45 protein-coding genes and 1 pseudogene (1 of these 46 running past the window's edge) are annotated in these 46,018 nt (G+C 60.8%); 19 read left to right on the top strand and 27 right to left on the bottom strand.

The features are described from left to right. The 3 genes and pseudogenes from Q0478_RS04070 to Q0478_RS04060 all read right to left on the bottom strand — a co-directional run. Nucleotides 1-683: pseudogene (locus tag Q0478_RS04070) on the bottom strand (microcin ABC transporter permease); the annotation flags it as partial. 4 nt (nucleotides 684-687) lie between these two features. Next, complete coding sequence (locus Q0478_RS04065; protein ID WP_298676472.1) at nucleotides 688-2,619, bottom strand: extracellular solute-binding protein; 1,932 nt, start codon at nucleotides 2,617-2,619, stop codon at nucleotides 688-690. Nucleotides 2,620-2,781: 162 nt separating this feature from the next. Then, nucleotides 2,782-3,306: a cytochrome c family protein gene (locus tag Q0478_RS04060; RefSeq protein WP_298676470.1), complete on the bottom strand. Its 525-nt coding sequence runs from the start codon at nucleotides 3,304-3,306 to the stop codon at nucleotides 2,782-2,784. Between the two features lie 122 nt (nucleotides 3,307-3,428). Here Q0478_RS04060 and Q0478_RS04055 point away from each other — a divergent pair, with 122 nt between their 5' ends. From Q0478_RS04055 to Q0478_RS04025, 7 genes are all read left to right on the top strand, one after another. Further along, the gene (locus Q0478_RS04055) at nucleotides 3,429-4,259 is read left to right on the top strand and encodes a prephenate dehydratase (protein WP_298676468.1); all 831 of its coding nucleotides are present in this window, start codon (nucleotides 3,429-3,431) and stop codon (nucleotides 4,257-4,259) included. 494 nt (nucleotides 4,260-4,753) lie between these two features. Further along, on the top strand, nucleotides 4,754-5,641 hold the full coding sequence (locus tag Q0478_RS04050; protein ID WP_298676466.1) for a type II CAAX endopeptidase family protein: 888 nt from the start codon (nucleotides 4,754-4,756) through the stop codon (nucleotides 5,639-5,641). A 3-nt stretch (nucleotides 5,642-5,644) separates the two neighbouring features. After that, nucleotides 5,645-6,547, top strand: a complete 903-nt coding sequence (locus Q0478_RS04045) for a CPBP family intramembrane glutamic endopeptidase (RefSeq protein ID WP_298676464.1) — start codon at nucleotides 5,645-5,647, stop codon at nucleotides 6,545-6,547. A 63-nt stretch (nucleotides 6,548-6,610) separates the two neighbouring features. Continuing rightward, nucleotides 6,611-7,549: an acetyl-CoA carboxylase, carboxyltransferase subunit beta gene (gene accD / locus Q0478_RS04040; protein ID WP_298676462.1), complete on the top strand. Its 939-nt coding sequence runs from the start codon at nucleotides 6,611-6,613 to the stop codon at nucleotides 7,547-7,549. After that, the gene (locus Q0478_RS04035; RefSeq protein ID WP_298676460.1) at nucleotides 7,546-8,817 is read left to right on the top strand and encodes a folylpolyglutamate synthase/dihydrofolate synthase family protein; all 1,272 of its coding nucleotides are present in this window, start codon (nucleotides 7,546-7,548) and stop codon (nucleotides 8,815-8,817) included. Before accD ends, Q0478_RS04035 begins: the two co-directional genes overlap by 4 nt. A gap of 206 nt (nucleotides 8,818-9,023) precedes the next feature. Next, nucleotides 9,024-9,653, top strand: a complete 630-nt coding sequence (locus Q0478_RS04030) for a rhodanese-like domain-containing protein (RefSeq protein WP_298676458.1) — start codon at nucleotides 9,024-9,026, stop codon at nucleotides 9,651-9,653. Further along, entirely contained in the window at nucleotides 9,650-10,525 is an 876-nt protein-coding gene (locus Q0478_RS04025; protein ID WP_298676455.1) for a LysM peptidoglycan-binding domain-containing protein, read from the top strand. Before Q0478_RS04030 ends, Q0478_RS04025 begins: the two co-directional genes overlap by 4 nt. Nucleotides 10,526-10,618: 93 nt before the next feature. Here the strand turns inward: Q0478_RS04025 and zapE are convergent, their stop codons facing one another. Then, the gene (gene zapE / locus Q0478_RS04020; protein ID WP_298676453.1) at nucleotides 10,619-11,680 is read right to left on the bottom strand and encodes a cell division protein ZapE; all 1,062 of its coding nucleotides are present in this window, start codon (nucleotides 11,678-11,680) and stop codon (nucleotides 10,619-10,621) included. 352 nt (nucleotides 11,681-12,032) lie between these two features. Between zapE and Q0478_RS04015 the strand changes: the two genes are divergently transcribed. Continuing rightward, entirely contained in the window at nucleotides 12,033-13,277 is a 1,245-nt protein-coding gene (locus tag Q0478_RS04015; RefSeq protein ID WP_298676451.1) for an MFS transporter, read from the top strand. A gap of 58 nt (nucleotides 13,278-13,335) precedes the next feature. On the opposite strand, the gene Q0478_RS04010 is transcribed toward Q0478_RS04015, so the two are convergent. The 7 genes from Q0478_RS04010 to mbfA form a co-directional block, all read right to left on the bottom strand. Continuing rightward, on the bottom strand, nucleotides 13,336-14,250 hold the full coding sequence (locus tag Q0478_RS04010) for an ornithine cyclodeaminase family protein (protein WP_298676449.1): 915 nt from the start codon (nucleotides 14,248-14,250) through the stop codon (nucleotides 13,336-13,338). Further along, entirely contained in the window at nucleotides 14,247-14,867 is a 621-nt protein-coding gene (locus Q0478_RS04005) for an HAD family phosphatase (RefSeq protein WP_298676447.1), read from the bottom strand. The genes Q0478_RS04010 and Q0478_RS04005 overlap by 4 nt, the downstream gene beginning before the upstream one ends. Then, nucleotides 14,864-15,307, bottom strand: a complete 444-nt coding sequence (locus Q0478_RS04000) for a YaiI/YqxD family protein (protein WP_298676445.1) — start codon at nucleotides 15,305-15,307, stop codon at nucleotides 14,864-14,866. The genes Q0478_RS04005 and Q0478_RS04000 overlap by 4 nt, the downstream gene beginning before the upstream one ends. Then, nucleotides 15,304-16,722 carry a Si-specific NAD(P)(+) transhydrogenase gene (sthA, locus tag Q0478_RS03995; RefSeq protein WP_298676443.1) on the bottom strand — a complete coding sequence of 473 codons (1,419 nt, stop codon included), beginning with the start codon at nucleotides 16,720-16,722 and terminating at the stop codon, nucleotides 15,304-15,306. Before sthA ends, Q0478_RS04000 begins: the two co-directional genes overlap by 4 nt. Nucleotides 16,723-16,731: 9 nt before the next feature. Further along, nucleotides 16,732-17,562, bottom strand: a complete 831-nt coding sequence (gene fghA, locus Q0478_RS03990) for an S-formylglutathione hydrolase (RefSeq protein WP_298676441.1) — start codon at nucleotides 17,560-17,562, stop codon at nucleotides 16,732-16,734. Nucleotides 17,563-17,679: 117 nt separating this feature from the next. Beyond that, on the bottom strand, nucleotides 17,680-18,612 hold the full coding sequence (locus Q0478_RS03985; RefSeq protein ID WP_298676439.1) for an AEC family transporter: 933 nt from the start codon (nucleotides 18,610-18,612) through the stop codon (nucleotides 17,680-17,682). A gap of 44 nt (nucleotides 18,613-18,656) precedes the next feature. Beyond that, nucleotides 18,657-19,631, bottom strand: a complete 975-nt coding sequence (gene mbfA, locus Q0478_RS03980) for an iron exporter MbfA (protein WP_298676437.1) — start codon at nucleotides 19,629-19,631, stop codon at nucleotides 18,657-18,659. Nucleotides 19,632-19,748: 117 nt separating this feature from the next. Between mbfA and Q0478_RS03975 the strand changes: the two genes are divergently transcribed. Both Q0478_RS03975 and Q0478_RS03970 read left to right on the top strand, forming a co-directional pair. Continuing rightward, entirely contained in the window at nucleotides 19,749-20,387 is a 639-nt protein-coding gene (locus tag Q0478_RS03975; RefSeq protein WP_298676435.1) for a TetR/AcrR family transcriptional regulator, read from the top strand. Between the two features lie 14 nt (nucleotides 20,388-20,401). Next, on the top strand, nucleotides 20,402-20,740 hold the full coding sequence (locus tag Q0478_RS03970) for a cupin domain-containing protein (RefSeq protein ID WP_298676432.1): 339 nt from the start codon (nucleotides 20,402-20,404) through the stop codon (nucleotides 20,738-20,740). 308 nt (nucleotides 20,741-21,048) lie between these two features. Here the strand turns inward: Q0478_RS03970 and Q0478_RS03965 are convergent, their stop codons facing one another. Then, nucleotides 21,049-22,257: an aminopeptidase P family protein gene (locus tag Q0478_RS03965; RefSeq protein WP_298676430.1), complete on the bottom strand. Its 1,209-nt coding sequence runs from the start codon at nucleotides 22,255-22,257 to the stop codon at nucleotides 21,049-21,051. A gap of 152 nt (nucleotides 22,258-22,409) precedes the next feature. On the opposite strand from Q0478_RS03965, the gene Q0478_RS03960 reads away from it, so the two are divergent. Next, the gene (locus Q0478_RS03960; RefSeq protein WP_298676428.1) at nucleotides 22,410-23,396 is read left to right on the top strand and encodes a P1 family peptidase; all 987 of its coding nucleotides are present in this window, start codon (nucleotides 22,410-22,412) and stop codon (nucleotides 23,394-23,396) included. Nucleotides 23,397-23,425: 29 nt separating this feature from the next. On the opposite strand, the gene Q0478_RS03955 is transcribed toward Q0478_RS03960, so the two are convergent. Both Q0478_RS03955 and Q0478_RS03950 read right to left on the bottom strand, forming a co-directional pair. After that, a complete protein-coding gene (locus Q0478_RS03955; protein WP_298676426.1) occupies nucleotides 23,426-23,779 on the bottom strand; it encodes a hypothetical protein in 354 nt (117 codons plus the stop codon). 84 nt (nucleotides 23,780-23,863) lie between these two features. Continuing rightward, nucleotides 23,864-24,655 carry an alpha/beta hydrolase gene (locus tag Q0478_RS03950; RefSeq protein ID WP_298676424.1) on the bottom strand — a complete coding sequence of 264 codons (792 nt, stop codon included), beginning with the start codon at nucleotides 24,653-24,655 and terminating at the stop codon, nucleotides 23,864-23,866. Nucleotides 24,656-24,740: 85 nt separating this feature from the next. Here Q0478_RS03950 and Q0478_RS03945 point away from each other — a divergent pair, with 85 nt between their 5' ends. Next, nucleotides 24,741-26,213 carry an NAD-dependent succinate-semialdehyde dehydrogenase gene (locus Q0478_RS03945; protein ID WP_298676422.1) on the top strand — a complete coding sequence of 491 codons (1,473 nt, stop codon included), beginning with the start codon at nucleotides 24,741-24,743 and terminating at the stop codon, nucleotides 26,211-26,213. 55 nt (nucleotides 26,214-26,268) lie between these two features. Here the strand turns inward: Q0478_RS03945 and Q0478_RS03940 are convergent, their stop codons facing one another. The 11 genes from Q0478_RS03940 to Q0478_RS03890 all read right to left on the bottom strand — a co-directional run bounded on the left by Q0478_RS03940 (nucleotide 26,269) and on the right by Q0478_RS03890 (nucleotide 39,027). Then, nucleotides 26,269-26,736 carry an Hsp20 family protein gene (locus Q0478_RS03940; RefSeq protein WP_298676420.1) on the bottom strand — a complete coding sequence of 156 codons (468 nt, stop codon included), beginning with the start codon at nucleotides 26,734-26,736 and terminating at the stop codon, nucleotides 26,269-26,271. A 140-nt stretch (nucleotides 26,737-26,876) separates the two neighbouring features. Then, nucleotides 26,877-27,692, bottom strand: a complete 816-nt coding sequence (locus tag Q0478_RS03935; protein WP_298676418.1) for a trypsin-like serine protease — start codon at nucleotides 27,690-27,692, stop codon at nucleotides 26,877-26,879. A 73-nt stretch (nucleotides 27,693-27,765) separates the two neighbouring features. Further along, a complete protein-coding gene (gene glcF / locus Q0478_RS03930) occupies nucleotides 27,766-29,052 on the bottom strand; it encodes a glycolate oxidase subunit GlcF (RefSeq protein ID WP_298676416.1) in 1,287 nt (428 codons plus the stop codon). Beyond that, nucleotides 29,052-29,387 carry a hypothetical protein gene (locus Q0478_RS03925; RefSeq protein ID WP_298676414.1) on the bottom strand — a complete coding sequence of 112 codons (336 nt, stop codon included), beginning with the start codon at nucleotides 29,385-29,387 and terminating at the stop codon, nucleotides 29,052-29,054. Before Q0478_RS03925 ends, glcF begins: the two co-directional genes overlap by 1 nt. Further along, on the bottom strand, nucleotides 29,387-30,520 hold the full coding sequence (locus Q0478_RS03920) for an FAD-binding protein (protein WP_298676412.1): 1,134 nt from the start codon (nucleotides 30,518-30,520) through the stop codon (nucleotides 29,387-29,389). The genes Q0478_RS03925 and Q0478_RS03920 overlap by 1 nt, the downstream gene beginning before the upstream one ends. A gap of 4 nt (nucleotides 30,521-30,524) precedes the next feature. Next, nucleotides 30,525-31,964, bottom strand: coding sequence for an FAD-linked oxidase C-terminal domain-containing protein (locus Q0478_RS03915; RefSeq protein ID WP_298676410.1), 1,440 nt, complete (start codon nucleotides 31,962-31,964; stop codon nucleotides 30,525-30,527). A 199-nt stretch (nucleotides 31,965-32,163) separates the two neighbouring features. Then, nucleotides 32,164-33,264 (bottom strand): CaiB/BaiF CoA-transferase family protein, encoded by a 1,101-nt coding sequence (locus Q0478_RS03910; RefSeq protein WP_298676408.1) that lies wholly within the window; start codon nucleotides 33,262-33,264, stop codon nucleotides 32,164-32,166. A gap of 103 nt (nucleotides 33,265-33,367) precedes the next feature. Next, nucleotides 33,368-36,034, bottom strand: a complete 2,667-nt coding sequence (locus Q0478_RS03905) for a TRAP transporter large permease subunit (protein WP_298676406.1) — start codon at nucleotides 36,032-36,034, stop codon at nucleotides 33,368-33,370. Between the two features lie 12 nt (nucleotides 36,035-36,046). Next, nucleotides 36,047-37,039, bottom strand: a complete 993-nt coding sequence (locus tag Q0478_RS03900) for a TRAP transporter small permease subunit (RefSeq protein WP_298676404.1) — start codon at nucleotides 37,037-37,039, stop codon at nucleotides 36,047-36,049. Nucleotides 37,040-37,172: 133 nt separating this feature from the next. Further along, nucleotides 37,173-38,258, bottom strand: coding sequence for a TRAP transporter substrate-binding protein (locus tag Q0478_RS03895; protein WP_298676403.1), 1,086 nt, complete (start codon nucleotides 38,256-38,258; stop codon nucleotides 37,173-37,175). Nucleotides 38,259-38,544: 286 nt separating this feature from the next. Next, nucleotides 38,545-39,027: a protein-tyrosine phosphatase family protein gene (locus Q0478_RS03890; RefSeq protein ID WP_298676402.1), complete on the bottom strand. Its 483-nt coding sequence runs from the start codon at nucleotides 39,025-39,027 to the stop codon at nucleotides 38,545-38,547. A gap of 69 nt (nucleotides 39,028-39,096) precedes the next feature. Here Q0478_RS03890 and Q0478_RS03885 point away from each other — a divergent pair, with 69 nt between their 5' ends. From Q0478_RS03885 to recR, 5 genes are all read left to right on the top strand, one after another. Then, nucleotides 39,097-40,962, top strand: coding sequence for a DNA polymerase III subunit gamma/tau (locus tag Q0478_RS03885; RefSeq protein ID WP_298676401.1), 1,866 nt, complete (start codon nucleotides 39,097-39,099; stop codon nucleotides 40,960-40,962). Then, entirely contained in the window at nucleotides 40,938-41,348 is a 411-nt protein-coding gene (locus Q0478_RS03880) for a hypothetical protein (protein ID WP_298676399.1), read from the top strand. Before Q0478_RS03885 ends, Q0478_RS03880 begins: the two co-directional genes overlap by 25 nt. Nucleotides 41,349-41,350: 2 nt before the next feature. After that, nucleotides 41,351-41,827 carry an NUDIX domain-containing protein gene (locus Q0478_RS03875; protein WP_298676397.1) on the top strand — a complete coding sequence of 159 codons (477 nt, stop codon included), beginning with the start codon at nucleotides 41,351-41,353 and terminating at the stop codon, nucleotides 41,825-41,827. 18 nt (nucleotides 41,828-41,845) lie between these two features. Beyond that, nucleotides 41,846-42,190, top strand: a complete 345-nt coding sequence (locus Q0478_RS03870) for a YbaB/EbfC family nucleoid-associated protein (RefSeq protein WP_298676395.1) — start codon at nucleotides 41,846-41,848, stop codon at nucleotides 42,188-42,190. Nucleotides 42,191-42,274: 84 nt separating this feature from the next. Continuing rightward, nucleotides 42,275-42,874, top strand: coding sequence for a recombination mediator RecR (gene recR, locus Q0478_RS03865; protein ID WP_298676393.1), 600 nt, complete (start codon nucleotides 42,275-42,277; stop codon nucleotides 42,872-42,874). A gap of 181 nt (nucleotides 42,875-43,055) precedes the next feature. Here recR and Q0478_RS03860 read toward each other — a convergent pair whose 3' ends face one another. Further along, on the bottom strand, nucleotides 43,056-43,823 hold the full coding sequence (locus Q0478_RS03860; RefSeq protein ID WP_298676390.1) for a DUF1013 domain-containing protein: 768 nt from the start codon (nucleotides 43,821-43,823) through the stop codon (nucleotides 43,056-43,058). A 139-nt stretch (nucleotides 43,824-43,962) separates the two neighbouring features. Here Q0478_RS03860 and Q0478_RS03855 point away from each other — a divergent pair, with 139 nt between their 5' ends. Continuing rightward, complete coding sequence (locus Q0478_RS03855; RefSeq protein ID WP_298676388.1) at nucleotides 43,963-44,592, top strand: ribonuclease T2; 630 nt, start codon at nucleotides 43,963-43,965, stop codon at nucleotides 44,590-44,592. Nucleotides 44,593-44,680: 88 nt separating this feature from the next. On the opposite strand, the gene Q0478_RS03850 is transcribed toward Q0478_RS03855, so the two are convergent. After that, nucleotides 44,681-45,652 carry an NAD(P)H-quinone oxidoreductase gene (locus tag Q0478_RS03850; RefSeq protein ID WP_298676386.1) on the bottom strand — a complete coding sequence of 324 codons (972 nt, stop codon included), beginning with the start codon at nucleotides 45,650-45,652 and terminating at the stop codon, nucleotides 44,681-44,683. 93 nt (nucleotides 45,653-45,745) lie between these two features. On the opposite strand from Q0478_RS03850, the gene Q0478_RS03845 reads away from it, so the two are divergent. Further along, nucleotides 45,746-46,018 carry the 5' portion of a hypothetical protein gene (locus tag Q0478_RS03845; RefSeq protein WP_298676384.1) on the top strand. The gene runs 93 nt beyond the window's last position, so 273 of the gene's 366 nt are visible here — the first part of the coding sequence; the start codon lies at nucleotides 45,746-45,748; the stop codon falls past the right edge of the window.

Genomic DNA, 46,018 nt, shown 5'->3' with positions numbered 1-46,018 from the left:
GCCAGCACCGGCAGGGTGATGTGCCAGAGATAATCCTTCACCTTGCCCCAGGCACTCAGCGTCTCAAAATTGTCGCTGGTCAGCCCGCGCAGCGGAAAGATCTGCCAATAAGAGCCGCCCGCAAAGAGCGTGAGCAGCAAAATACCAAAGAGAAACCCGGGAATGGCATAGCCCGCAATAATCGCGCCGCTCGTCCATGTGTCAAAGGGCGTGCCATCCTTCACAGCTTTGCGGATGCCCAGCGGGATCGAGATCATATAGGCAATCAGCGTCGACCAAAGCCCCAGCGTGATCGAGACAGGCAGCTTTTCCTTGATCAGCTCGATCACGCTCGCCGAGCGGAAGTAGCTCTCGCCAAAGTCAAAGCGCATGTAATTGCCCAGCATCTGCAAGAAGCGCTGCACAGGCGGCTTGTCAAAGCCGAACTCCTTTTCCAGCTCCGCTATAAACTCGGGCGGCAGCCCGCGCGCGCCCACATATTCGCTCGCCCCCGTGCCAAGCGTGGCTTCCGAGGCGTCCTGCCCCGCAAAACTGCCAAAGACATTGCCCTCGCCCTGCGCACGGGCAATCGCCTGCTCCACAGGGCCACCGGGCACAAACTGCGCCAGCGCAAAGTTGATCAGCATAATGCCAAACAGAGTCGGAATGATCAGCAGCAATCGCCGCAGGATATAGGCGCCCATAAGGTTACCGCAGTGCCCCTTGTTCTTTCAGCTTTTCGGCCTTTTCAGCGTCATACCACCAGAAGTCCAGCGCGCCGAGCGCAAAGGGCGGAATGGTCTCGGGTCGGCCGTATTGGTCCCAATAGGCCACCCAGTGATCGGCCACATAACCTGTGGGAATGAGGAAAAACGCGTGGCGCAAAGCCCGGTCAAGCGCGCGCAGCATCATGTCTTCTTCGGCCTGGCTCTCGCTCAGGAGCGCCTTCTCGATGATCTCGTCCACCACAGGGCTGGCCAGCGCTGCGGGGTTAAACAGCGAAAATTCCGCCGCCTCCGAGCCAAAGCGCTGTTGCAGCCCCGTGCCCACACCAAAGAGCGCGGGGTAGCCATCCAGCACTAGGTCATAATCCTTGTCGCGCTCGCGCGAGGTGTATTGCGAAGGGTCCACCGCCTCGAACTGCGCATCAATCCCCATCAGCTGAAGATTGCTCACAAAATTCTCCGCCAGCGCCTTGTTGGTCGGCGTGTCTGAAGAGTTGAAGAGGAAGTTGAGCGTCAACAAATCGCCCGCTGCATTCCGGCGCTTGCCATCCTCGCCCACAGCCCAGCCCGCTGCGTCCAGAAGCTTCATCGCCGCGCGCAGATTGCGCCGGTCATTGAGCCGTTCGGGCTTTGAGCTGTGCGGCACACGCGCCGCGCCACTCAGCATTTCAGGCGCAACTTGCGCGCTCAACCCTTGCAAAAACGCCAGCTCCGCGCCCTCGGCCACGCCCTTGGCCTCAAATTTCGTGCCGGTGCTGAACGAGTGCTGCTGGCTTTGCAGCCCGTAAAGCAACGAGGCATTCGTCCACTCAAAGTTAAAGCCCAGCGCCACGGCATCGCGCACGCGCGCATCTTTCAGCACCTCGCGGGTGAGGTTAAAGATGATCCCCGTGTTCGCAGGCGGGGTCCCATCGGGGATCTCTTCCAGCGTCACAAAGCCGCTGTCGCGCGCAGGAAAGTCATAAGAGGTCGCCCAGCGCTTGGGGTCGCTCTCGCTGCGGTAGGTCACTTCACCGGCCTTGAAGGCCTCAAAAGCCGCCGTCGCATCGGCAAAATACTCAAGCCTTATGCGGTCAAAATTATGCCGCCCGCGGTTGATGGGCAAATCCTTGCCCCAGTAATCCGGGTTGCGCTTGTAAGTGACGCGGCGGTTCACATCGACGCTCTCCACCACATAAGGCCCCGAGCCGGGCGATATTTCCAGCCGGCTCTCGTCCAGCCGCGCGCCCGTCTGCTCATACCAGTTTTTCGACCACGCCGGCACAAAGCCAACCTGATCAATCAGCGAGCGCCGCGAGATGCCCTCGGCAAAATAGAACTTGATGGTGTGATCGTCGATCACCTCCACCTTCGGAATGCGCTTGCGCACCGCATCGGCGTAAGATTTCAACCCCTGATCCAGAAGCAGGTTGTGGCTGAAGGCAATGTCATGCGCCGTCACAGGGCTGCCGTCAGAAAACTTTGCCTCAGGCCGCATGTGAAAAATCACCCAAGCCTTGTCCTTGGGGTATTCCAGCTTATGCGCCAAGAGCCCGTAATACTCCCCGTCCACATCCGCTGGCAACGCGCCCGAGCCTGCCAGCACAGAGCCCAGCAAAGATTCATACCCCACAGTGGACAGCGCCGCCGCGCGCCCCTTGCGGGTGTAGGGGTTCATGCTGTCAAACGTGCCCGCCACGGCGATGGAAATTTCTCCGCCCTTGGGCGCATCGGGGTTCACATAGCTGAAATGCGGGTAATCTTCAGGGTAGCTCAGGTTGCCAAAGTAAGAATAGCCATGGCTCTTGATGATCTCGTCTTCAGCCTTCAAAGCCAATGTCGAAGCCGCCAGAAAAACGAGGCTGACAAGCGCCAGTGGCCTGAAATCGGCCCGCCGTTTCGCCACCGCTCCTGCCTGCCCGCGTGATCTCAACATCCTCATACCTCCCAAAGCTCTTCGCGCTTATTTATGGTGGGTTTACCCTAAGTTCCATGCCCCCCCACATTCAAGTTGAGAATTCGTGATCAGCTCCGCCCAAAGCAAAACCGCCGGCGCATCTCTGCACCGGCGGTCTCAAATCTCAAGGGCCTGTCAGGCTCAGTCGTCAAGGCTGTCCAGATAGGCAATCAGATCAGCGCGATCTGTCTCTTTTTTGAGGCCCGAGAAGCTCATGCTTGTGCCGGGAGCCGCCTTGCGCGGGTTCTCAAGAAACGCGTTGAGCGCATCGACTGTCCAGGCGTCGCCAACTGCGGCCAGCGCTTCTGAATATCCAAAACCCTCTGCCGCATCCACCGCACGGCCCACAACGCCGTAAAGGTAGGGGCCGGTCTTGTTCTCGCCTTTTTCAAGGCTGTGGCACGCCGAGCACTTCTTGAAGACTTTTGCGCCCGAGCCGATATCCGCAGAGGCCAGAAGCTCTGAGAAGGCAGGGCCTTCTTCAACAACTTCTTCTTCACCGCTGTCTTCCACTTCGATGAGGTAGCCAGCCGCGTGCTCTTCGCCATAGCCATGGCCACCGCCAACAGCATAAAGCTCATCAGCCGCCCATTTGCCGAGCATGAAAATAAGAAGTGATCCGCAGACAGCGCCGAGGACTTTCGTGAACGTCATTGTATCAAACATAGGCCAGATTCCGTTTGGTAGCTTTCGGCGGCTATCTATCCGCTTCCACTCCCTTTGCGCAAGGTGTAGTTTCTGCGGCTAAACGCCCCTGACCACGGGGGACGCATGAAAAAGGGGTAAAAATGTCCAAACGGATCGCATTTCAGGGCGAATTAGGTGCCTACAGCCACGAAGCCTGCCTCACGGCCCGCCCCGACGCCACGCCGGTGCCCTGCGCCTCTTTTGAAGAGGCGATTGCCGCCGTCAAGGGAGGGGATGCCGATTTCGCCATGTTGCCCGTAGAAAACACAACCTATGGCCGCGTTGCGGACAACCACCGCCTCATCCCCGATTGCGGGCTGTTCATCGTCGATGAAGCCTTCGTGCGGGTGCGCATCGCGCTGATGGCCAATGCCGGCGTGCCGCTGTCTGATGTGCGCCTTGTGCGCGCGCATCCTGTGCTGCTGCCACAGTCCGCCGCCTTCCTGCGGGCGCAGAATATCAAGCCTGTCTCCGCCGCCGACAGCGCCGGCGCCGCTGCCGAGCTGGCCGCATCCGGCGCACAGAACGAGGGCGTGCTCGCCTCCGAGCTGGCCGCCGAAATCCACGGCCTCACCGTGCTCGCCAGCGATATCGAGGATCACGGCCACAACACCACGCGCTTTGTGATCATGGGCCGCGAGGCCGATTATACCCGCCGCGGCAAACTCAACATGATGACAACCTTCATTTTTGAGGTGCGCAACATCCCTGCTGCGCTCTACAAGGCGATGGGCGGCTTTGCCACCAACGGCGTCAACATGACCAAGCTGGAAAGCTATATGGTCGACGGCTCCTTCACCGCCACGCGCTTTTATGCCGACATCGACGGCCATCCGGATGACCCGAATGTCAAACTGGCCCTTGAGGAACTCGACTATTTCACCTCCTACATCCAGATCATCGGTGTTTACCCCGCCGATCGGGAGCGCTAGGGGGGGGAAGGCTTCGCGCGCATCGAACTGATCCAACACAAAGTAAATCCGTCCTAGCGATGCCCCGCGCCTTCTGCGCCTTGTGCCCCTCGTTCCGGGTCTCGCGCTGTTTTGCACTGCTGCGCGCGCCAGCGACCTGACCGCGCAGTTCAAAATGGGCCTTTGAAAAGGACCTGTGAAGGTGTCTTCTTCAGCTCCAAAAACAAGAGCCCTGCAAGGGCGCGCGCGATGCTGCCACCTCGGAGCTTGGTGATCTTGAATGTCGCGGAGAGGTCCTGACTGCCTCCTGCGCAGTTTATCTTTGCGATAACTCGGGCCGATATGGCGATATCTATTGCTCAAAGAACGCGCCCGGTGACAAAAACCCGCGAGGTGTCTGATGACTCGCCTTCAAACGGCCAAACCCGCTCCAAAACATCACAGCAGAGCGCAAATGCGCCTCAGAGGCCTATGTCAGCCTTTGCCAACGGCCCGTTTCCCGCTAAGCCTCTCTCATGCGCTATGACGCCCAGAATATCCTGGCCCAACCGGCCCTCCCCCGCGCAGAGCTGTGGCGGTTTCTGCTCGGGCTTGCCCTGATCGCGGCGTGTTACACGGCCCTGGGGCACGGGTATTTCACCCTGCTCTCCGAGCTCGTCGCCCCGCAGGACTGGCCCGCGCTGGCCCGCGAAATTGATGAAGGTTCCAGCGCGCGCGCCATGCTGGCCATTCTGGCCTCTTTCGGGCTGATCACCATCTCGCTCGCGCTTGTGCTCAAACTGCTGCACAACAGGCCGCTCGCCTCGCTGTTTGGCGCAGGACGTGACTTCATGGGCCAGAGCCTGCGCATCGGCACCGCCCTGAGCGGCTTTGCCATCCTGCTCTGGGTGTTGCCCGAACCGGCCATGCTGCAACCCTTTCACAACATCGACTACCTGCGCTGGCTGGCCATCCTGCCACTTTCCGTGCCGCTGTTGCTGGTGCAGGTCAGTGCCGAGGAGCTGTTGTTTCGCGGCTATGCCCAAAGCCAGCTTTCCGCGCGCTTCTCTCAGGCCTGGATCTGGCTGCTCATGCCCGCGCTGGCCTTTGGCCTGCTGCATTATGACCCTGCGGCCACGGGCGGCAATGTCTGGGCCATCATGCTCAGCGCCGCCCTTTTCGGGCTTGCTGCGGGTGATCTGACAGCCCGCGCTGGCACCCTGGCCCCCGCCCTGGCGCTGCATCTGTTCTTCAATGCCACGGCGCTGCTCTATCTCGCCCCGGGCGACAGGCTGTTCGGGCTTGCGCTCTATACCTATCCTTTCGAGCTGTCAGACAGGGCGCTGCTGCCAGTCTGGCTGCCTTACGAGCTGATGACCCTGCTCTGCGCATGGCTGACAGCGCGCCTCGCTCTGGGCCGCTGAACCATGCGCCGCTACCGCGCCCATGATGCCTTTGTGGCCCCGGCAAGGCTGCGCAGCAGCTTGCTGCTGCTGGTGCTCGGCTTCACCGCCATCGAGCTGGGCCATTACGCCACCTATGATCTCATCGACGCGCTGCTGCTGGCGCGCCGCCCTGACTGGCTCACCGCCTTTTACACAGGCGCAACCCCGCTTGGCCTGATGGCCCAGCTCATGTCTTTTGCCGGGCTTGGCGGCTTTGTGGTGCTGGTGGCGCGGCTCGTTCACAAACGCAGCGCCGCAAGCCTCACCGGGCCGCCCCGGCAGGCGTTGCGCCAGTTCCTTGCGGTGCTCTGGCCGCTTGCGGCGCTGCTCCTTGTGATCGAGATCCTGCCCCCCTGGTGGAGCCGCGATGCGCTGGACCACAGCCGCCCGCTGGCGGCCTGGCTGTGGCTGCTGCCCGCCGCGCTCATGGCAATCTTCGTGCAAATCGCCGCCGAGGAACTGCTTTACCGCGGTTACCTGCAACAACAGCTTGCCGCGCTCTTTGCCCGGCCTGTCGTCTGGCTGGTGCTGACAAACCTGGCCTTCGCCCTCGCGCATTGGACCCTTGCCGCAAGCCCCGTCGCCAGCCTGCACTATGCAATCTGGGCCTTCGCCTTCGGCCTTTGCGCCTCCGATCTGACCGCCCGCGCCGGAACACTTGGCCCGGCCCTGGCCTTTCACATGGCCAACAATGCCTTCGCCTTTCTGCTCTATGGCGAGGCCGGCGGGCCCTCTTCGGGCTTTGCGCTGTTTCTCTTTGCGCCCGAAACACTGGCCCCCGCCCTGGGCGCAGAGACACCGCTGCTTGCCAACGGGCAGCTGGCCCAGGAGCTCGCTGTGCTGGGCCTGATGTGGCTTGCGGCGCGGCGCGCCCTGACGCGCTGATTGCATTTCCCGCCGGTCCTGATTATCTGCAAGACAGACAAGTGAAACGGCAAAGGCCTCTCTATGAACTGGATCACCAACTACGTCCGCCCGCGCATCAACTCGATCTTCTCGCGCCGCGACACGCCGGAAAACCTCTGGAGCAAATGCGACGACTGCGGGACAATGCTGTTTCACCGGGAGCTGGCCAACAATCTCAACGTTTGCACAGCCTGTGGCCACCACATGGGAATCACCCCGCGCGACCGCTTCACAGCCTTGTTTGACGGCGGCATCTTCACCGAGGTGGCCGTGCCAAAGCCGATTGATGATCCCCTGAAATTTCGCGACCAGAAAAAATACCCCGACCGTATGAAAGCCGCCCAGAAAGCCACGGGCGAGAAAGAGGCCATGCTGGTTGTGCAGGGCGAAATCGGCCGCACACCCATCGTGGCAGCCGCACAAGATTTTTCCTTCATGGGCGGCTCCATGGGCATGTATGTCGGCAACGCCATCATCGCCGCCGCCGAAACCGCCGTGAAGCTCAAGCGCCCGCTGGTGCTGTTTTCCGCCGCTGGCGGCGCGCGGATGCAGGAAGGCATCCTCAGCCTTATGCAAATGCCGCGCACCACCGTGGCCGTGCAAATGCTCAAGGAAGCCGGGCTGCCCTATATCGTCGTGCTCACGCATCCCACAACCGGCGGCGTGACAGCCTCCTATGCGATGCTGGGCGATATCCAGATCGCCGAGCCCAACGCGCTGATCTGTTTTGCCGGCCCACGGGTGATCCAGCAAACCATCGGCGAGAAGCTCCCCGAGGGCTTCCAGCGCGCCGAATACCTGCTTGACCACGGGATGCTTGACCGCGTCACACCGCGCACCGAAATGCGTGGCGAGCTGATCAAGATCACACGGATGCTCATGGGGCTTGAGCCGCCCGTCGCAGGCGATCTTCCCGCGCCTCAACCCGCCGGAAAAGAGGCCAGTGAAGCCCCCGAGCAAAAGGCAAACGCCCCAAAATGAGCGGCGGATCAGATCTCATCCTGGAACGGATGATGGCGCTTCACCCCAAGGTGATTGACCTCACGCTGGACCGTGTCTGGCGGCTTCTGGACGCTCTGGGCAACCCGCAAGACAAGCTCCCGCCGGTCATTCACATCGCCGGAACCAATGGCAAAGGCTCCACCCTCGCCATGCTGCGCGCCGGGATCGAGGGCGCAGGGCTCACCGCCCACGCCTATACCTCGCCGCATCTCGCCCGCTTTCACGAGCGCATCGTGCTGGCCGGCGAGCTGATATCTGAGCCACATCTCACAGAGGTGCTCGATGAATGCTACGAGGCCAACGGCGGCGAAAACATCACCTATTTCGAAATCACCACCTGCGCGGGCCTTCTGGCCATGTCGCGCACCCCCGCCGATTACACCCTGCTTGAGGTCGGCCTCGGCGGGCGGCTGGACGCCACCAATGTCGTGGCCAAGCCCGCCCTCACCGTGATAACCCCCGTCTCGCTCGACCATCAGCAGTTTCTGGGCGATACCGTCGCCAAGATCGCAGGCGAAAAGGCCGGGATCATCAAGCGCGGTGTGCCGCTCGTCATGTCGGGCCAGTCCGAAGAGGGCGGCGCCGTAATTGAGGCGCGCGCCGCCGCGCTCGGCGCACCGCTTCTCGCGCAGGGCCAGCACTGGCATGTCACCGAGGAGCGCGGACGGCTCGTCTATCAGGACGAAACCGGCCTGCTCGATCTGCCCCCGCCCGCCCTTATGGGCGCGCATCAGTTCCAAAATGCCGGCGCGGCCCTCGCAGGGCTGCGCGCGCTCGGCCTGCCCGAAACGAGCTATGAGGCGGCCGTGACACAGGCCAAATGGCCCGCGCGGATGCAAAAGCTCGCCCACGGCCCACTGCTTGACGCCGCGCCGCAGGCCGAGCTCTGGCTGGACGGCGGCCACAACCCCGCCTGCGGGGCCACGCTGGCCGAGGCGCTCACCCGCCTGCCCAAGCGGCCCACCTATATGATCTGCGGTATGCTCAACACCAAAGACATCGGCGGCTACCTCGCCCCCGTCGCGCCTCACATCACAGCGCTGCACGCGGTCTCTATTCCCGGCGAAGCCAACACCCTTCCCGCCGCCACAACCGCCAAAGCGGCCGAAGCGGTCGGAATGCAGGCCCAGACGGCTGAAACCACCGCCGCCGCGCTGGCACAAATCACCGCGCAAGAGCCCGCGGCGCGCGTCTTGATCTGCGGGTCGCTCTACCTCGCGGGCCATATCCTGCGCACGCACGGCTAGCAGGGCCACCACCGGCCCCAACACCGGCCCCAAAGCCGCAAAAAAAATGCGACTCACTTCCAAGGGCTTAGCCCACAGGAGGCCCCGATTCGGTGAAAATCGAATCACTGGATATTGACCGATTCGCACCGATTCGCCTATATCTTGGGGCAGCAGTCTAAACGCGCCTTCTGCCACATCGGCGCGTGCGGATCTGGGGGACGTAGATGAAACGCCTTTTCGGCCTGTATGTTGCTTGCGCAGTGTTTTTGCCTGCCGCCGTCTTCGCTCAAGACGTGCGGATCACGCCGGAACTCAGCTCCAAGACAATCACACTCACCACCGGCGAAACGCTGGTTATCGAACGTATCCAAGACACGGCCCACCGGCTCGACAGCGAGTTCACCAAAACCTCGCGCGCCTGCCCGCCGTTCTGCATCAGCCCGATCAGCGCGGCGCCGGGCATTGAAACCTTCGGCGAAATCGAAGTCCTCTCCTTCATGGAAAACAGCCTCGCCACAGGCAGGGGCCTGCTCCTGGACAGCCGGATGCCCGAATGGTTCGCCAAAGGCACCATCCCCGGCGCGGTCAATGTCCCCTTCGCCACACTCGATGAAACCAACCCCTACCGCGATGAAATCCTCAAGGCGCTTGGCGCGCGTCAAACCGGCGACAGCTGGGATTTCACCACCGCCAAGGAGCTGCTGCTGTTTTGCAATGGCCCCTGGTGCGATCAATCTCCCCGCGCCATCAAAAGCCTGCGCAGCGTCGGCTACCCGGCCGACAAACTCAAATTCTACCGTGGAGGCATGCAACTCTGGATGCTCCTCGGCCTGACAGTAAGGCAACCCACATGACCAGTATCTTCAGTTTGAAACCCCCAACGTCCAATCAGGCCCGCCTGCTGATAATCGGCGCGGCCTTCCTCGCGGTCACGCTGGGGCTGATCCTGCTCCAGCCCGCCAGCCCAACCCCGGCCGGCATCCCGCACAGCGTCACCGCCAAAGCCCCCGGGCCTGTTGCGCCCGCACCCCAAACCGACCCGCTTCAAACAGTGGCCCGCGCCGACACCAGCCTGATCGCACTCGATCCCCCCAAACAGGCCACGCCCGCAGTCGATGACATCACCGCCAATGTTCTCGCGACCCTCACAGGCAGCTTGCCGCAACCGGCGGCCACACCCGCGCCCCAGACCACCGACACGCCCACCACAGCCCAAGACCCGCTGCGCAGCCTCACCTCCGGGGTGATCGCCAGCCTCTCCGGCACGCCCACCCAACAGGCCGCGCCGCGCTCCATGGAGCAACTGGTGGTGCAAGCCCTCAAACAAGGGCAGTCCGACGCCTATATCGACGCCCTGCTCAACGAGGCCGCCAGCGCCGGCCAGATCGAGGTGCCCGGCGCGCTGCGCACCAATGCGGGCCGCGTCGATACAGCCACCCTGCTCGCCGATCTTGTGCGCAAATCCAACCCCGGCGCAGACAGCGCTCTGCCTGCGCCGCAAGGCGAAGGGGTTGAGGTGCGGGTCGTGCAGCGCGCCGGCAAAACCCAGAAATACAACTTCTACACGGTGCAATCCGGCGACAGCCTGGGCGCCATCGCACGCAAATTCTATGGCGACGCAGCGCTTTACAGCGCCATCTTCCGCGCCAACCGTCAGATCTTGTCCAGCCCCGATCGCGTCCGCGTCGGGCAAAGGCTCAGCATCCCCGAGGTCACTCAGGGCTGAGCAGGACACCACAGTCGCAGGCCGTTAACGAGTATTGTTTCGGGCGGGGGGAAAGAGGGGCCGAGCCAACGGCCCCCTTTCTTTTTTCAGGGGTCAGCCATCGCCCCACTCCAGCGCCTGCATCTCGCGCAAGCGGCTGGCGGTGCGCTCAAATTCAAAGGTGCCCTCCCCCTCCAAATACAGCATCTCCGGCGCTGCCGCCGCGCTGGCAATCAGCCGCACCCGCGCCTCATAGAGCGCATCAATCAGGGTGACAAAGCGCTTGGCCTCGTTGAAATTGCTGCGCGAGAGCTGCGGAATATCCTCCAAAATCAACACCCGCACAGCCTCGGCAATCGCCAGATAATCCGCCGGGCCCAACATCTGTCCACAAAGCTGGTGAAACTTCGCCCGCGCCACCCCGTTGACAAAGGCCGGCAGCACAACAGCACGCTTGTTGACAACAAGCTCCAGCGGGGCCGCCTCTGCGCCGCCCAGATCTTCCCAAATCCGCGCCAGCGCCGCCCCGGCTGCGGCATCGGCTGGGTTGAAATAGGTCTGCGCGCCCGCCAACCTGTCCTGGCGGTAGTCCACGGGGCTCGCCAGCTCATGCACCCGCAAACGGGCCTTGATCAGCGTGATGAAAGGCACAAAGAGCTGGCGGTTCAGCCCGTTCTTGTAAAGCGCGTCCGGCACCCGGTTTGAGGTGGTCACAATCACAACCCCCGCCTCAAACAGCGCCTCAAACAACCGCCCGACAATCATCGCATCCGTAATATCGGTGATCTGCATCTCATCAAAGGCAAGGCAGCGCAGGTCGCGCGCCAGCTCAACCGCCACAGGAGCAAGCGCATCGGCCACATTGTTCTGGCGCGCCGCGTGCATCCCCTTGTGAACCTCCTGCATGAAAGCATGAAAATGCACCCGCCGGACCGGCACCTCTAACATGTCCACGAAAAGATCCATCAACATGGATTTCCCGCGCCCAACGCCGCCCCACATGTAAAGCCCGCAGATCGGCGCAGCCGGCTTGGCAAACCAGCCACGCTTCACAGGCTTGGCCAGCGCCGCACGAATCCGCTCAAGCTCGGGCAAGACAGCCTCCTGCGCAGGATCGGCCCGAAGCCGTCCATCCGCCACACGGGCTGCATATTCCGAGAGTATATCGCGCGTCATAGCGCGCGTCATAGCGCCATTTACAACCCGCGCGCAAGCCGCTGCACCCTGTCTTTCTTATTGCCACAAATATCCAAATTCCAAGGCTCCCCCCAGACCCACACCCCCGAGGCCGTAGGGTGCGCATTCACTGCGCACCAATCTAGCCTGCGTGCGCATCCCCTGCGCACCAAACCTGCGCGCGCCGAGGCAACCAAATTCCCCTAATAGAAATAAACCTCTGGGCGGTGCGCGCCCTGTGCACACGCCCCCCCAAACCCGGCGAACGCGACGTCTTTACCAATGTTAACAAAACAGGAATTGACCTTTCGCACAGCGCCTCGCAACTATGGCCTGCGCTCAGGAGTCCATCATGCCCAAACAAGCCTCTCTGTTCACACCTGTCTTGCTGACAGGATGTCTCATCATCCTTGTTTCCTTTGCCATACGCGCCAGTTTCGGGGTGTTCCAGATCCCCATTGCGCAGGAGTTCAACTGGCTGCGGGCCGAGTTTTCCCTCGCCATCGCCATCCAGAATCTCGCCTGGGGGGTCGGCCAGCCGATTTTCGGCGCCATCGCGGAGAAAATCGGCGATAGGAAAGCCGTGATCCTCGGCGCGCTCATCTATGCCGCCGGGCTTGTGCTCTCGTCCTTCGCCGTCAGCCCGCTAGAGCACCAACTCTATGAAATCCTTATAGGTTTTGGCGTTGCCGGAACCGGCTTCGGGGTTATTCTAGCTGTGGTGGGCCGCGCCAGCTCCGATGAAAACCGCTCGATGTCCCTGGCCATTGTCACCGCTGCCGCGAGCGGCGGACAGGTCTTTGGGGCGCCCTTGGCGGAGTATCTCTTGGGCTTCATGTCCTGGCAATCGGTCTTTCTGGCCTTTGCCGCCGCCGTGCTGTCGCTGATCCTGCTTTTGCCCTTCATGCGTGCGCCTGTGGCCGCAACCAAGCAAGAGCTTGAAGAAAGCATGGGCACCATCCTCAAAAGGGCCGCGCGCGACCCCTCTTTCACATTGATTTTTCTGGGCTTTTTCTCTTGTGGCTACCAGCTTGCCTTTGTCACGGCGCATTTTCCCGCCTTTGTGACCGAGATGTGCAGCCCCATCGCCGCGGGCTCGCTTTTGCACAGCATCGGCATCACAACAACATCGGCCCTCGGCGCTGTGGCCATCTCCTTGATCGGTCTGGCCAATATCGGCGGCACCCTTGCGGCCGGGTATCTGGGCAAGCGTTACTCAAAGAAATACCTGCTCGCGAGCATCTATCTTGCCCGCACACTGGTGGCCGCAGCCTTTATCATAACGCCCATGAGCCCTGAAACCGTGTTGCTCTTCTCTGTCGCCATGGGGGCTCTTTGGCTGGCCACAGTGCCGCTCACCTCAGGGCTCATCGCCCATATCTACGGGCTGCGCTACATGGGCACCCTCTATGGCATTGTCTTTTTCAGCCACCAGCTGGGCAGCTTTCTCGGGGTCTGGCTCGGTGGGCGCATGTATGATGCCTATGGCAGTTACACTGCCGTCTGGTGGTTCGGGGTTGGCGTCGGGCTGTTCTCGGCTCTGGTGCATCTGCCCGTGCGCGAAAACCGCAGCCCCGCCGCCGCGCCGCTGGTGTAAACCCTCTGGTCACACCGCTCTGGTGTCATAGCCGCTCACCGAAAGGGCCCAAGGGGCCTCAGCGCCCGCGCCAACACTCCAGAATGTAGCGGCTCGTCATCAAATCCAGATGCGCGCCACCACCATTCTTGAACAGCGTGATGTCCTGCGGCGACAGGCGCTTCATTTTGTCGGCTGTGTAGTAATCGGCAATCAGATCCTCTTTGCGGATCACCCCCGTTTGCAGCGGGATTTCGATTTCGCCAATATGGCCGATGGTGGTGTCATAGCTGTCCACAAAGAGGCGCGCACGGCGCAGCACCTCGTCATCTGCTTCGCGCATGTCGGGGCGATAAGCGCCAATTAAATCAATATGTTGCCCCGGCTGAAGCCAATCCCCCCGCAGGTTTGGCTCGGTCACCATGGTGGCCGAGGTGATAATATCGGCCTCCTTCACCGCCGCTTCAAGGCTCTCGGCAACATGCATCCCCGGAAACCGCGCCGCCAGCTTTTGCGCATTGGCCCGCGTGCGGTTCCAAACCGTGAACTCCGCCTCAGGGAAGCCCGCCCCGTAAGCCTCCCGCAACCCCTGCGCAACCGTTCCGGCTCCGATGATCAGGATCTTACGGCTGTCTTTGCGGGCAAGTTTGAGCGCGCCCAAGAGCGAATCTCCGGCCGTTTTCCACTTGGTCACCAGATGAAAATCCACCAGCGCTTCAAGCCGCCCGTCCGCATCGGCGTAAAGGTTCACGCCCCCCCCGACAACCGGCTGTCCGGCCTTTGGATTGTCGGGGAAAACCGTCGCCGACTTCACCGCAATGCCCATCCCATCAATCCAGGCCGCCCGGTTCAGCAGCGTGTCTTTTCCGCGGTAGAGAAACGTATCGCCGATCTCGGCTTTGGGCAGCCTGTGCCCGGCCTCAAGCGCCCGTGTCAGCCCAAGCCAGTCGAGCCGTTCTTGCCCCTCCTGGAACGGAACCATTTCTACGCTCATCGCGCGGCCTCCTCGCTCAGCAATCCATATGAAACAAGAGCTTGCGCCCAGCTCTGCGCGCTGTCAACACGGTGGGTCTGCCAGCCACGCGCCCGGGCCGTGGCAATGTTGTCCGCCCGGTCATCCCCAAAAAGAAGCCGCTCCGGGGCCAGCCCGCAATCGGCTTCAACAGCGGCGTAAATCGGCTCAAACGGCTTGCGCATCCCCATATCCCCCGAGATATAGGCACGGTCAAATTCGCTCAGAAACGGGTGGGCCCGCACACTCATTTGGAAGTTCTCGGAACCGAAGTTTGACAGCGCAAAAACCGGCACACCTGCGGCTTTCAATCCGCGCAAGAGCCGCACAGACCGCGCAATCACACCCCCGGTCAGCTCCAGCCAACGCCTGCGCAGCATGAGAATCTCGGCGCCAAATTCTGGCCGCGCCGCCGCCGCCGCTTCCACCGTCGCATGAAAGGGTGCGCCGGCGTCAATCTCGTTGATAAGCCCATGAAAATCAAAGCTTTCAAAAAAGGCTTGCTGGCGCTCTGCGCCCAGCCACGCGCGGTAGTGCTGTTCAGGTTGCCACTCGATCAGCACATTCCCGATATCAAAGATGACCGCGTCGATTTTCACCCGGCCGCCTTTCGCAAAGCCCGTTCCAGCGCCTCCAGAAAGCGCGAGCGGTCGGCCTTGCCAAAGGCCTTCCCGCCACCTTGCCGAAACGGATCCGCCGCGCGCAGATCATACATCAGATCACGCATTGCAAGCGCCTCTTTGACATTGGCCGCCGTCAGGGCTTCGCCAGTGTGTTTGAGCACCTGCGCCCCGGCGTCCACACATTTGGCCGCCAGCGGAATGTCAGAGGTGATCACCACATCGCCCGCGCCGGCGCGCTTCGCGATCCACATATCGGCAACGTCGGGCCCGTCTGGCACAATTTCATGCGCAACATAAGGGTTGGCCGAGGGCCGCAGCCCGCCGTTGCACACCATCACCGCAACAACCTTATGGCGCGTCGCCACACGCTCCACTTCGGCTTTCACCGGGCAGGCATCTGCATCCACATAGATCACGGGGCTTTCTTCACCTTGAATTCCTCAGGGATCGGCATCCGGTTAAACGCATCAAGACCCGCAATTTTATAGGCTTCCGCAAGGGTGGGGTAATTGAAGGTGTTCTTCACAAAGTAATCGACAGTGCCCTTCAAGTTGAGCACAGCCTGCGCAATATGAATGAGCTCGGTCGCCCCTTCCCCAACAATCTGAACACCCAAGACACGGCGTGTCTTGAGGCTCACAAGCATTTTCAACATGCCGTGTTCAAGGCCCATGATGTGGCCCCGGCTTGTCTCGCGAAAGCGCGCAACGCCCACTTCATAGGGGATGCCGCGCTCCTGCATTTCCTCTTCTGACATGCCACAGGTGCTGATCTCGGGCACCGAATAGATCCCGTAAGGGAACCATGGGCTTTCCGGCAAGGTCGGCGTTTCAAGAGCATGGCAGGCGGCCACGCGGCCCTGCTGCAAAGAGGTTGACGCCAGTGAGGGGTGGCCGATCACATCGCCCGCCGCATAGATATGCGGCACCGCGGTCTGATAGGTCTTGCGGTCTACCTCCAGGCGTCCGCGATGATCGGTCTTCAGGCCAACGGCCTCTATGCCAAGTTTGTCCGTCGCGCCCATTCGGCCCGCCGCAAAAAGCAACATCTCAGCGCGCACATGGCGGCCGTTTTCAAGGCTCACTTCAACATGCTGGCCGGTGTCTTCTATCTTGGAAATCGCCGAACCAAGGCGCAGGTCCACACCGTTTTCCTTGATTTGGTGGGTGAAATCCTGAATCAAAGCACTGTCGATAAAGTCCAGAAAGCTGTCACGCGGCTCAATCAGGGTGACCGTCACATCCAGCGCCGAAAACATGGTGGCATATTCCACGCCAATCACGCCGGCCCCCACCACAACCAGCGAACGGGGGATTTCGGCCATTTCGAGAAACTCGTCACTGTCCACAATGCTGCGCCCGTTGAAGGGCACATATTCGGGGCGGTAGGTTTTCGTGCCGGTTGAAATCAGAAACTTATCTGCGGTCATCCGGCTGGTGTCGCCCGCCTCGGTGGCCACCTCTATCTCGTTTGGCCCGACAAATTTGGCCATGCCCAAAAGGGTGTCCACATGGTTGCGGTTGAACTGGTGCTCCAGCACATCCACCTCGTGGTCCAGCGTCATGTGTAAGCGCGCCTTGAGGTCGCCCGCGTCAATATCGTCTTTCACACGGTAGGAGCGGCCATAAAAGCTGCGCTCGCGCCAGCCCGAAAGGTTGAGCACGGTTTCCCGCAGCGTCTTGGAGGGGATTGTGCCTGTGTGAACAGAGACACCGCCCAAACGGTCCTTGCGGTCCACAACCAGAACGCGGCGCTTGAGCTTGCCGGCCTGAATGGCCGCCGCACGGCCGGCCGGCCCGGACCCGATAATGATAAGATCGTAATGCGCCATGAGCCCGCCTTATGCGTAAAGAGCTTCTGCATGAAAGGCGATGTGGTCTTCCATGAAGCTTGAGACAAAGAAATAAGAGTGGTCATAGCCTTTTTGAAGGCGCAGCGTGGCCTCTTGCCGGCGGGCTGTCGCGGCGGCGGCCAGCGCCTCGGGCTTGAGCAGATCAAGAAACTGGTCGCTCGTGCCCGTGTCCACCAGAACAGGCCCGTCAAAGCCATGAGCGCGCATCATCAGCGCCGCGTCATGGCGCGCCCATGTGCTTTCATCACTGCCAAGATAGGCTTTGAGCTGCTTGCGGCCCCAGTCGCTCGCTGTCGGATGACAGATCGGCGCAAAGGCCGACACAGATTTGTATTGCCCCGCCCGCGCCATCGCCACCGTGAGCGCGCCATGCCCGCCCATGGAGTGCCCGGTGATGGCCTGCCGCTCCATATCAATCGCAAACGCGCCCGCCACCAGCGCGGGCAGCTCCTCGGCCACATAGTCCCACATCCGGAAATGCGGTTTCCAAGGGTCTTGCGTGGCGTTCACATAAAAGCCCGCCCCCTGGCCAAGGTCATAGGCGTCATCATCGGCCACACCCGCCCCGCGCGGCGAGGTGTCTGGAAAGACAAGCGCAATCCCCTGTTCCGCGGCCCAGCCCTGTGCGCCGGCCTTGACCATGGCATTCTCATGGGTGCAGGTCAGCCCGCTCAGATACCACAGCACAGGCACAGGCCCGTCACGCGCCTCTTGCGGCAGGAACAGGCCAAACGTCATCTCACAGCCCGTCACCTCGGAGGCGTGGGTATAAACGCCCTGCACACCGCCAAAACACCTGTTTTCTGCTTGCGTTTCCATGCGCGCGGCCTCCGTTGCCATTTCAATTCGTTCCAAGCCATAACAAGGCTGGCCTGCGGGGCATATCCCAAAACCGTCAACTCAAGCTTAAAACCCGCAAGCGCCCCGGCTGCGGCTTCAATACATCTGTGTCACCCAGGCAATCACCACCGAAACCGTGACAATGCTCACCGCCGTTGACACCAGAATCGATGCAGACACCCGATGTGGCGCAACCCCGTAATGCTGGGCCAGGATATAAACATTTCCCGCCACAGGCAGTGACGCCGCCGCAATCATCACCGCCGCCGGATATGGATCAACCGGGAAAAGGAAGATCGCCGCAATGGCCACAAACAGGGGGTGCAGCACCAATTTGCAAAAACTCAACCAACTCGGAACAATAATCCGTTCCGCTGATTTTGACGCCAGCGACGCCCCGATCGCAAACAGCGCGCCCGGCGTTGCGGCGGCCCCCAAAATGCTCACAAACTGGTTTATCGGCCCGGGCAGCGGCACCCGGCTGGCCGACCAAAGCAACCCCAGCACAATCGACACGATCATGGGGTTCTTCAACAATCCAAGACCCACGGTCTTCAAAATGCCAAGGCTCATCCGCCCGTCCCGCGCGCCCGTGACCAGAATGACAATCAGCGAGCCAAAGACAATCAAATCAATCGCCAGCAGCAGCATGATCGACTTCACCGCCGCCTCGCCCATCAACAGGGCCAGCATCGGGATTCCCAGAAAGCCGACATTGCCAATCGCCGCGCATTGCGCCTCCACAGCGGCCTCCTCAACAGAGCGCCCCAGATAAAAGGACACCGCCATGGCAAGCCCATAAACAAACCCGGTGCCCCAGAGATAGGCCGCAATAAAGCGCCCGTCGATCAGCTCCGAGAAACTCAGGTTCGCCGCAAAGCGAAACAGCATGGCCGAAAGCGCAAAATAGAACACAAACTTGGTGATATAAGATGTGGCCTCTTCACTGAAAAACCCTGTTTTTCCCGCGCCATAGCCCAAGCCAATAATGGCAAAAAAGGGCAGCGTCTCAAAGAATATCTCTATCATGACCAATGACTAGCGGCATGTTTCACAGGCTGCAAGCTTTGGCCTTATCCCCCGCCGATGATCACCCCGGCCGCAAAAACAAGCGCGCCCCCCAAGACCACCTGAAAAGTCGCTCTGAAAAACGGGGTGTCCATGAATTTGTTCTGGATCCAGACAATCGCCCAAAGCTCGATGAACACAACCACGATCGCCAGCGCCGTCGCCGTCCAGAAATCGGTGATAAGATAAGGCAAGGCATGGCCCAGCCCGCCCAGCGTTGTCATCACACCGCTCGCCAGCCCACGCTTCCAGGGGCTGCCACGGCCCGAAAGCGCCCCGTCATCACTGGCCGCTTCCGTGAACCCCATGGAAATACCGGCCCCCACGGAGGCCGCCAGCCCCACCAGAAAAGTCGTCCAAGTGTCTTGGGTTGCAAAGGCGGTGGCAAAAATGGGCGCAAGCGTGCTCACCGAGCCATCCATAAGCCCGGCCAACCCAGGCTGCACCCAGGTCAGCAAAAACTGGCGCTTGGATTGGGCGTTTTCAGTTTCCAGAGCCGCTGCATCCAAATGCGCGCGCGCCAGCTCTGCGGCGCGGGTCTGGTGGCCGGCCTCCGCGGCGGCCAGATCTCCCAACAGCTTGCGCGTGTCGGCATCCCCCGTGCGCTTGGCAGCCTGCACATAAAAGCGCTCGGCCTCGCGCTCCATCGCCTCCGCTTCCTCCCGGATTCGCTCGATCCCGAGGTTTTCAATCAACCAAACCGGGCGGCGCGTGTAATAGCCCGCCACATGCTCGCGGCGAATGAGCGGAATCACCTCGCCAAACCGCTTGCGATGCAGCGCGATCAAAGCCTTTCGGTGGCCATCTTCTTCGCGCGCCATCCCGTCAAAAATCTGCGCTGTGTCCGGATAGTCCGTGCGCAACTGGCCGGCATAGCTGCGATAAATCCGGGCGTCATCCTCCTCCGAAGAAATCGCCAAGGCCAATACCTCTTGCTCGCTCAACTCCCAAAACCGCCGGCGTTGTGGCAAAAATCGCATGTCACACTCCACTTTAGAACAATTCTAACTTAGAGCCGAACCGCAGCAAGTTTCAAGGAAAACCTTGCCCTGACTAAACGGTTCAGTTTATTTTCAGACAACGCCAAAGGAACTCCCATGCCCAACGCTGCCGCCATCAAGACGGCCCCGTCCCGCCCCGCGCCCAAGGGGAGAAAATACTGCGAGGTGCTGGCCGGCGCACGCGACGTTTTCCTGCGCGACGGCTTTGAAGGGGCCTCGGTTGACGAGATCGCCCGCACCGCAGGGGTGTCAAAAGCAACGCTCTACAGCTATTTTGCAGACAAACGCGCCCTGTTTCTTGAGGTCGCACGGGTCGAATGTGAACATATGGCCGAGAAAACCCTGGCCCAGATTGATTTCTCCGCCCCCCCGCGTGACGCGCTCACAACCGCCGCCCACAGCCTCACCCGCTTTTTGCTGTCTGACTTTTCCTTGCAGATGTTTCGCATCTGCGTGGCAGAAGCGGCGCGCTTCCCAGCGCTCGGACAAGCCTTCTACGCAAGTGGCCCCGCCATGGGCCATAGCCGCATGGCCGAATACTTGAGCGTCGCCATGGCCCGCGGCGAGCTGATCCAAGCCGATCCCAAACTCATCGCCGAACAATTTTCCGAACTCTGCCGGGTGCGTCTTTGGACACGCGCAATTTTCAACGTCCAGGACCGTTTCTCTCAAGCTGAAATCAACAGCGTTGTGCAGGAAGCCGTGCAAACAACCCTCGCCCGCTTTGGCACCTGACACAGACGGATCCCATGTCAAATCTCCTCAAGCTCACCCCCACCCCGCCCCCCGAAACCAGTCAGCCCGATCCGGCCAAACTGATCAGTGGACAACCGGTCTTCACAACCTGGAACCTCGAAGAAGACGGCACCCTCTTTGCAGGTATCTGGCAGTCCACACCGGGGAAATGGCACATCGCTTATGACGAGTGGGAGTATTTTCACATCCTTGAAGGCGTCTCTGTTCTCACCGATGAAACCGGCGCAGAAACCCGCCTCACCGCGGGCGACAGCTACATCATCCGCCCCGGCTTTTCGGGCACATGGGAAGTGGTCGAGACCACCCGAAAAGACTATGTCATCCGCCTCTGAAAAAGGCCCGGCGCACGCTGCCTTAAGTTAATTTGCGTTAAGGTTTGGGCGGTTTGGGCGGTGCACGCAATGTGCACGGGGGGTGCACGCATATCACCCCCCCACATCGCGGCTTTTTGAAAAGGTTAACAGCCCAAAACGCACAAGCCAAAACGCACAGGCTAAAACGAACAGGCCAAACCCTATGGGCAAAAGCCCTTTTTCTTGCCTCAAATATCCCGAGGGGGGGATTCATAAGCCCGCAGGCTTATGAATCGGGGGAGCAGCGCTCCCCCACCGGGTCGGATTTGCGAAGCAAATTCGAGGCCTTAGCCAACCACATTGAACTCCGGACCATAAGGATAGCCCGTGATGTTCTCGTTGCCGTCTTCGGTGATAATCAGGATGTCATGCTCCCGATAACCACCCGCTCCGGGCTCACCTTCCGCAATCGTCAACATCGGCTCCATCGAGATCACCATCCCCGGCTCCAGCACCGTGTCGATATCCTCGCGCAGCTCCAACCCCGCCTCGCGCCCATAGTAGTGGCTCAGCACACCAAAGGAGTGCCCGTAGCCAAAGGTGCGGTGCTGCAAAAGCTGGTGTTCCTCAAAGAAGGCGTTGATCTTATGGGTCACTTCCGAACAGCTCGCGCCGGGCTTCAGCAAGGAAATCCCCAGCTCGTGTGCCGCCACATTGGCCTCCCAGATCTTCAGGCTCGCCGCATCCACTTCGCCCACAAACATAGTGCGCTCCAGAGCGGTGTAATAGCCTGAAATCATGGGGAAAGTGTTGAGGCTCAGGATGTCGCCGCGCGCAAGTTTACGCGCTGTCACAGGGTTGTGCGCCCCGTCAGTGTTGATCCCCGACTGGAACCAGACCCATGTGTCGCGATACTCGGCATCCGGAAAGCGCTTGGCAATCTCAAGCTCCATCGCATCGCGCCCGGCCATCGCCACATCAATCTCGCGCGCGCCTTCTTTCACAGCGTCGCGAATGGCATAGCCCCCCACATCCGCCACAGCCGCACCCGCGCGGATCATGACAAGCTCGTCAGCCGATTTGTGCATCCGCTGCACCATGGTCGCGCCTGCAATGTCTACGGTTTTTGCAGGCTTGAGGAAGTCGTTCAGCTTGGCCATCTGCACCATGCTGATATGGTCGCCCTCATAGCCAACAACCTTGCCCGCGCCCGAAACAGACATCACCGCGCGCCAGTAATTGTCGCGCTGCCAGTCGGTGTAAGTGATGTTGTCACAGAACGAGCGCCGCCAAGGCTGGCCCGCATCAATGCCTGCTGAGATCGTCACACATTCACTCGCCGTCACAACAAGCCCGTAGGGCCGGCCAAAGGCGCAATAGGTGAAGCCTGAGTAATAAGAAACGTTGTGCATGGAGGTAAAGACAGCGGCGTCCACCCCCATATCTGCCATGATGCTGCGCAGCTTGGCCACGCGCGCTTCATATTCGCTCACCGCAAATTGCAGCGGCGCTTTTTCACCGTTGTGAAAACGGTACATTTCCGGACGTGCAGTCATAATGACCCTCCTTAGCACAAGAAAGGTCCCGGCGTTCAGGACTGAATGATATGCGCGTATTGTCGGGCGGCGCCACCGCCCTCGCGTGCTTTCTCATTGCCGATTCCGCGCAATCTGGCAAGATAAATCGACACGCTCAAGGAGACACCCCCATGCCCCAAGCCGGCCCGCTCAATCTGATCACCGATGTTGCTGGCCTGCGGGTGGGCAATGCGTCTGACGCGCATATCAAAACAGGCGCCACCGTCTTGCTCGCCGATGCGCCCTTTACGGCCGGTGTGCATGTCATGGGCGGCGCGCCTGGCACGCGGGAGACAGACCTTCTGGCTGCGGATAAAACCGTGGAGCAGGTCGATGCGCTGGTGCTGTCAGGCGGCTCGGCCTTCGGGCTTGATGCCGCCTCTGGCGTGGCCGATGCCCTGCGCGCAGCGGGGCGCGGCTTTGCCGTGGGCGATCAGAGAGTGCCCATCGTGCCCGCCGCGATCCTGTTTGACCTCATCAATGGTGGCAACAAAGACTGGGCTGAGAACCCCTATAAGCGCCTCGGCCGTGAGGCTTTGGCCAACGCGGGCCAAGAATTTGAGCTGGGCCGCAGAGGCGCTGGCACGGGGGCGACCACCGCCACGCTGATGGGCGGGCTTGGCTCCGCGTCCGTTGTGCTGCCCTCAGGCCATACCGTCGGCGCGCTCGTGGCGGTCAATGCGCTTGGCTCCGCCACGGTGGGCGCAAGCAAGCACTTCTGGGCCGCGCCCTTTGAGCTAGACGATGAGTTTGGCGGCCTGGGCCTGCCCGGCCAGTTTCCCGAGCCGCATATGCCACCCACCAAGCTCGCCGCCCACGCCAACACGACCATCGGGATCATTGCCACCGACGCCACACTCTCACAGGCTCAATGCACCCGCCTCGCCACAGCGGCGCATGATGGCTACGCCCGCGCGCTCGTGCCCTCGCACACACCCATGGACGGTGATCTCATCTTCGCCGCCGCGACAGGCGCAAAGTCGCTGCACAATCCGCTCGCCGACACGCTCTACCTGGGCCACGCCGCCGCCACCGTCATGGCCCGCGCCATAGCCCGCGCAGTTTTTGCCGCGCAGCCCATGGCGCAAGATCCGCTGCCCTGCTGGAGCAGCCGCTAAGGCCCGAAGGCTCAAGGCCAAGCGCCAGGTCAGTGACAGCCGCAGTGCAACCCATGAGAGGTGTGCGAGCAAGCCTCGTCGCGCACGCTCACAAGCACCTCGCCGTCTCCCAGCGCCACATCCGCAGAGCGAAAAGAGCCACAGTGCAAAATCCAGTCGCGAATCTTCGCCATGATCTCATCATCCGCCTTGAGCTGAAGCCAGCCCACCCGCGCCGGATTGGCATTGGGAGCCTCGCGCTCTACCCCCACCAAGAGCTCCCCCGGCCCGAGCACAACCGGTCCCTCTGGGGTCTTGCCCTGCGCGGTTGTGTGCACAATCGTGCCGCGCGCCTTTTCATCTTCGAGATTGAGTTTGAACCAAGACTGAACATGCAAAACCATGGGGTTTCCTTTCTAACTGCGCGGTCTCCTTCACCTTTGAAGGATAAGCAAGATCAGAATTTCCGCCCATGATATGGGTCAAATTCAGCCCGCAAAAGCGAGCAAAGATGCCAACATCTCGCTCTCGGCCTCCACCAGCGGCTCCACCACATCAAAATGATGTTTGCCCGCATCTTCCAGAAGCGCGCAGCCCCAAGCCGCGCTTAGCCAGCGCGCTTGATCAAGGAACGCGGGCCGCTCTGCGCCGCCCACCCAAACGGTCACGGGGCAGTCCAACCGCTCTTGCATGAAGATCGGGCTTTCCGCCACAGCCTCGGCCGCATCAAGCTTGAAATCAGCGTTCATCGAGGTGCGCATCAGCGGGCGCAGGTCCGAGAGCGGCGAGATCGGCATCACATGAGACAGCCGCGCCGCAACTGCGTCGGGCAACATCCCCTTGGCCAACATCCGCGCCACAAGATGTCCACCGGCAGAATGCCCCGCCAAGGCGATCGGCCCACCCACAGCGCCCGCCGCATGGCTTACCGCAGTGGCTATCTCGCGGGTGATCTCCGAAATACGCGCCTGCGGACAGAGCGTATAACTTGGCAACGCCACAGCCCAACCCCTCGCCACAGCCCCGGCCGCCAAATGCGACCAATAGCTCTTATCGAGCATCCGCCAGAAGCCGCCATGCACAAAAACCATGAGCCCACGCGCAGCGCCCTCAGGGCGAAACAGATCAAGCCTCTGGCGCGGCGCTGGCCCATAAGCCAAGTCCAGCTCTGCGCGCGGCACACCCTCGCGAAAGGCCGCCGCCTCCACCTGCCAGCGCGGCGGATAGCTTTCACCCTCAGGGATATAAACCGCATTGGCATAGGCGTCATCGAGCTCCATCGCTCCCTCCAATTTGATCAAATCATCTGGACAAAGCTAAACGCAAATGGTTTCCCTTGGCGAGATATAATCGCGGGAGACCATCATGCTCGACACGACAACCAACCTCAAATCTCTTCTGAACGACCCTTCGCTGCTTGCCACGAAAGCCTATATCAACGGCCAATGGGTTGATGGCAGTGGCACTTTTGACGTGACAAACCCCGCGCGTGGCGATGTGATTGCCCAGGTGGCCGACCTGACCCGCGCCCAAGTAAGCGAAGCCATTGCCGCTGCTGAAGCCGCGCAAAAAGACTGGGCCAAATGGACCGGCAAGGAGCGCGCCGCCGTGCTGCGCCGCTGGTTCGACCTGATGGTTGAAAACACCGACGATCTCGCCACGATCCTCACTGCCGAAATGGGCAAACCCTTGGCAGAAGCCAAAGGCGAAATCGCCTATGGGGCATCCTTCATCGAATTTTTTGCCGAAGAGGCCAAGCGTATCTATGGCGAGACGATTCCGGGCCACCAGCGCGACAAGCGCATCACCGTGCTCAAACAGCCCATCGGTGTGGCCGCCTCGATCACGCCATGGAACTTCCCCAATGCGATGATCACCCGCAAGGCCGCGCCCGCGCTCGCCGCTGGCTGCGCCATGGTGGCGCGCCCCGCCGATCTGACACCGCTCTCTGCCCTCGCTCTTGGCGTTCTGGCCGAGCGCGCCGGTATCCCCGCCGGTGTGCTCAATATCGTCACAACATCGGATGCCTCGTCCACCGGCAAGGAATTCTGTGAAAATCCGACCGTGCGCAAGCTCACCTTCACCGGCTCCACAGCCGTGGGCCGCATCCTGTTGCGCCAGGCGGCGGATCAGGTGATGAAATGCTCCATGGAGCTGGGCGGCAACGCGCCGTTCATTGTCTTTGATGATGCCGATCTGGACGCCGCGGTTGACGGCGCAATCATGTGCAAATTCCGCAACAACGGCCAGACCTGTGTTTGCGCCAACCGCATCTATGTGCAAGCCGGCGTCTATGACGCCTTCGCCGAAAAACTCGCCGCCAAACTCAAAGATATGAAAGTGGGTGACGGGCTGGAAGAAGGCACAGTCTTTGGCCCGCTGATCAACCAGAAGGCCGTTGAAAAAGTCCGCAGCCATATCGACGATGCGCTCGCCAAAGGCGCAGAAGTCGTGTTCGGCGGCGCGCAGCACAATCTGGGCGGCTCCTTCTTTCAGCCCACGATCCTCACCGGCGCGACGCAAGAGATGCAGGTCGCCCAAGACGAGACCTTCGGCCCCATGGCCCCGCTCTTCAAGTTTGAGGATGAAGACGAGGTTATCAATATGGCCAATGATACGATCTTCGGCCTCGCAAGCTATTTTTATGCCAAGGATCTCAGCCGCGTCTACAAAGTCGCCGAGGCGTTGGAATACGGCATTGTCGGGGTTAACACGGGTATCATCTCCACAGAGATGGCCCCCTTCGGCGGTGTCAAACAGTCCGGCCTTGGCCGCGAGGGCAGCCACCATGGCATCGAGGATTACCTCGAAATGAAATACATCTGCATGAGCGTGTGAAGCTCACAAAAAAGGGCGCTGGCACAAAAACCAGCGCCCTTTCTCTAAGAGTCGCTTAATTGACGGCTTTGGCATCCACCACATCGGCCTCGCTGACAGGCGCTGAGGCAATTTCGATACGGCGTGGCTTCAGGGCCTCGGGCACTTCGCGGGTGAGATCAATATGCAGCATACCATCGGCATGGCTCGCGCCCACAACCCGCACATGCTGCGCCAGCTGGAAGCGGCGCTCAAACGCGCGGGTCGCAATACCCCGGTGCAGAAAGCTGCGCTCGGTTTCCTCTTCGGCCTTGCGGGCCGAAACAACAAGCGCATGGTCTTTCACCTCAACAGTCAGATCTGCCTCGGCAAACCCTGCCACGGCAATAGAAATGCGGTAGGCGTCATCCGCCGTCTTCTCGATGTTGTAGGGCGGGTAGCTGGCTTGCCCGACATCATGCGCCAGGCTGCGCTCCAGCATATCGGCTATCTGGTCAAATCCGACAGTGGCGCGGTAAAGCGGGGTCAAATCAAAATTACGCATAGGGTATCCTCCTTTGAGCGATTCCAGAGTTTCGGCCTTCCACACCGGGACAGACCACTTGAGAACGGGGCCCATCATCAGGCACCCCGCTTATAAAAGATGGGGAGGTCGTTTTCGGGTTTCAAGAGGCGCAGACGCACTCAGTTCTTGATGAATTTTGCGCCCGTATCAGGCTGCTTTTGGCCCACAACCACCCGGCTTTTCAGAGCCCCTCCGCCTGCAAAAACGCCCCGTTGCGCAGCAAGAGCCGCCCGCAAGAGCGCCAAGGGCGTTTCCAGCTGGGTCCCTAAAGACACCGGCACACCCTCGACCTCCGCCTTGGCCGAAATCACCGACACAATCCGAGGGGTGCCATCTCGAAAGCTGAAAATCGGGGCGCCGGAGGAGCCAAAATCAGCGCTGCATGATGTGACCAGCAACCCCTGCTGACGGGCCAGAACCCCGCAGACCTCTTGCAAACTCGGCGCTTCGGAGCGTTCCAGCGCATAAGACACCACGCCAATCTTGTCGCCCTTGGCGGGGCGGGCGTCGGTGGCAAAGGGCAATATCTGTGTGTTGCGAATGGGTTGAGCCAGTTCAAGCAGCGCCACATCGTTGCGCACGCGCTCCGCTGTCACCGAGCTGGCATAGTTATAGTCAGGATGCACAACGGCGCGCCGCACCATCCGGTAGGCCGAAGCGCGCCCATTACGCCACCCGGCCAGAAACTCGATCTGCCCATGGTCAACCCGAAGTTTTGTCTTGGCATTATAAAGGCAATGCGCGGCGGTCAGCACCAGATCAGGCGCAATCAACGCCCCCGTGCAAAAGCCCTTGCCTTCGATGTTCAACCGGCCGACAGCCTCCCAACCGCGGGTGTCATCACCCGTATCAAGCCGCTTGAGCTTGGCAGTTTGCCCCACAAGCGGCGACGCCAGCAGCGCCACAAAAGCAGCAAGAAAAGTCGCGCGCAGCATCAGCGTTGAAGGCCCTTGTTCTGGTTGGTCTTTTGGCTACACAGCCCATATGGCAAAAATAGGGCCAAGCCAGCTATTCTTGCAACGCCCGCGGCTTGGGCCCGCCCGTGGCCCAATCCAGCAATTCAACCGTGTGCACAACCGGCAACTCTGTTGCGCCGCCAATCTGCATCATACACCCTATATTGCCCGCCGCGATCACATCCGGGCTCTTGGCCTCCAGCGTCTCAACCTTGCGGCTCTTGAGCTCTTGGGAGATCTTGGGCTGCATCAGGTTATACGTCCCCGCCGAGCCACAGCACAAATGGCTGTCAGCTGGCTCCACCACCTCAAACCCGACCCGCTTGAGCAAATCTTTGGGAAAGGTCTTGATTTGTTGCCCATGCTGCAAGCTACAGGCCGCATGATATGCCACGCGCAAGCCCTTGGGCGCAGCTTTTGGCAGATCAAGGCGCATGAGAAGCTCGCTCACGTCCTGTGCAAGGTCTGCCACCTGCGCCGCCTCGGTGGCTTTTGCGCTCTCACGAAACATATGGCCGTAGTCTTTCACCGTCGTGCCACAGCCCGAGGTGTTGATCACGATGCTGTCAAGGCCGCCTTGGGCCACCTCGGTTGTCCAGGCGTCAATGTTCTTTTCCGCCGTGGCATGACTCTCTTTGGTCTTTCCCATATGATGGGTGAGCGCGCCGCAACACCCTGCGCCCTGCGCGATCACCACCTCGCAGCCAAAGCGCCGCAACAGGCGAATGGTGGCATCATTGATGTCGGTGTTGAGCGCCTTTTGCGCACAGCCTGTCATCAGCGCCACGCGCAACTTTTTCTCGCCCTGCGGCGCAAAGACCTGCGGATCATCGTTGCGGCTCACCGGAGGGATCTCTTTGGGGGCCATCTCCAACATCGCACGCAACCGTGCATCCGGCACCAACGCCTTGAACGGCTTGGCAATTTTTGCGCCCAGCAAGGCCAAACGAAACCGCATGGGATGGGGCAAAATCTTTGCAAGGATCCAGCGCAGCGCCCGCTCCCCCATAGGGCGCTTGTAATGGTTCTCGATATACTCGCGCGCATGATCCACCAAATGCATGTAATGCACCCCGCTTGGGCAGGTCGTCATGCAGGCAAGGCAGCTCAGGCAGCGGTCGATATGCAGGACCGTCTTCTTGTCGGGCACCCGCGCATTCTCGATCATATCCTTGATCTGGTAAATGCGCCCGCGCGGGCTGTCCAGCTCATCGCCCAACACCTGATAGGTGGGGCAGGTCGCGGTGCAAAACCCACAATGGACACAATTGCGCAGAATTTCGTTGGCGCGGGCGGTGCCTGAGTCCTTGAGCTGCTCCGGGGTGAAATTTGTCTGCATCAGCCTGCCATCCAATCTGCTGCCGCCAGCCCGATCCAAGGGATCACACAGGCCATCGCGCCAAGCGCTTTTGTGAGGGCAACGCCCCGTTTTGTCCTAATCTGGCGCATCACAATGCGAACGCCCAGCGCCACTGCGCCCACCCAGGCCAGCCAAAGCATCGCCAATGCCACGAGACCAAAGGAGGCCTGAGCCAACAGCGCCGCAACGGTCAGCGCCGCAACACCGCCCGCACCCATGCGCAACGTGCGCCGCGTCGCCCCGCGTCGTGTCAATGCCAGCATCAGCGCAGGTCCGCCCAGAAAAACAGCGAGATAGGCGGCCACATATCCCATCAGGACACCATCAAACCGGGGTTCAAAACCCCCTTCGGGTCAAACCGCGCCCGCAACCCGGCGGTCAAACGCGCAATCGGCTCTGGCTCGGGCTGAAATACCCTCTCGGCCACATCTGGCAACACCTTGATCCGCGTGGCGTGGCCGCCCTGCGCGGCGCAAAAACCCTGCGCAAAATCAGCTACTGCGGCGTCTTGTGTGCCCAACCAGGCCAGGCCGCCACCCCAATCAAGCTGGCTCTCAAAGGTGAGCCCTGCGCGTTCTGCGGCTTGCAAAAATACGGGCATCTGCGAAGGCCGCAGCGACACCCTTGTGACACAGGGCAAAGGTGCAAAGGCCACAAGATCGCGCAATTGCACCCAGAGATCCCGCGAGGCCGGTGCCTCCAGCCGCTCGAGTTCGCCAAAGCGGCTCATCAAGGCCTCAAGCTCTGACAAACGGTAAGCCACCGAAGGGGCAAAGCCCTCCAAGCGCAAATATACCGCTCCTCCTGTCGGTCCGCGCGCCGCGCCGGTCACTTCGTAGGGTGCACCCAACGCCGCCGACATCGCCAAAACAGCCGTCGCAGCATCCTGCACATGCACTGCCAAAGTCACCTCGGTTTCAGGGCAAGGCAACACCTTGAGGCTCACCTCGCTGATCGCCCCAAGCGTGCCCCAGGAGCCGGCCATGAGCTTCACAAGGTCATAACCGGTCACATTTTTCATGACCCGCCCGCCGTTCTTGAGAACACGCCCGGCCCCGTCTACAAACCGCAGCCCAAGCGCAAAATCACGGCAAGCCCCAACAGCAATCCGCCTTGGCCCGCTCACATTGGCGGCAAGCAACCCGCCAAGCGTCGGCGCACCGGCTGTGCCCAGCACACGCCGGTGGTCCATGGGTTCAAACGCCAACCGTTGGTTTTCTTTGGCCAACAGCTGCTCGATCTGCTCCAGTGTCGTGCCGGCCTGCGCCACAAGAGTCAGCGCCCCGGGCTCATACTCCACCACGCCACTCAACCCGCTCAGGTCCAGAACATCTTGCGCCCAACTGCGCCCCACAGGGCGCGTGCCCCCGCCGCGCAACACCACGGGCGCTTCTAGTCCGGCAATCGCTTCGGCCAGTTCGGCCTCCGTCCCTACGCTGAAGATCATCCCCCTACTCCGCCGCAATCCGCCGCGCCTCGCTTGAGGCCAGCGGGAAAACTTTGGCAGGGTTCAGAAGCCACTTGGGATCAAAGACATCTTTCACAGCCATCTGCATTTCCAGATCATCCGGCGCAAACTGGTCCAACATCAAGTCGCGTTTCTCAATCCCCACACCGTGCTCGCCCGTCAGGCAGCCGCCGACCTCGACACAGAGCTTCAGCACTTCAGCGCCAAACGCTTCACAAGTCTCCAGGTCTCCGGGCTTGTTCGCATCATAGAGAATCAAAGGGTGCATATTGCCGTCTCCGGCATGAAAGACATTGCCAACAGCCAGCCCATAGTGCTGGCTCAGCTCGCCAATTCGCTTGAGCACAAAAGGCAGCTTGCTCACAGGAATGGTTCCATCCAGACACATGTAATCGCTGATCTTGCCGATCGCCGAGAAAGCCGCCTTGCGCCCCGCCCAGATACGGCCCGCCTCCTGCGCATCTCTTGCCTTGCGAAATTCGACAGGGCTGTGGCGGCTGGCAATCTCGTGAATAAGCCCGAGCTGGTGCTCTATTTCGGCCTCGCTGCCCTCCACCTCCACGATCAGAAGCGCCTCACACTCCGGATAGCCTGCCCCGGAGTAGTCTTCACAAACGCCAATCAGCATCCGATCCATAAACTCGATCGCCACAGGCAGAATACCCGCGCGAATGATGTCTGAAACACAGGCGCCAGCAACCTCGTTGCTGTCAAACCCGATCAACACAGGCCGCGCCCCCTCCGGCTTGTGCAGAATGCGCAGGCTGGCTTCGGTCACAATGCCCAGCTGCCCTTCGCTGCCACAAATCAAACCAAGCAAATCAAGCCCACCCGCATCCAGATGCGCGCCCCCGATCTGCACAATCTCTCCATCCATCATCACCAAGGTCACCCCCAACAAGTTGTTGGTCGTCACCCCATATTTCAGGCAATGCGCCCCGCCCGAGTTCATGGCAATATTGCCAGCAATCGCACAGGCCAGCTGGCTTGAAGGGTCCGGCGCATAGAAAAACCCCTCCCCCTCAACAGCGCCCGTCACCGAGAGATTGGTGCGGCCGGATTGAACGCGGATAAGACGGTCGGCATAATCCGTTTCCAAAACCGCCGTCATACGGCTCACCCCGAGGATGACACTGTCCGCCGTCGGCATAGCCCCCCCCGCCAGCGAGGTTCCCGAGCCGCGCGGCACCACAGGCACCTTCATCTCATGGCAAATCTTCAAAGCCGCAGACACCTCTTGGGTTGAGCGCGGCAAAATCGCCAGCAATGGTGGGCAGCGATAGGCGGTCAGCGCATCACACTCATACGCCTTGAGCGCAATTTCTTCGGAAATCACCCCATCAAGGCCCAATACCGCCGTCAGCCGCTCGGTCAATCGGGCCTTCTTGGCCAGCGTGGCTGGGTTTGGCGTGGGCATTTGCATGGCTACTCTCCTCAATTGGTAAAAGAATATTACCAATTCTCCCACAACTCAACCAATATCTCAGGCCAAACCGGTCAATTCCACAAACCTGGCCTTCTTCTGGTTCAAAATACCTCAGGGGGGAAAGGGTCAAAGCCTGGCTTTGTCCCTTGGGGGGACAGCGTCCCCCCGGGTCGGATTTGCGAAGCAAATGCGATCTTCACACCTTGCGGTCTGATAACTCCTTCAAAATCTGCGGCCCGTCTGCGCCGCGTGCGGGCGGGCGCGGCGGCACCCAGCCGGTCTGCCCGTCAAACCGCGGTGCCGGAGCGGCTTGCAGCCCCTGCGCACCGTCTCGCCAGACCTCACGCGCGGCATTCATCTCATGGCGCGCCGCCTCATCCGGCGAGAGCACAGGCGCCACACAGGCATCCGTGCCCAAAAAGCGCTTGGCCCAGCTGTCACGGGTTTGCTTGATAAAAATCTGCGCCAACCGCGCCGTCAGCGCGGGCCACTGCGCGCGCTCATACTGCGCCGCAAAGGCCGGGTCCTTATCGAGCGCCAAAATCTTGAGAAACTGTGCATAAAATTGCGGTTCAAGGCATTGCACAGACACATACCCGCCGCAGGCGCATTCATAGCTGCGGCTCCAATGCGGGCCATCCAGCAGGCCTTCGCCGCGCGCCTCTGGCATTGCGCCGCTCTGGCGCAGCGCCATCAGCAGGTTCATCATATGCGCAGAGCCATCATAAATCGCGGCGTCAACCACCGTGCCCTGCCCCGTGGCGCGGGCCTGCAAGAGCCCCGCCAAAAGTCCGCTCACCAGATACAAGGCCCCCCCGCCGATATCGCCCACCAGCGTCGCAGGTGTCATCGGGGCCGCCCCCGGTGGGCTCGCATACCAAAGCGCGCCCGACATGGCGATGTAATTGAGGTCATGGCCCGCAGCCTGCGCGAGCGGTCCGGTTTGCCCCCAGCCGGTCATCCGTGCGAAAACAAGCGCAGGGTTCACAGCATGGCACGGCGCAGGCCCGAGCCCGAGCCGCTCCATCACCCCGGGGCGAAACCCTTCAATAAGCGCATCCGAACGGGCCGCCAGCTTCAAAAAGATGTCCCGATCGCCATCCTCTTTCAGGTCAAGCTCAATCGAGCGTTTGCCCCGGTCCAAAATCGAGCGCTCCGGCATCCCCGGTGCCGGCTTGCCCCCTTTGCGGTGCACAACAATCACCTCTGCGCCCATATCGGCCAGCATCATGGCGGCAAAGGGCGCGGGTCCGAGCCCCTCCACCTCCAAGACACGCACCCCACTCAAAACGCCCATGTCTCCCTCCCTGTGTTGGCCCAAGTCTTACCCGGGCACCCCCCAAAAGAAAACCGCCGCCTCGTCTTTCGGAGGCGGCGGTCTTTTTGGCACATGGCTCTGATCAGAAGTTCAGAGAAATATCCCGGTGCTGCGCGCTACAGGAGGCCATAAACAAAGCGCCCTCGCGGCTCAAACGGGGCTGGCTGCGCAGCCCCAATGTGCTGCGAATGCCCTCAAGATAGGCTTGCAGCTCCGGCTTGAGCCCTTCGGCTTGCGCACGCCAGGCTTTCTGATCGGCATATTCTTCAAGCGCCACATCAAAAGCCGCAAGAGCCTTCTCGCGGTCAAACCGGTTTGGCTTGAGCGCGCGGCGGGCTTTGCCAATCGCAGATTTGACATCTCCCGCACCGTCAATTTCGGAGAAGCGGTCTTCCAGAGACTTGACAGTTGCCTCCGCCTCGCCTGCGCCCTCGGCCACGGTCTCGATATAGCCACGCATCTCGCCGAGCGCCCCTTCCAGAGCCGCAAAACCGGCGTTCGCGTTCAGCGCGCTCAAAACTTCCGATGCCGCATCCCACGACTTATCCGCATTGCGCTGATACATCGTGCGGGCCTTCTGCTCGCTGGTTGTGAGCTTGGCAAAGGTGTCATGCACTGGCTTCCAGGTTGCAGGGATCTGGCCTTTGAGGGTTTCAGCCTCGGCCAGAAGGCTCTCGCGTTTGCTCTCCAGACGGGCCCGGCGCTTGGCTTGCGCCTCATCTCGCATACGGCTCGTCGTTACCCGAATTTCCTCGGCCTCCTCTTCCAGCTTGCGAATATCTTTCTCAAGCTTACGCACCAAAAGCTGCTTGGGGCGATAAACCACAGAGGCCTCCTCCACCGCAGCTTCCGCCGCAAAAGCCTCGTTGAGGCTGGCAAGGGCCGCCGGCCCCGCCGCAAAACCGGCTGTCAGGTCTTTGGCCATGCTCTTGGGCAGAACCGATAGATCCAACCCCTGCGCCCGCGCGATCACCTGTTCCAGCGCCGCACCTTCCGTTGCGATCTGGCCGCCAACATAGCTCTCAAGGCAATACTGCAACTTGGGATTGCGCGGCGGTGGCGCATTTTCAGAAAGGAACGACACACGGTTTGGCAGGTAGTTGACCAAGGGCGGATAGAGCCCCACCACCCCCAAAGCCAAAAGCTGAAGGCTGATGAAGGCAATCACACCCTTATACATCTGCATGGTCTTGACGGTGGCCGGCGCCACACCCCGCAAATAAAACAGCGCAAAGCCGAAAGGCGGGGTGAGGAAGCTCGTCTGGATGTTCAGACCGATCATAACCCCCAGCCATACGGCGGTGATGTTCGCACTCGGGTCTGCCAGCAGGATCGGCGCCACGATGGGCACAACCACAACCGCGATCTCGATGAAATCGAGGAAGAAGCCCAGAACGAAGATCACCAGCATGACAATCAGGAACTGGGTCCAGAAGCCGCCAGGCAGCGAGTTGAGGAATTCGCGCACAAGCTCTTCGCCGCCAAAGGCACGGAAGGCCGATGTCAGCATGGCCGCCCCCAGCAGAATGATAAAGACCAGCGATGTTGTCTTCGCAGTTTCCATCATCACCCCGTCCAGAGTCTCCTGGGTGCGAAACACCCGCCAGCCGCTCCAGGCCACCGCAAACACCAGCACAGCCGAGGCAATAATTCCAAGGGTAATGCCCAGCTGGTCCGTCGCGGTGTCAATTGACTTGAGATTCATTTCAAAGTTGCTGATCACAAAGGCCAAAGCCCCAAGCGCCGCAAGCGCCAAAATGGCTGGCACAAATGTCAGGCTCTTGTGGGGCCCTTCATAGAGCCGGTAACCGGCCATCACCATGGCCCCGGCCGCGCCGATCGCGCCGGCCTGGTTCACAGTTGCCACACCCGTGATGATCGAACCGAGCACCAGGAAAATCAGCGTCAGTGGCGGAATGAGTGTCAGGGCCACCGTGCCCCAGAAAGCCCGGTCAAAGCTGCCTTCCACCTTCACGGCTGGCGCCGCCGACGGCTTCAGGAAAGCATAGATCAGGATATAGGCCATATAAATCAGAACCAGCAGGATACCGGGCACGAAAGCCCCCAGAAACATCTCGCCAGCAGATGTGGAAGAGACATCAAAATTCGACGGCATGGACAGCTCGCCCGTGGAGGCTTTGTGCAGCGCCTTGCGCGCGGTGCTGGCTTGGTCTGTGGCGCTGGCAAGCTGGTCGGCCAGAATGATCAGAACAATCGAAGGCGGAATGATCTGCCCAAGGGTGCCCGAGGCCGCAATCGTGCCTGTGGCGAGCGACGGCGAATAATTGTTGCGCAACATCGCAGGCAGGCTGATCAGGCCCATGGCCACAACCGTTGCACCCACAATCCCCGTGGTCGCCGCAAGCAAGGCCCCCACGAAAACCACCGAAATACCAAGCCCGCCCGGCACCGGGCCAAAAAGCTGGGCCATCGTCACCAAGAGGTCTTCGGCAATCTTTGAGCGCTGGAGCATGATCCCCATGAAAATAAACAGCGGAATCGCAATCAGCGTATCGCGTTCCACCTCCCAAAACACACCTCTGAGGTTGGTAACCCCGGCCGAAAGCCACTGCTGCGGCCCGCCCGAATGGAAATAGGCAGCGCTGTCCCCTGCAAAAAGCAGCCCCGTGATGCCCGCCAGTGCGATGGTGATAATCGCAGCCCCCGGCAGAGCAAAGGCCACGGGAAAGCCGGAGCCAAGAGCGCCGGCCATTGTGATAACCAGAACGGCAAGAAAGAATAGTTCCATAGGTGTCGCTCCTCAGTGGCCTGTTGGTGTGACGGTGCGGTGCCCCGGCTCGTCGCGCTTGTCAGCCACCGATTCAAAGAAATAGCTCACAAACTGGATGAGCATTGTGATGGCAAAAATCCCGAGGAAAGCCGCCATCTGGTATTTGATATACATGCCTGTCGGGCCTGACTGGGTGATCTCAAAGTTCATCACCGGCGAATTGATAATGGAGGTCTTGCTGCCAAGCCCGATCCAGATAATCACCCACATGCTCGCCATGCCCAGAAAGATCGACCCGAAGGCGTTGACAAACCCCTTTTTTGTCCGCCCGAAGCCGGCATAGAACACGTCTACCCGCACATGGCCATCGTCAAACAGTGTGTAAGCGCTGGCGAACAGAAAGAGGGCCGCATACCAGTAGCGCACAAGATCGCCCATCATCGCCTGCTCATAAGAGAACACAAACCGCGAAATCACAATCGCCAGCTCTGCCCCGACAATCAGCAGCGCCAGCCAGTGAAAGGCCAGCCCGCGGTGCCAAACGGCGATCAGCGCACCAAGGATCATCAACGGCACATGGACATTGGGCCCAAGGAATTGGGATCGGCCGATATTCACCACCATGTCCTCACTCAGAAAGGCGTTGAAAAGCCCCTCAACCCGCGCCACGGCAATCCCTGCATCGACAAAACCGGTCAGCAGCACAATCCAGAAGCAGGCGCGGATCAAATAGGCGTTAAACCCGTGAACCGTCATCGCATCCCACCGCAGGCTCTGCTCTGGCGTGCGCAACACATAGCCCACACCCGCGCCAACACCCAGCAGGCAGATCAGCAACGGCATCCAGATATCGGCCCCTGACGTGCCTGAAAACACATCTGCAAGGTTCGGAACACCCCAGCCGATGTTGAGAATATTATTGATCAGGAAGGCCGCCAGAAACCCGAGCATTCCCCACCCGAAGCTTCGTGCAAGAGGCGCAGGCGCGCCGCCTGTGCGTGAAATATCAGCAGTGTAAGCCATAAGATCGTGTGCCTCCCCAGAACGGCCTTGGCCTCAAGGGCATTTCGCCCGAAGCACGGCAAGCCGTGAAAAACCTTCATGGTATTAAAAGAGCGGGGCCAGAAGGCCCCGCTCAGCTTTCGCTTTTCTGCGCTTAGATGATGCCAAGCACACGGTTACGCTGGTTGATGAAGGTGCCCTCGAAGTTGGCCATGAATGTGCCATACTCGCGCAGCTTCGCCTGGAAGCTGTCATCAATCCGTGCCGCCAGCTCAGAGTGCGCCCGCGTGTCTTCAAACACTTCCGCCGCGCCCTCACCAAAGGCATCCCAGATATCGTCGTTGAAGGCGCGCACTTTCACACCGTGGTCGTTGACCAGGGTTGTGAGGAACTCACCGTTCTTGGCGATCGCTTCCTCGTGTGAGGCCGCGTGCTCTTCGTTACAGGCAGCTTCGATCACGGCGCGCTCAAAGTCGCTGAGGCCGTCATAGAACGCACGGTTCATCCCAAAGGCAAGACCGCCGCCTGGCTCGTGCATACCGCCAGTGTAGTAATACTGCGCCGCCTCATAGAACTTCATGAAATAGTCGTTATACGGACCAACCCACTCAGTCGCTTCAATAGAACCGGACACGAGGTTTTCATAGATCTGGCTGCCGGGAAGCGAGACTGTGGACGACCCGAGCTTCGTCAACACCTGACCACCAAGGCCCGGCATACGCATCTTCAGGCCCTTGAAGTCATCGGGGCTTTCCATCTCTTTGTTGAACCAGCCACCGGCTTGTGTCCCGGTTGAACCGCAGGCAAGCGCCTTGAGGCCATACTGGCCTGACAGCTCGTCCCAAAGGTCCTGGCCACCACCAAACTTGATCCAGGCGTTCCACTCAGGCGTGCTCATGCCAAACGGCACCGATGTGAAATAGGCAAAACCCGGGTGCTTGCCGGTCCAGTAGTAGTCCGCAGCGATATAAGCTTGGCTGTTGCCCGAAGACACTTCGTCAAAGCTGTCAAACGCGCCCACGCGCTCGCCGGCGGCGAAATATTCTACATTGAAAGCACCATCACCGAGTGTGGCGATACGCTCAGCAAGGCGCTGAGCCGAGGTTCCAAGACCGGGGAAATCCCGTGGCCACGTTGAAACGATGGTAAGCTGCTTGCCACCTTGGGCCAGCGCGGGCGCGGCCAGTGCCGATGCCCCTGCGCCGATTGCAGCGCCTTTTAGAAATTTACGACGATCCATATTCATCCTCCACGTTCGATATGGTTATATTATTGAACAGCCCCAGTCTGCGCCGGGTCCCCTCCAGTGACAATTACTAAGCAAGTCGAACTGGAATACAATGAAAAATTCTGGCGATTGGTAATGTTTGTTTACCAAAACCGGCCCTGATACCGCCTCATGATCTATAATCAAGGCCCTCGGGCCCTCCCAATCCGGCGCCCAGCCTGCCCCCACAGCCCCAAACCACCCAACGCCGCCAGCAAAGGCCGCCAGCAAGGTCACAGGCACGAATCATCGCGCAGTCTTACCCTTCCAGCGCCCAGCGCATCTGCTCTTGGGTTTCCACCGCACAGGGCCTTTGCGCGCGCAGCCGCGCCAGCGCCGCCTCAGGCGCTTCGCCGAGCGCGATCATCAGCCGCAACACCGCCATCCCCGAGCGGCCGCATCCGCCCTTGCAATGCACGATAACACAGCCGCCCGTCTGCAATATGTCGCAGGCCTCAGCGCAGATACGGGTCCAGTCGGCGGCCTGCTCTGCAGCGGGCGTGCCGTAGTCCTGCACGGGCATGTGCACCCAGCGGCTCTGCATGGTGGCCACAGCGTTCCCCATGTCCGACAGCCCCACCACAGCAAGCTCCGCGTCTGTCACCATGGTCACAACAAGGTCTGGTGAGAGCGCGGCAAACTGGGCAAGATCACCGGCCACATCGCCGCCACGCCCCGGCAAGGACGCAATCACCAGCGCCCCTTGCCCCGCTGGCACCTTGCTAAAGTGCAACTTTTTCATCTGCCGCCTCCACGCAAACCCCTGTCATGCAAGACTAGCCGCAATTGCCCCGCCCCGTGAAGCCAACCCGTGAAGCCAGTTCGTAAAGCCAGCCTGAATCACGGTGCCCCCGCGCTTTCATGCGCGCAACCGCTAGACCTCCCCGTCAGGGGCAGTTACCCTTGCAGAGCTTCGAATCCAAGAAGGCACAAAATGAGCGATACCGAAAACAAAGCCTATCAGGTTCTGGCGCGCAAATACCGCCCCGAAACCTTCGCCGACCTCGTCGGCCAGGAGGCAATGGTGCGCACGCTCAAAAATGCCTTCGCCGCCGACCGTATCGCGCAGGCCTTCATCATGACAGGTATTCGCGGCACCGGCAAAACCACGACCGCGCGCATCATCGCCAAGGGCATGAACTGCATCGGCCCCGACGGCACTGGCACACCCACAACCGAGCCTTGCGGTGTCTGCGAGCATTGCGTGGCGATCATGGAAGGCCGCCATGTCGACGTGATGGAAATGGACGCCGCCTCCCGCACAGGCGTGAATGACATCCGCGAAATCATCGACTCCGTCGCCTACCGCGCCGCCTCTGCGCGCTATAAAATCTATATCATCGACGAGGTGCACATGCTCTCCAACAACGCGTTCAACGCGCTGTTGAAAACACTGGAAGAGCCGCCGGCGCATGTGAAGTTCATCTTCGCCACCACCGAAATCCGCAAGGTTCCCGTCACCGTGCTCTCCCGCTGCCAGCGCTTTGATCTGCGCCGCATCGAGCCGGAAGACATGATCGCAATGCTGCGCCGCATTGCCGACTCTGAACAAGCCGAAATCGCCGAGGACGCCCTCGCGCTCATCACCCGCGCCGCCGAAGGCTCTGCGCGCGATGCCACCTCCCTGCTCGATCAGGCCATCAGCCACGGCGCAGGCGAAACAACCGCCGAACAAGTGCGCGCCATGCTGGGCTTGGCCGACAGAGGCAGGGTCATGGACCTCTTTGAAATGGTCATGAAGGGCGACGCCGCAGGCGCGCTCACCGAGCTCTCCGCACAATATGCCGACGGGGCTGATCCGATGGCCGTTCTGCGCGACCTTGCCGAGCTGACCCATTGGGTCAGCGTGGTCAAAATCACGCCAGACGCCGCCAATGATCCTACCATCGGCCCCGACGAGCGCGCCCGCGGCCAAGGCTACGCCGAGGGCCTCGGCCTGCGCGTTCTGGCCCGCATGTGGCAGATGCTTCTCAAGTCGCTCGAAGAGGTCGCCCACGCCCCCAACACCATGATGGCCGCCGAAATGGCAATCATCCGCATGACCCATGTGGCCGATCTGCCCACGCCGGACGAGCTGGTGAAAAAGCTCGCCGATGCCACGCCGCCTCCAAACGGTCCGCCCACAGGCGGCGGCGGCACAGGCACATCCATGAGCCAGGGCGCACAGGCCGTGGCCCGCGCGGGCGGCACAGGCTCCGCTGGCGGAGCAACGGCGCTGGCGCAAAACCCGCTGGAAGCGCTCTCGCGCTACCCCACGTTTGACCATGTCGTCGAGCTGATCCGCGCCAACCGCGATGGCAAGCTCTTAATGGATGTCGAGGCCGGTGTGCGCCTCGTCGCCTACCAGCCGGGCCGCATCACGTTTGAGCCCAGCCCCAAAGCACCGTCCGATCTGGCCAACCGCCTCGGCGCGCGCCTGCAAGGCTGGACAGGCAACCGCTGGGCCATCACGCTGGTCAATGAAGACGGTGCCGACACCATCCAAGAGCGCCGCACCGCCGGCGCGCGCGCCCGCGAGGAAGAGGCCCGCGCGCATCCGCTGGTCTCTGCCGTGTTTGAAGCCTTCCCGACGGCCAAAATCGTCAGCATCCGCAGCGAAGCCGATATCGCCACCGACGCTCTTTCCGAAGCCCTGCCAGAAGTGGAGGAAGAATGGGACCCGTTCGAAGAAGACTGAGCCAAAAGTTGGGCCTCGGCCTTACGCTCTCTGTCCTCGCCAGCCCCGCGCTGGCCGAAGCCTGTGACACGCTCCGCCCGAATTGGAATGGCGCCCCGGCCACGCTCACAAGCGAGGCCGTTGCGCTGTTTCTTGCGCCAGTGCCCTTGTTCCTTCTGGGCGCGCTCGCCGTGGCGGTTCTCTTCCGTCATGCCATGGGCACAGCTCTGGTGGCGCTGCTCTGGTCCTTCTTTATCAGCTTCCTCATCTGGCCCGATGCCACAGGCATCCAGCAAGCCGCCATCGCCGAGGGCTGCATGGCCCAACCCACCTATTTCATAATCGCCTCTGCGGCCCTCTGCTTTGCCGCCGTTGTTTACACCGCCCGCCGCGAGAAAAGGCTCTAGACGTGAGCGACACACGCGACGCCTTCTTTGTCGAGGCGCATCTGGTGCTGATCCGCGACGGCAAGCTGCTCATGCTCTTGCGCCAGAACACCGGCTACATGGACGGCCACTGGGGGCTTGTCGCCGGTCATGTGGACGCGGGCGAAACCTTTCGCCAGGCCATGGCCCGCGAGGCCGCCGAAGAGGCCGGGCTCACCATTGCCCCAGAGGCGCTGCACCTCGCCCACATCATGCACCGCAACTCCGATACAGAGCGCGTCTCGCTCTTCTTCACCACAGAGGCCAATCCCGGCACCCCCCGGAACATGGAACCCGAGAAATGCGCCGCCCTCACCTGGCAGCCGCAAGAGGCTCTGCCCGCGCGCACAATTCCCTACATTCGTGCGGCCCTAACCCAAATCGCGCAGGGCCAGCGCTACTCAGAATTCGGCTGGTCGCTTGCCCCGCGCCCCAATGCCGCCTATCTAAAGACAAAATGACATTCCAAGGAGACAGCAATGCTGAAAGGACTGGGCCAGCTCGGCGATATGGCCGGCATGATGAAAAAAGCACAAGCCATGCAAAAGCAAATGGAAGAGCTGCAAGAGGAACTCCACACCATGTTGGTCACTGGCCAAAGTGGCGCAGGCCTGGTCTCTGCAACCTGCTCTGCCAAAGGCGAGCTCAAAGGCCTCAACATTGATCCCTCCATTTTCAACCCGGATGAAAAAGAAGTCGTGGAAGACCTCATTCTCGCCGCCATCAAGGACGCCCAGACAAAGGCCAGCGAAAAAGCCCAGGAAGAGATGGCCCGGATCACAGAGAGCCTCGGCTTGCCCAAAGACATGAAGCTGCCATTCTAATCCCCTCACCCTTTTTCTTGCCAAAAATATCCCGGGGGGTCTGGGGGGCTGGCCCCCCAGCCCTATCCCAAGCGAAAGCCCGCCATGAGCCACTCCACCCGTGACATCGACGCGCTTATCGAGCTGATGGCCAAACTTCCGGGCCTCGGGCCCCGTTCGGCCCGCCGCGCGGTGCTCCATCTGATCCGCAAGCGCGCGCTGCTGCTCACCCCCCTGGCCGATCTCATGCAAACCGTTGCCGCCACCGCCCGCGAGTGCCTGCGCTGCGGCAATATTGGCACCGCCGAAATTTGCGATATTTGCAGTTCCAACAAACGCGCCAATGGCGAAATCTGCGTCGTTGAAGATGTCGCCGATCTCTGGGCCATGGAGCGCTCCGGTGTCTTCAAGGGGCGCTATCATGTGCTTGGCGGCACGCTGTCAGCGCTCGACAGCGTCGGTCCCGAAGAGCTGCGCATTCCTCAACTTGTCGACCGGCTTGAAAGCGAATCTGTCACCGAGGTGATCCTGGCCGTCGGGGCCACCATCGACGGACAAACCACGGCGCACTATATTGCCGACCAACTTCAGGGGCGCGTCCGCCTCACCTCGCTCGCCCAAGGGGTGCCGATAGGCGGCGAATTAGACTATCTGGACGACGGCACCATCACAGCCGCCCTCAACGCCCGCAAAGACCTCTCCTGAGAGGCCCGGAACGCCAGCTCCGGCATCCTGCCCCTGTAGCCTGCTCCCGTGGCCTGCCCACCTGCAACCTGCCCCCGTAGCTTGCCCCGTAGCTTGCCCCTGCAACCTTACCCTGTAAACGGCAAGAGCCGGCGGCCACATCCGTGCCACCGGCTCTCCGAGCTTGGTATTTGACAGCGCCTTAGCGGGCGGTGTCATCCTCTTCATCCGCGTCGTCGCCATCTGGCAAGTTGAAGAAACTGTCCGCATCGCGCGAGCTGTCATGGCTGTCGCGCTCCGCCTCAAAATCGTTGCCGCTGAGCGAGAATGTCTCAAGCCCCTCGATCGCCGTCGGGATCCGTGGCTCTGCGTCCATACCGAGGCTCTGCTCGGTGCTCACCAACTTGCGGCGCTCGTCATCATTCATCACTTCACCGCTGGCCGCCTTCTTGGCGGCCGCCTTTTGCACCGCCGCGTCCAGCTCAGACTGCTTGCACAGGCCCAGTGCCACAGGATCAATCGGATCAATGTTGGAAATGTTCCAATGGGTGCGCTCGCGGATCGCCTGAATGGTGGGCTTGGTTGTGCCCACAAGCTTGCTGATCTGCCCGTCGGTCAACTCGGGATGAAACTTCACCAACCAGAGAATGGAGGCCGGACGGTCCTGACGCTTGGACAACGGCGTATAACGCGGGCCACGACGCTTCTCTTCGCCCACGGCAGAAGCGTTGAACTTGAGTTTGAGCTTATGGGTGACGCTGGCTTGCGCGGCGTCAATCTCTTCCTGGGTCAGCTGGTTGTTGGCGACCGGATCAAAACCCTTGACGCCCGCAGCCACATCACCATCGGCAATACCTTGGACTTCAAGCTCGTGCAGCCCGACAAAATCGGCAATCTGCTTGAAGCTGATCGTTGTGTTGTCCACGAGCCAGACAGCTGTGGCCTTTGCCATAATCGGTTTGTCAGACATTCTCGCCTCCATCAAAAAACCTGTCCCATACAACTTTGCCCTGCCCTTTGGAGGGGCGAGCCTTTGGAGGGGCCCAGGTTACCGTTGTCGGGGAACTTGAAGGCTATATAGTGACCCCTGAAACATAAGGAAAGAGTGAATGTTGTTGCGGGTTCTGATCGCAGTGTTGCTGCTGACAAGCGCAGCCCATGCCAAAGGCGAGCGCGCAGGGGAGTTTGATTACTACGTTATGGCGCTGTCCTGGTCGCCTAACTGGTGCGCGCTGGAGGGCGCGGCGAAGGGCTCCCCGCAATGCGATGAAGTGCATGGCTGGGTGCTGCACGGCCTCTGGCCGCAATATCACCGCGGCTGGCCCTCCTTCTGCCCGACCCTTGAGCCCAACCCGCCGCGCAGCCTTACCAACACGATGGCCGATATCATGGGCACTTCTGGCCTTGCCTGGTATCAATGGAAGAAACACGGCGTCTGCTCGGGCCTCTCAGCGCGCGCCTATTACGCCCTGTCCCGGAAAGCCTACGAAAGCGTGGTGCGCCCACCGGTCTTTCGCAGGCTCGACAAGACCATCAGGCTCCCGGCCTCGGTGATAGAAGAGGCCTTTCTGAAGGAAAATCCCGCTCTCAGCCGCGATATGATCACCATCACTTGCCGGGCAGGCCACATTCAGGAAGTGCGTATCTGCCTGAGCAAGGAGCTTTCGCCCGTGCCCTGCGGCCGCGATGTCAGCCGCGATTGCACGTTGAAAGATGCGCTGTTTGAACCTGTGGAGTGATCTGGCGGAGCGCCTTCGGCGCACAGGATAGTGTGATGGGGGACGCTGTCCCCCAAACCCCCTGGGATATTTGTGGAAAGAAAAAGGACTAGGCGATTTTGAGGACGATCTTGCCGATATGCGTGCTGCCTTCCATGCGCGCGTGGGCTTTGGCGGCGTCTTCCAAGGCAAATTCCTGATCCATCACCGGGGCAATCGCACCGCTTTCCAACAATGGCCAGACCTGTTTGTGCAGCGCTTCTGCGATTCTTGCTTTGGCTAGATCAGATTGCGGGCGCAGGGTGCTGCCTGTGACAGTGAGCCGGCGCGCCATGACCTGGGCGAAGTTGAGTTCGACTTTTGGCCCCGAGAGAAAGGCAATCTGCACCAAGCGCCCGTCGTCGGCCAGCGCGCGAATGTTGCGCGGGATGTAATCCCCGCCGACCATGTCGAGGATGAGATTTGCCCCACCCTGCGCTTTCAGAATCTCGACAAAATCCTCTGACCGGTAGTTGATCACCCGTTCGGCCCCGAGACTGGCGCAGGCGGCAGCCTTTTCGGCATTGGCGACAGTCGTGAAAACTCTGGCCCCAAAGGCTTTTGCCAACTGGATCGCTGTGGTGCCGATACCTGACGAGCCGCCGTGCACAAGAAAGCGCTCGCCGGCCCTAAGCTCGCCGCGCTGGAACACATTTGTCCAGACGGTAAAGAAGGTTTCGGGCAAGCAGGCGGCCTCCTTGAGGCTCATGCCCTTGGGCACAGGCAGCGCGTGCGCCGCCGGCGTGGTGGCATATTCGGCATAACCGCCGCCGGGCAGCAGCGCGCAGACCTCATCGCCCACCGACCAACCGCTCACGCCCGCACCAAGAGCCGCCACAGTGCCACTGGCCTCAAGCCCCGGCAAATCGCTCGCGCCCTTGGGCGGTGCATAGGCCCCTGCACGCTGCAAGGCATCAGGCCGGTTGACCCCGGCATAGGCCAGTTTGATCAGTATTTCGCCATGGCCCGGCTTGGGCACCTCTCGCTCGGCCAGCTTGAGCACATCGGGCGCGCCCGCCTCGGTTATTTCGATCACACGCATCCTCATGCCTCCTGAATAACTGATCCTACTTCGCGCAGGCTTCGTAGCAACTTAGTGCCCCATATACTGGGAGCAAGGCGAAAAGGAATCAACATGCTGACCCTGTCTCACGGCCTCAATCTGTTGATACTGCTGCCGCTTCTTGCGGCTTTCCTCTTCACGCCAGAGAGTATGACACCAGCCTTCGGCCCCGACACGAACGCGCGGCGCATCCTCGTCTGCCTCTACGCCACAATTGCGGTTGCGAGTATGGTCTCGCTGGCGCTGCTGGCCACAGGCTACACCGAAACAGGGCGGCACATCAGCGTAACGCTCTTTGCGCTACAGATTGTCTACAAAAGCCTCACCGTGCTTTTCATCGGCTTT

It is taken from the genome of uncultured Lentibacter sp. (assembly GCF_937123735.1).
GTDB lineage: Bacteria > Pseudomonadota > Alphaproteobacteria > Rhodobacterales > Rhodobacteraceae > Lentibacter.
Note: the sequence above shows the minus strand (reverse complement) of the source record. Positions and strands in the feature narration are given on the sequence as shown.

Excerpts from the sequence above, each read along its gene's own strand:
- Q0478_RS03975 (WP_298676435.1), top strand. The coding sequence starts at position 19,749 with ATGCCCAACGCTGCCGCCATCAAGACGGCCCCGTCCCGCCCCGCGCCC.
- Q0478_RS04025 (WP_298676455.1), top strand. The coding sequence starts at position 9,650 with ATGACCAGTATCTTCAGTTTGAAACCCCCAACGTCCAATCAGGCCCGC.
- Q0478_RS04030 (WP_298676458.1), top strand. The coding sequence starts at position 9,024 with ATGAAACGCCTTTTCGGCCTGTATGTTGCTTGCGCAGTGTTTTTGCCT.
- Q0478_RS03940 (WP_298676420.1), bottom strand. The coding sequence starts at position 26,736 with ATGCGTAATTTTGATTTGACCCCGCTTTACCGCGCCACTGTCGGATTT.
- Q0478_RS03910 (WP_298676408.1), bottom strand. The coding sequence starts at position 33,264 with ATGGGCGTTTTGAGTGGGGTGCGTGTCTTGGAGGTGGAGGGGCTCGGA.
- zapE (WP_298676453.1), bottom strand. The coding sequence starts at position 11,680 with ATGACGCGCGATATACTCTCGGAATATGCAGCCCGTGTGGCGGATGGA.
- Q0478_RS04055 (WP_298676468.1), top strand. The coding sequence starts at position 3,429 with ATGTCCAAACGGATCGCATTTCAGGGCGAATTAGGTGCCTACAGCCAC.
- Q0478_RS03935 (WP_298676418.1), bottom strand. The coding sequence starts at position 27,692 with ATGCTGCGCGCGACTTTTCTTGCTGCTTTTGTGGCGCTGCTGGCGTCG.
- Q0478_RS03920 (WP_298676412.1), bottom strand. The coding sequence starts at position 30,520 with ATGATCTTCAGCGTAGGGACGGAGGCCGAACTGGCCGAAGCGATTGCC.
- Q0478_RS03900 (WP_298676404.1), bottom strand. The coding sequence starts at position 37,039 with ATGGCTTACACTGCTGATATTTCACGCACAGGCGGCGCGCCTGCGCCT.
- sthA (WP_298676443.1), bottom strand. The coding sequence starts at position 16,722 with ATGGCGCATTACGATCTTATCATTATCGGGTCCGGGCCGGCCGGCCGT.
- Q0478_RS03890 (WP_298676402.1), bottom strand. The coding sequence starts at position 39,027 with ATGAAAAAGTTGCACTTTAGCAAGGTGCCAGCGGGGCAAGGGGCGCTG.
- Q0478_RS03860 (WP_298676390.1), bottom strand. The coding sequence starts at position 43,823 with ATGTCTGACAAACCGATTATGGCAAAGGCCACAGCTGTCTGGCTCGTG.
- Q0478_RS04060 (WP_298676470.1), bottom strand. The coding sequence starts at position 3,306 with ATGTTTGATACAATGACGTTCACGAAAGTCCTCGGCGCTGTCTGCGGA.
- Q0478_RS03960 (WP_298676428.1), top strand. The coding sequence starts at position 22,410 with ATGCCCCAAGCCGGCCCGCTCAATCTGATCACCGATGTTGCTGGCCTG.
- Q0478_RS03915 (WP_298676410.1), bottom strand. The coding sequence starts at position 31,964 with ATGCAAATGCCCACGCCAAACCCAGCCACGCTGGCCAAGAAGGCCCGA.
- Q0478_RS03855 (WP_298676388.1), top strand. The coding sequence starts at position 43,963 with ATGTTGTTGCGGGTTCTGATCGCAGTGTTGCTGCTGACAAGCGCAGCC.
- Q0478_RS04010 (WP_298676449.1), bottom strand. The coding sequence starts at position 14,250 with ATGAGCGTAGAAATGGTTCCGTTCCAGGAGGGGCAAGAACGGCTCGAC.
- glcF (WP_298676416.1), bottom strand. The coding sequence starts at position 29,052 with ATGCAGACAAATTTCACCCCGGAGCAGCTCAAGGACTCAGGCACCGCC.
- Q0478_RS03965 (WP_298676430.1), bottom strand. The coding sequence starts at position 22,257 with ATGACTGCACGTCCGGAAATGTACCGTTTTCACAACGGTGAAAAAGCG.
- Q0478_RS04050 (WP_298676466.1), top strand. The coding sequence starts at position 4,754 with ATGCGCTATGACGCCCAGAATATCCTGGCCCAACCGGCCCTCCCCCGC.
- Q0478_RS04045 (WP_298676464.1), top strand. The coding sequence starts at position 5,645 with ATGCGCCGCTACCGCGCCCATGATGCCTTTGTGGCCCCGGCAAGGCTG.
- Q0478_RS03955 (WP_298676426.1), bottom strand. The coding sequence starts at position 23,779 with ATGGTTTTGCATGTTCAGTCTTGGTTCAAACTCAATCTCGAAGATGAA.
- Q0478_RS03850 (WP_298676386.1), bottom strand. The coding sequence starts at position 45,652 with ATGCGTGTGATCGAAATAACCGAGGCGGGCGCGCCCGATGTGCTCAAG.
- Q0478_RS03925 (WP_298676414.1), bottom strand. The coding sequence starts at position 29,387 with ATGGGATATGTGGCCGCCTATCTCGCTGTTTTTCTGGGCGGACCTGCG.
- Q0478_RS03895 (WP_298676403.1), bottom strand. The coding sequence starts at position 38,258 with ATGGATCGTCGTAAATTTCTAAAAGGCGCTGCAATCGGCGCAGGGGCA.
- Q0478_RS04015 (WP_298676451.1), top strand. The coding sequence starts at position 12,033 with ATGCCCAAACAAGCCTCTCTGTTCACACCTGTCTTGCTGACAGGATGT.
- Q0478_RS03945 (WP_298676422.1), top strand. The coding sequence starts at position 24,741 with ATGCTCGACACGACAACCAACCTCAAATCTCTTCTGAACGACCCTTCG.
- fghA (WP_298676441.1), bottom strand. The coding sequence starts at position 17,562 with ATGGAAACGCAAGCAGAAAACAGGTGTTTTGGCGGTGTGCAGGGCGTT.
- Q0478_RS03970 (WP_298676432.1), top strand. The coding sequence starts at position 20,402 with ATGTCAAATCTCCTCAAGCTCACCCCCACCCCGCCCCCCGAAACCAGT.
- recR (WP_298676393.1), top strand. The coding sequence starts at position 42,275 with ATGAGCCACTCCACCCGTGACATCGACGCGCTTATCGAGCTGATGGCC.
- accD (WP_298676462.1), top strand. The coding sequence starts at position 6,611 with ATGAACTGGATCACCAACTACGTCCGCCCGCGCATCAACTCGATCTTC.
- mbfA (WP_298676437.1), bottom strand. The coding sequence starts at position 19,631 with ATGCGATTTTTGCCACAACGCCGGCGGTTTTGGGAGTTGAGCGAGCAA.
- Q0478_RS03985 (WP_298676439.1), bottom strand. The coding sequence starts at position 18,612 with ATGATAGAGATATTCTTTGAGACGCTGCCCTTTTTTGCCATTATTGGC.
- Q0478_RS03950 (WP_298676424.1), bottom strand. The coding sequence starts at position 24,655 with ATGGAGCTCGATGACGCCTATGCCAATGCGGTTTATATCCCTGAGGGT.
- Q0478_RS03870 (WP_298676395.1), top strand. The coding sequence starts at position 41,846 with ATGCTGAAAGGACTGGGCCAGCTCGGCGATATGGCCGGCATGATGAAA.
- Q0478_RS04035 (WP_298676460.1), top strand. The coding sequence starts at position 7,546 with ATGAGCGGCGGATCAGATCTCATCCTGGAACGGATGATGGCGCTTCAC.
- Q0478_RS04065 (WP_298676472.1), bottom strand. The coding sequence starts at position 2,619 with ATGTTGAGATCACGCGGGCAGGCAGGAGCGGTGGCGAAACGGCGGGCC.
- Q0478_RS03880 (WP_298676399.1), top strand. The coding sequence starts at position 40,938 with ATGGGACCCGTTCGAAGAAGACTGAGCCAAAAGTTGGGCCTCGGCCTT.
- Q0478_RS03905 (WP_298676406.1), bottom strand. The coding sequence starts at position 36,034 with ATGGAACTATTCTTTCTTGCCGTTCTGGTTATCACAATGGCCGGCGCT.